Raw genomic sequence first — 57,671 nt, forward strand, 5'->3', positions numbered from 1 at the left:
GTGGCCACGAGCAACTGCCCGTACGCCTCCTTGAGTTCCGCCCGCACACGGTGGAATCCCGCGAACCGTTCGGCACGCACCTCGGGAAGTACGTACAGCGCGCCCAGGTTGTACGGGCCACCGCACAGCAGCGCCACGTCCGAGCGGCACAGTTCCCACAGCCGCGCCTCCGCGGAGGCCCCGTCCTCGGCGAGAAGCTGCCGGGCGAGCGCCAGTGACGGAGTGACCGTCGACTCCAGGAGTTCCGCGAGCAGATCCTCCTTGCCGGCCACGTAGTGGTACATCGTCGCCTGCCGCATGCCCGCGCGCTCCGCGACGGCCCTGGTGGTCGTCGCCGCGTACCCGCGGGTGGTGAACAGCTCGGCGGCGGCCGACAGCAGTTCCTCGCGCGCGGACAGCCCGCTGTCGGGCCGCTGCTGCGCGCGCGGCCGGCCGACCCGTCTCCCGGTGGTGGACATGGGCCGATCGTCGCACATCACCCCTCCGCCCGATCTTGGTGAGCAGTCGGTAACTCCCCTGCAACGGACGGGCAATGGCCTCGACTCCACCGCGCCCTAATTTCTGTCGGGCGACAGAAACCACCGGAGGTCAGCATGGCGACAGCGACGACATACGGGGCCCGGGACCACGCCCGCGCCCAGCACGGCACCCGGACCGAGGCCATGCCCGTGGTCCCCGCCGGCGACTGGCCCGCGGCGCTTCCCGGCACACCGGTCTGGGCCGAGACGGTCGCGGGCGGCAACTACACCCACCGCGTCCTCGCCCGCGGTACGGAGATGCGGCTCACCGACCTCGCGGGCGACGCCTGCGCGCATCTGCTCCTCCTCGTCGACGGGCGCCCCTGGGAACGGCTCAACACCGCCGACACGGTCAAGGTGCAGTGGAACGCCTACCTGGGTGCCGGTCGGCTGCTCCTCTCCGACCAGGGACGGGTGCTCGCCTCGGTGACCGCCGATTCCTCTGGCCGCCACGACGCGCTGTGCGGCACCTCGACGCTGCGGCGCAACACCGCGCGGTACGGGGACGGCACACCGCAGTCGGCCTCCCCCGCCGGACGTGAGCTCCTGAAGCTCGCCGCCGCCAAGCACGGCCTGGAGCCGCGCGATCTGCCGGCCTCGCTCTCCTTCTTCCAGGGAGTGGAGGTACGGGAGGACGGCGCCCTGGACTTCACCGGCTCCGCGGGGCCCGGCACCGCCGTGACGCTCCGCGCCGAGCAGGACCTGACCGTACTGATCGCGAACGTGCCCCACCCGCTGGACCCGCGCCCCGCCTACACCAGCACCCCGCTGGAGGTACTGGCCTGGCGGGCACGGCCCACCGCGCCGGGCGACCCGCTCTGGGACGCCACCCCGGAGGGCCACCGCGCCTTCCTCAACACGCTCGACTTCCTCACCGCCAGGGGGCTCGCATGACCGATGTCCGTTCCACGACCGTCATTCCCGCCCGCGGCGCCTGGTCCTCGGTCGTCCGCGCCGGCGAGGAGCTCACCCTCACCGACCTCCACGGCAACCAGGCCGTCGACTTCCTCGTCTACGACGCCCACGACACGGCCGTCCGCTACAGCGCCCCGGACACCCTCCAGGCCCAGGGCGGCATCTTCCTCACCACCGGGAGCGTCCTCATGTCCGGTGAGCACACCCCGCTGATGACGGTCACCGAGGACACCTGCGGACGCCACGACACGCTCGGCGGTGCCTGCTCCAAGGAGTCCAACACCCTGCGCTACGGCCACCACACCTGGTCGCAGCACGCCTGCGTGGACAACTTCCTGGCGGCGGGCGCCCGGCACGGCCTCGGCAAGCGCGACCTCGTGTCCAACATCAACTGGTACATGAACGTGCCGGTGGAGAAGGACGGCACGCTCGGCATCGTGGACGGCCTCTCGGCCCCCGGACTGAAGGTCACCCTGCGCGCCGAGACGGACGTGCTGGTCCTGGTCTCCAACTGCCCGCAGATCAACAACCCGTGCAACGGCTTCGACCCCACCGCGGTCGAGGCCACCATCGCCGGGTCCGCCGTCAGCGGGGCCGGCCGATGACCTTCGACACCCTGCTGGTCGCCAATCGCGGCGAGATCGCCGTCCGCATCATCCGCACCGCCCGTCGCCTCGGGCTGCGTACGGTCGCCGTCTTCTCCGACGCCGACCGCGCGGCACCCCACGTACGCCTCGCCGACGAGGCCGTACGCCTCGGTCCCGCGCCCGCCAAGGAGTCGTACCTCGACGCCGATCTGGTCCTCAAGGCCGCAAAGGACACCGGGGCCGGTGCCATCCACCCGGGCTACGGATTCCTCTCCGAGGACGCGGAGTTCGCCCGGCGCTGCGAGGACGCGGGCATCGTCTTCGTCGGCCCGACCGCCGCGCAGCTCGACCTGTTCGGCGCCAAGCACACCGCACGCGCCGCGGCCGAGAAAGCGGGTGTCCCGCTCGCCCCCGGCACCGGCCTGCTGGCCGGCCCGGAGGCCGCCCTGGCGGCGGCGGAGACCATCGGCTATCCGGTGATGCTGAAGGCGACGGGAGGCGGCGGCGGCATCGGAATGTCGGCGTGCCGGTCCGCCGCCGAACTGTCCGACGCCTGGGAGCGGGTGCAGCGCGTCGCCGGGGCCTCGTTCTCCTCGGCGGGCCTCTTCCTGGAGCGGCTCGTCGAGCACGCCCGCCATGTCGAGGTGCAGGTCTTCGGCGACGGACAGGGCAGGGTCGTCACCTTCGGCGACCGCGACTGCTCCCTCCAGCGCCGCAACCAGAAGGTCCTGGAGGAGGCCCCGGCCCCCGGCCTCCCCGACCGTGTCCGCGCCTCGCTCTCCCGGGCCGCCCGTGAGCTGTGCGCCTCGGTCGGCTACCGCTCGGCCGGCACGGTGGAGTTCGTGTACGACGCCGCGTGCGAGGAGGCGTACTTCCTGGAGGTCAACACCCGCCTCCAGGTGGAACACCCGGTCACCGAGGAGATCTTCGGCGTCGACCTCGTCGAGTGGATGCTGCGCCTGGCCCAGGGCGACACGGATGTCGTGCGCGAACCGGGCGCACCGCACGGCCATGCCGTCGAGGCACGCGTCTACGCCGAGGACCCGTCCCGCGACCACCGGCCGGGCGCGGGTCTGCTGACCCGCGTCGCGTTCCCCGGAGCCAGCGGCGTGCGCGTGGACACCTGGATCGAGACGGGGACGGAGGTGACGACCTCGTACGACCCGATGCTGGCCAAGGTCGTCGTACGGGGGGACGACCGCGCCGACGCCCTCGCCCGTCTGGACTCCGCCCTCGCGGCCACCCGGATCGACGGCATCGAGACGAATCTGGGCCTGGTCCGTGCCGCCCTCGCCGACGACCGGGTCCGTGCCGCCACCCACTCCACGGCCACGCTCGCCACCGTCACCGACCCGACCCCCCGGATCGAGGTCGTGTCGGGCGGCACCCTGACCACGGTGCAGGACTGGCCGGGCCGCACGGGCTACTGGCAGGTCGGCGTACCGCCGTCGGGCCCGATGGACGACCTCTCCTTCCGGCTCGGCAACACCGCGCTGGGCAACGACCCCGGCGCCCCCGGCCTCGAATGCACCCTCCAGGGCCCCACTCTGCGCTTCAGTCATCCGACGGCGGTCTGCGTCACCGGCGCCCCGGCACCGGTGACGATCGACGGGGAGCCGGTGGCGCAGTGGGAGCCGCTGACCGTCCCCGCGGGCGCCACCCTCGCCGTCGGTGCTCCGGCCGGACACGGCCTGCGTACGTACGTCCTGTTCGCGGGCGGCGGCCTGGACGTGCCCGAGTTCCTGGGCAGTTCGGCGACCTTCACCCTCGGCGGCTTCGGCGGTCACGGCGGGCGCGCCCTGCGCACGGGCGACGTCCTGCACGGCGGCACGGCGGACCACACCGGCGGCCCCGTCCCGGAGGCCGAGCGGCCCGTCCTCGGCACCGCGTGGCGGATCGGCGCGGCCGAAGGCCCGCACGCCGCACCGGAGTTCTTCACCGAGGAGGACGTACTCGACTTCTACGCGGCCGACTGGAAGGTCCACTTCAACTCCGCCAGGACCGGGGTCCGCCTCATCGGCCCCAAGCCGCGCTGGGCCCGTACCGACGGGGGCGAGGCCGGCCTCCACCCCTCCAACATCCACGACACCCCGTACTCGGTGGGCGCCGTCGACTACACCGGCGACATGCCGGTCCTGCTCGGCCCGGACGGGCCCTCGCTGGGCGGTTTCGTCTGCCCGGCGACGGTGGTGACCGGTGAACGCTGGAAGCTCGGACAGCTGCGTCCCGGCGACACGGTGCGCTTCGCGCCGGTGACCGTCACGGGCGCTCCCCGTCCGGAGATCGTCGACGGCGGCATCCTCTTCCAGGACGCGACGCGTACGTACCGGCGCAGCGGCGACGACAACGTCCTGGTCGAGTACGGCCCGATGCAGCTCGACCTGGCCCTGCGCATGCGGGTCCACGCCCTGATGGAGGCCCTGGCGGCCGAGTCCGTTCCCGGCGTCACCGGTCTCACGCCGGGCATCCGTTCCCTCCAGGTCCAGACGGACCCGGCGGCCCTCTCCCAGGAGCGGCTCCTGGAGCTGCTGCACCGGACCGAGGCCGCTCTCCCGCCGACCGACGCCCTGGTGGTCCCCTCCCGCACCGTGCATCTGCCGCTGTCCTGGGACGACCCGGCCACCCGCGAGGCCATCGCCCGCTACATGGCGGGGGTCCGGGACGACGCGCCCTGGTGCCCGTGGAACATCGAGTTCATCCGCCGGGTCAATGGCCTGGAATCGGTCGACGACGTGTACCGCACGGTGTTCGACGCGGAGTATCTGGTGCTGGGCCTCGGCGACGTCTATCTGGGCGCGCCCGTCGCGACTCCCCTGGATCCGCGCCACCGCCTGGTCACCACGAAGTACAACCCCGCCCGCACCTGGACCGCGGAGAACTCGGTGGGCATCGGCGGCGCCTACCTCTGCGTCTACGGGATGGAGGGGCCGGGCGGCTACCAGTTCGTGGGCCGTACGACGCAGGTGTGGTCGGGCTGGCAGCAGCGCGGCGCCTTCGAGGCGGGCTCTCCGTGGCTGCTGCGGTTCTTCGACCGCATCAAGTGGTATCCGGTCGAGGCCGACGAACTCCTTGAGCTGCGCGCGGACATCACGTCCGGTCGCTTCGTACCGAAGATCGAGGAGGGCGAGTTCTCGCTGGCGGAGTACCAGGCGTTCCTCGCCGGGAACGCCGAGTCGATCGCCGCGTTCCGGGCCGGACAGAGCACGGCGTTCTCGGCCGAGCGGTCGGCCTGGGAGGAGGCGGGCGAGTTCACCCGCGCCGAGGCGGCGGCCGAGCCGGCGCCCGCCCCCGACGAGGTGGCCGTCCCCCCGGGCAGCCACCTGCTGGAGGCGGAGTTCGCCGCCTCCGTATGGCAGCTGAACGTGGCTCAGGGGGACACCGTGACGGCGGGGCAGCCGCTCCTGGCGCTGGAGGCGATGAAGATGGAGTCCCGTGTGCACGCCCCGGCCTCCGGCACGGTCACCCGCATCCTCACCCGGCCGGGCGCTCAGGTGGAGCCCGGAACCCCGCTGCTGATCCTGACCCCCTGAACCGCCCGTCCCTCCCGGAAAGGAGCACGATGCACCCCACGTCCGTCCCCACGCCCACCGTCACCCGGGTCCGCGCCGCCTACGCCCGCATCGGGGCGGTGGACCGTCCCGAGATCTGGATCGGCCTGCGCCCGCTCGCCGAGCTGGAGACGGAGGCCGCCGCACTCGACGGCCGTGTGTCCGCCGGCGAACAACTGCCCCTCGCCGGAAGGCTCCTGGCGGTCAAGGGGAACATCGACGTGGCCGGCCTGCCGACCACCGCGGGCTGCCCGTCCTATGCCTACGAGCCCGCAGCCGACGCACCCGCCGTGGCACGGCTGCGCGCAGCGGGGGCCCTGGTGATCGGCACGACGAACCTCGACCAGTTCGCCACCGGCCTGGTCGGGACCCGCTCCCCGTACGGCGCGGTCCGCAACGCCCACGCCCCCGACCGGATCAGCGGCGGCTCCAGCTCGGGTTCGGCGGTGGCGGTCGCCCTCGGCATCGCGGACCTGGCCCTGGGCACGGACACGGCGGGCTCCGGCCGCGTGCCGGCGGCGTTCAACGGCATCGTCGGTCTGAAACCGACCTACGGTCTGGTCCCCACCGAGGGCGTGGTCCCCGCCTGCGCGAGCCTGGACTGCGTCACCGTCTTCGCCCGTACGCTCCCCGAGGCCGAACAGGCCCTCGCGCTGATGGCCACCCCGGTCCCCCCGGCCGGCCCCGCCCCCGCCCGGACACCGGGCCCCTGGCGCATCGCCGTCCCGCCCACCGCCCGGCTCGGCGAGCTGGCCCCCGGCTGGGCGGCGGCCTACGAGGCCGCCGCGGACCGGCTGCGCGCGGCCGGCGCCGTCCTCGTACCGCTGGACCCGGCCCCGTTCCTGGAAGCCGCCGCCATGCTGTACGCGGGGGCGTTCGTCGCCGAGCGCTACACCGCGGTGGGCGCGTTCGTGGACGGCACACCGACGGCCCCCGACCTGGACCCGACGGTGGCGGGCATCATCACGGCGGCCCGCGACATCCCGGCCCACCGCCTCTTCGCCGACCAGGCGGAACTGGCACGCCTCCGGGACGCCGCCACGGCCGCCCTCGCCGACGCGGACGCGCTCCTGCTCCCCACCACGACGTCCCACCCCACGATCGCCGAGGTGGCCGCCGACCCCCTGGGCACCAACGCCGCGCTGGGCCGCTTCACCAACTCCACGAACCTCTTCGGCCAGTGCGCGGTGGCGGTGCCGGCGGGCGAGGTCGACGGCCTGCCGTTCGGCGTGATGCTGATCGGCCCGGCCCACACCGACGAACGGCTGGCCCGCCTGGCCGCGCTCCTCACCCCACCGGTCCGGCTGGCGGTCGTCGGCGCACATCTGACGGGCGAACCGCTGAACCCCCAGCTACTGGCTCTCGGGGCCCGCTTGGTCCGCTCCACGACGACGGCCCCGCTCTACCGCCTGCACGCCCTCGCCACCACCCCGCCGAAGCCGGGCCTGGAGTACGTCGGCGAGTCCGGTTCCCCCGTCGAAACGGAGATCTGGGAACTCCCCGCCGAGGGCCTGGGACACCTGACGGCCTCCCTCCCCCACCCCATGGCGCTGGGCCGGGTCGAACTGGCGGACGGCACCTCGGCTCCCGGCTTCCTCTGCGAGCCGTACGCCGTACCCGGGGGGAAGGACATCACCGCCCACGGAGGCTGGCGCGCCTACCGCGCCCTGTGACCGACCGGCCCGGCCTCACCCCACGGAGCTGTACGCCACCACGCCGCGCAGCACGGCGTCCACGGCCTTGTGCGCGTTCTTGGCCACGGTCCCGCCCTCGCGCGGCGCCGCAGCCGCGATCTGTCCCAGTACGTCGATCACCTGCTTGCACCACCGTACGAAGTCCCCCGCCGGCATCTCCGCCTCGCGCAGCACCTCGTCCAGCGTCCGCCCGGAGGCCCACATGTAGACCGCCCAGGCGAACCCGAGGTCGGGTTCGCGCTGTCCGACCCCCTCCGTCTGATTGATCTTGAAGTCTTCCTCCAGCGCGTCGAGCCGGCCCCAGATCCGGACCATCTCGGCCATCGCCGTCTTCGCCGGACCGCTCGGCAGCTTCGGTGCCACCGCATCGTCCGCCTGCCGCGACTCGTACACCAACGCCGAGACGCACGCCGCGAGTTCGGCCGGGTTCAGCCCTTCCCAGACGCCGTCCCGCAGGCACTCGCTGGCGAGCAGGTCGAGCTCGCCGTAGAGGCGGGCGAGCCGCCGGCCGTTCGGGGTGACCTCGTTGCCCCGGAGGTAGTCCAGCTCGGTGAGCAGCGCCACGATCCGGTCGAAGGTGCGGGCGATCGTGTTCGTACGCCCCTCGATCCGGTTCTCCAGCTGCTTCGTGTCACGCTGCAGCCGGTAGTAGCGCTCCGCCCACCGCGCGTGGTCCTCGCGCTCGTCGCACCCGTGGCAGGGATGCGCGCGCAGGGCCGTACGCAGCCGGGAGATCTCGCGGTCGTCGGCCGCGGCGGCCCGCTCCTTGCGGTGCCGCTCGGGCACCAGGTGCCCGGCCTTCGTCCGCAGCGCGGACGCCAGATCGCGCCGCGACTGCGGCGAACGCGGGTTGAACGACTTCGGCACCCGCATCCGGTCCAGTGCCTCCACGGGCACCGGGAAGTCGATCGAGGCCAGCCGCTTGACCTGCCGCTCGGCGGTCAGCACCAGTGGCCGGGGTCCGTCGTGGTACTCCAGCCCCCGGTGCCCGTTGGCCCGCCCGGCAGGCAGCCCCGGGTCGAGGACGAGAGCCAGCCCGGCGAACTTGCCGGTCGGCACGTGAATGACGTCGCCCGGCTTCAGCTTCTCCAGGGAGGACGCCGCGGCGACCCGCCGCTGCGCCGCGCCCTGCTTGGCCAGCTCCGTCTCGCGGTCCTTGAGGTCGCGCCGCATCCGCGCGTACTCCTCGAAGTCACCGAGGTGGCAGGTCATGCCCTCGCGGTACCCCTCCAGGCCCTCCTCGTTCCGCTGGACCTGCCGGGAGATCCCGACGACCGACCGGTCGGCCTGGAACTGCGCGAACGAGGTCTCCAGCAGTTCGCGCGAACGGTGCCGCCCGAACTGGTGCACAAGGTTCACGGCCATGTTGTACGAGGGCCGGAAGCTGGACCGGAGCGGATACGTGCGCGTACCCGCGAGCCCGGCCAGTGCGCCCGGGTCCATGCCGCGCTGCCAGAGCACCACCGCGTGGCCCTCGACGTCGATACCGCGTCGCCCGGCCCGGCCGGTGAGCTGCGTGTACTCACCGGGAGTGATGTCGGCGTGCTGCTCGCCGTTCCACTTGACCAGCTTCTCCAGGACCACCGAACGCGCCGGCATGTTGATGCCCAGCGCCAGCGTCTCCGTCGCGAAGACGGCCTTGACGAGCCCGCGTACGAACAGCTCCTCGACGACCTCCTTGAAGGTGGGCAGCATGCCCGCGTGGTGCGCGGCGATGCCCCGCTCCAGCCCTTCGAGCCATTCGTAGTAGCCGAGGACATGGAGGTCCTCGCCCGGAATGGAGGCCGTGCGCTCCTCGACGATCTCCCGCACCAGCCGGCGCTTGCTCTCGTCGTTCAGCCGCAGCCCCGCCTGCAGGCACTGCTGTACGGCGGCCTCGCAGCCGGCCCGGCTGAAGATGAACGTGATGGCCGGCAGCAGTCCCTCGTGGTCCAGCCGGTCGATGACCTCGGGCCTCGACGGGGTCCAGATCCGGCTGCGCTGACGCCGCTCGCGCTCCCGGTCCGCCTCGCGCACCATCTTGCCGCGGCGCCGGTCGCGGGGGTTGTACCCCGACTGGTTCTCCATGCGGGCGAGCCGGACGAGGTCCGGGTTGACCTCGCGGCGTCCGGTCCCCCGGCCGCCGTGATCGGTCTCCTCCTCGAAGAGGTCGTACATCCGGCGCCCGGCCAGCACGTGCTGCCAGAGCGGCACGGGGCGGTGCTCGGAGACGATCACTTCGGTGTCGCCGCGGACGGTGTCCAGCCAGTCACCGAACTCCTCGGCGTTGGACACGGTCGCCGACAGGGACACCAGAGTCACGGACTCGGGCAGATGGATGATCACTTCCTCCCACACCGCGCCCCGGAAGCGGTCGGAGAGGTAGTGCACCTCGTCCATCACGACATATCCGAGGCCGGTCAGGGACTGCGAGCCCGCGTACAGCATGTTCCGCAGGACCTCGGTGGTCATGACGACCACGGGTGCCTCGGAGTTGACGCTGTTGTCACCGGTCAGCAGGCCGACCTTGTCCGCGCCGTAGCGCCGCACCAGGTCGGCGAACTTCTGGTTGGACAGGGCCTTGATCGGGGTGGTGTAGAAGCACTTGCGGCCCTGCTGGAGGGCGAGATGCACGGCGAACTCGCCGACGATCGTCTTGCCCGAACCGGTGGGCGCCGCGACCAGCACCCCCTTGCCCGCTTCCAGGGCTTCGCACGCCTCGACCTGATACGGGTCGAGACCGAATTCGTACATCTCGCGGAAGGGCCCGAGGGCCGTGGCCCGTTCGGCCGCACGCACGCGAGAAGCCTGGTATCGCTCAGCTGGTGAGAGGTCCTCTGTCATCTTGATACGAGCCTACCCGCCACCTACGACAGTCAGTCGATCTTTAATTCTCCGGGCAGAGAACCCTCACCGCGCCGCGTTCGCAGCGCGCCGTGAGCGGCAGCGCACCCAGCGGTTCACCGTCCGCGTAGGCGGTGACACCCGCCGCCGCCAGCTCGATCGAGGAGACCCGGTGCACGGTGACCTTGGGGTGGCTGAGGTGCGTTCCCTTGTACACCCGGGGAAACACCTTCAGCAGGGTGGCCCGGCTGCAGTCCCCGACCACGGTCACGTCGAACAGCCCGTCGTCCATGACCGCGTCCGCACAGATCCGCATGCCGCCGCCGTACGTGGACCCGTTGCCGACGGCGATCAGCGTCGCCTCGACCTCCCGCACGGCGCCCCCGTCCAGCCGGATGCGGTACGGGATCGGCTTGAACGCGGCCAGTTCCGCGAGGATCGCCAGGTCGTACTTGAACCGGCCGCCGACCCACCGCATCCGGTTGCCCCGGTCGTTCACCCGGGAGTCGAAGCCGGAGGCGAGCACGGAGCCGAACCACCGCTCGCCGACCCGCCCGAGGTCGATGTCCCTGACGTGGCCCTCCTTGAGCGCCCGGGCGGCCAGCCGTCCGGCGGCGCCCGGGTCGCGTACCGGGAGCCCGAGCGCACGGGCGAAGTCGTTGCCGGTGCCGACGGCGACGACCCCGAGCGGAGTCGTGGTCCCGGCGACGGCCTGGAGGGCGAGGGACACCATCCCGTCCCCGCCCACGGCGACCACCGCCCCGGTCCCGGCGTCCACGGCCTCGCGGGCCCGGCGCAGGGCGTCGTCGGCGTCCTCGCCGAGGACCGTACGTACGGAGAATCCGGCGTCCCGCAACGCGGAAGCGGCCGGCTGCGCGGCGTGCGCGCCCCGGCCGCGTCCTGCGGTGGGATTGACGAAAAGGGTGATCTCGCTGGTCACCCGCCGGACCTTACAAGGTCAGGTGATGTCGTCGTAACCGTTGAGCCGGTGCGAGCGGGCACCGTCCGACTCCCCGGTGGCCTGCTCGGGCAACGGCGTACGCGAGGCGGACACCGCTTCCGGGGTGAGGTCCAGCTGCGACGCCTCGTCGTCGTCGAGCTCGGCGTCGGGGTTGGCCCGGCGCCTGCGCTTGTCGTTGAGGAGGGAGATGCCGACCGCGATGAAGTAGAGCACCGCCAGCGGACCGGCGAGCAGCAGCATCGAGATGGGCTCGCCGCCGGGTGTGGCGATGGCCGCGAACGCGGTCAGCCCGACGAGCATCCCGCGCCACCAGTTCAGCATCCGGGCGCCGGACAGGACCCCGGTCATGTTGAGCAGGATGAGGAGCAGGGGCAGTTCGAAGGCGAGCCCGAACACGATCACCATGCGGGTGATGAGGTCGAGGAAATCGTCCAGGGGCAGCAGGTTCTTCACGTTGTCGGGCGTGAAGCCGAGCATGATCTCGGCGGTCTGCGGCAGGATCGCGTACGCCAGGTACGCGCCGGCCAGGAAGAGCGGGACACCGGCGGCCACGAAGGCCATCGAGTAGCGCTTCTCGCTCTTGTGCAGGCCGGGTGCGACGAACGCCCACAGCTGGTACAGCCAGACAGGGGTGGCCACCAGCACACCCGCCATGAGGGAGACCTTCAGCGCGATGGTGAAGGGTGACAGCAGACCGTTGGTGGTCATCTCCGCACACGGCCGTCCGTTGACCATGGTCACGGCACCGTTCTTGCAACCGACCGAGTCCAGGATCGGCTTCATCAGGAACTCGAAGATTTCCTTCTGAAAGAACGCTGCCACGATCACGGCGACCACGATGGCCAGGACCGACTTCAGCAGCCGGTTACGCAGCTCACGCAGGTGATCGAGGAGGGGCATGCGCCCCTCTTCGTCCTTCTCCTGCTTGCGGGCAGACTTGAGCAACCCACTTCCCTCGTTTCGTGCGACAGCTGTCGGTGGAGCCCGTCAGCTGTCAGCTCTGGGTGGTGGGCTTGGCCTCGCTGACCGGGCGGGAGCTGGTGACATCTCCGGGAGCGGCCTGGATGGTGCGCGTGGGAGTGGCCTGCGGGGTCTGGTCCGCGACGGTCTCCGTCGTGGGCGCCGCGGGCTCCGCGTCGTCCTTCTTCATCGCCTTCGCCTCGCTCTTGAGGATGCGAGCGGACTTGCCGAGCGAACGCGCCATGTCAGGAAGCTTCTTGGCACCGAAGAGAAGCAGGATGACAGCGATGATCAGAACGATCTCGAGGGGCTTCAGATTGCCGATCATGTGCGACTTCCTTCTCACTGAGGCGACTGGAGGGTGGGCTCGCTACCCGTTCGATCGGACATAGGTCCGACCTGTGCGCTGGCAGCGATCGTATCCCGCAGGGGTAAACGTGAGGCAATGCCCGTGCATACTCCCGGTTGCGACCCGCACCTCCTTGCCTGGGCCGACTTCAGCAGCGTACCTCCCGAAGTGCTGAAACAGGAGGCCGCGCCCCTTCTATCGCAGGGCCTCACCGGTGGCGGCGAGGCCGGTCGCCGCACGTTCGAGGTCCTCCGCCGCACGATTGATCCGCTGCGTGGTGGCGGAGACCTGGCGGCCGAGCCGCTGGGCCTCGACGAAGACCTTGACGGCCAGTACGCCGAGTACGGCGATCCCCAGGAACCCCAGGGCGATGGCGAGCATGGGCCAGAACATGCGGCAGTGCCTCGATGTCGTGTCTACAGGGCGGTGTGGAGACGCAGGGTGCGCACGCCTCCACCGGTGAGGAGTTCGATGATGCGCTCCCCGGCGGGCTTGCGGACGGCGGCGCCGCACTCGGGACAGGTGAAGGAGTAGAACGTGGTCCGGCTGCTGGCGCCGATCGCGAGACGCAGTGCACCCGCCGCGAGCTCGAAGCGCTCCCGGCAGTCGGGGCAGGCGGCCTTGAACCGGACGGCGGCGGGTACCGGCACCGGGACCGGCGCGGTGACCGGCACGGTGGAAACATCCGACATTACGGACATCCGTTCCATTTCCTCTCCGCCTGTCGCTCAGGCCACGTCGTCGTACGCGGCGAGCGCGTCCCGGGCGGCCTCGCGCGCACTCCGCGCGAGCTCCGGCGGGGAGACGATGCGCCCTTCCCCGCCGAGGCGCAGCGCGAGCCGGCGCAAGGAGGCCGGGTCGGGGGTGCGCAGAACGATCCGAAGACCGCCGTCGGCGAGCTCCTCCGCGCTGTCGTGCGGGTAGTACTCGGCGACCCACCGGCCTCCGGGCCCCACCTCGATCACGACCTCCGGGTCCTCGGCCGCCGGCTGCACAAGTCCCTCCGAGAGGTCCCGCAGCTCCAGCTCCGGCGGGGCGGCCGGGGCGTCCAGGAGGCGGATCTCGGCGACCCGGTCCAGCCGGAACGTACGCCGGGCCTCGGAGAGGCGGCACCACCCCTCCATGTACGTGTGGCCGACGGCGAACAGCCGGATCGGATCCACCTCGCGCTCGGTGAGCTCGTCGCGCGCCGGGGAGTAGTAGCGCAGCCAGAGCCGCCGCCGCTCGGAGATCGCCCGGTCCACATCGGCGAAGACCCCGCCCTCGGCCTCGAAGGTGACCGAGAGCCGTGAACTGGCGGCGCCCACCTCCCCGGCCGCGGTCTCCAGCTTGGCCGTCGCGCGGACCAGCGCGAGCCGGTCGCTCTCGCGCAGCCCCGGCAGGGTCGCCACGGCGCGCGCGGCGACCAGGAGTGCGGTGGCCTCGTCCGAGGCGAGACGCAGGGGCGCGGCGACGTCGTCCGGGTTGTGCCACCAGATCCGGTCACCGTCGGTGTCGATGTCGAGCAGGTCCCCGCCCCGGAAACTCGTCCCGCACATGGGGAGCACGTCCAGGTCGGAGATCAGCTCGTCCTCGGTGATCCCGAAGGCCCTGGCGACGTCCTGCACGTGGGCGCCGGGGCGCTCGCGCAGATAGGTCACCAGGGAGAGCATGCGGCGGGTCTGGTCGATCGCGTTCGTGGCCATGAGCTACGGGTCCCCCTCAGTCCTTGGCCACGGCGCGCAGCCGGTCCACCACATCGGCCCGCAGATCGGCGGGTTCCGTCACGACGACGTCGGGGCCGAATTCGACGAGCCAGGCATCCAGCCCGTGCCCGTACGGAATCTCCAACTCGTCCCAGCCGTTCCCGAGTTCCCGGACCGATATCGCCCGGGAACGCAGCGGGTAGCCGGAGCCCGCCCGCAGCCTGATGCGCGCGGTCCTGGTCGCGGTCTCGCCCGCCCAGCTCTCCACGGTCTCGCGCACGGTCACCACGTCCGGCACCTGGGCGGTGAACGCCCCTGCGCGGGAGCGGACCCGGCCGGCGATCCGGGAGAGCCGGAAGACCCGCTCGGCACCGCGGTCACGGTCCCAGCCGGCCAGATACCAGTGGCCGCGCCAGCACTCCAGGGTCCAGGGCTCGACCTGGCGCTGCTCGTGCCGTGCCGCGTTGCCCTTGCGGTAGTCGAAGGTGACCGGGCGGCGGTCCCGGCAGGCGAGCATCAGCGGCTCGAACGCGGCCTCGTGAACCGGAATACGGGGTTCGAGGGCGCTGTGCACCTCGTAGGCGTCCTCGGCCTCCGGCATGCCCGCGGCCCGCAGCTTCTGCAGGGCGCCGCTGGCGGCTCCGGCGAGGCGGGCCTGCTGCCACACCTTGGCCGCGAGCCCGAGGGCGGCGGCCTCCTCGGCGTCCAGGGTGATGGGAGGCAGCCGGTTGCTGTCACGCCGGGCGAGGTAGCCCGTCTCGGCGTCCAGGTTCTCCACGGTCTCGATGACCAGACCGAGTTCGCGCAGATCGTCCTTGTCGCGCTCGAACATCCGGTTGAAGGAGTCGTCGGTACCCGCTTCCAGGTACGCCTCGATGGACTCGCGGAGCTCGCGCTTGCTGAGCGGGCGCCGGGTACCCAGCAGGCACAGCGCCAGGTTCATCAATCGCTCGGCCTTGGCAATCGCCATCGACGCCCTTTCTCTACGTGCTCTCCGACCCTCGACCGTACCGCCCCGGGGTGTCCGGACAAAAGCGAGGGCCCGTGCCTGACGGCACGGGCCCTCGTTCATGTACGACTGTGGATCAGACGCCCATCAGGTCGCAGACGAAGATCAGCGTCTCGCCGGGGGCGATGACGCCGCCGCCGGCGCCGCGGTCACCGTACGCGAGGTGCGCGGGGATGATCAGCTGGCGACGGCCGCCGACCTTCATGCCCTGCACGCCCTGGTCCCAGCCCGCGATGACCTGGCCGGCACCGAGCTGGAACTTGAGCGGAGTCCCGCGGTTCCACGAAGCGTCGAACTCCTCGCCGGTGGAGTAGGCCACGCCCACGTAGTGGACGGAGACGGTCTGGCCGGCCTGGGCCACCGCGCCCTCGCCCTCCCAGATGTCCTTGATCTCCAGGTCGACCGGCGGCTCGCCACCCGGGAAGTCGATCTCGGGCTTCTCGATGCTCACTGAATTGCTCCTCTAAATGATGAACTGGGCAACCGGGACAGTCTTACATCTTCGCCAGGATGTCGATCGCGAAGACCAACGTCGAATTGGCGGGGATGGACTGCTGTGCCTTGTCACCGAACGCCTGGTCCGGCGGGATGACGAGCAGTACCCGGCTGCCGACCTTCTTGTCGATCAGACCGTCCTTGAGACCCTTGAGGGTGATCTGGGCCAGCGGGAAGGTCTGGGTCTTGCCCTGGTCGTAGGTGCTGTCGAACTTCTTGCCACCCTTCCACAGCAGACCCACGTAGTTCACGACGACGCTGTCGCTCTCCTTGATGACCTCGCCGTCGGACTCCAGGATGTAGTTGGAGACCAGCTTCTTGGGCGGGTCGCTCTTGGGGACCGTGACGGTCGGCGCCTTGCCGTCGGTGTTGGTGCCCACCTTCGGCAGATCGATGTTGTCCTGCGCGACCTCGGAGCCCTTGGCGGAGGCCGGGATCTGCGTCGCCTTCAGGATGTCGATGACGAAGACGAGGGTGGCGTTGGGCTTGATGTCGCCCTGGCCCTGCGCGCCGTAACCGAGCTCCGGCGGGATGACCAGCTCGACGCGACTGCCGACCTTCTGACCGACCAGACCCTTGTCCCAGCCCTGGATGACCATGCCGGCACCGAGGGTCAGATCGAACGGCTGCTTGCGGTCGAAGCTGTTGTCGAACGGCTTGGTGGAGTCCCACGCCTGTCCGAGGTAGTTGACCTGGATCGCGTCGCCGTTCTTGAGCTTCGCGCCGTCACCCTCACTGATGACCTCGGTCTGCAGCTCCTTGGGCGGGTCGCCCTCGCCCTTCGCGAGGGTGGGCTTCTCGCCGAACTTCGCGCCTGCGGTGATCGCGGGCACTCCGTTCTTGGACGAGGCGGAGTCGGAGCCCTTGTCGTCGCCGCAGGCCGCTGTCGACAGCAGCAGGAGGGGGACGACGAGAAGGCCGGCAAGTCGGCGCACTGGTTCCTCAGATCTCAGACGGCACAGTAGTTGGGTCCCCGACACTCTAGGGCGTACGCAGGGCCCCGTACGAGGAACGTACGGGGCCCTGTCGTCACCTGGGATACCGAGGCGCTCTGCGCCGGGTCACATACCCGCGATCAGCTTCTCCACTCGGTCGTCCACCGACCGGAAGGGGTCCTTGCACAACACGGTGCGCTGCGCCTGGTCGTTGAGCTTGAGGTGGACCCAGTCGACGGTGAAGTCCCGCCGCTGCTCCTGGGCCCTGCGGATGAAGTCCCCGCGCAGCCGCGCCCGGGTGGTCTGCGGGGGCACCGATTTGCCCTCGAAGATCTTCAGGTCGTTGCAGATGCGGGCCACCTGGCCCTTGCGCTCCAGCAGGTAGTAGAGCCCTCGGCGGCGGTGGATGTCGTGGTAGGCGAGGTCTATCTGAGCCACTCGCGGATTCGACATGGTCATGTTGTGCTTGGCCCGGTACCGCTCGATGAGCTTGTACTTCATCACCCAGTCGATCTCGGTCCCGATCCGGTCGAGGTCCTCCGCCTCGATCGCGTCGAGGGTGCGGCCCCACAGTTCGAGCACCTGGTCGACCGTGCCGGTGCGGATGCCCCGGCGCTCGACGAAGTCGACGGCCTTCTCGTAGTACTCGCGCTGCACCTCGATGGCCGATGCCTCACGGCCGCTGGCCAGACGCACCTTGCGCTGTCCGGTGATGTCGTGACTGACCTCGCGGATGGCCCGGATCGGGTTCTCCAGGGTCAGGTCGCGCATCACGGTGCCGGCCTCGATCATGCGGAGCACCAGGTCGGTCGCGCCGACCTTGAGCAGCATGGTCGTCTCGGACATGTTGGAGTCACCGACGATGACGTGGAGGCGGCGGTACCGCTCGGCGTCGGCGTGCGGTTCGTCCCTGGTGTTGATGATCGGCCGCGACCTGGTCGTCGCGGAACTGACACCCTCCCAGATGTGCTCGGCACGCTGGCTTACGCAGTAGACCGCCCCGCGCGGAGTCTGCAGCACCTTGCCGGCACCACAGATCAACTGCCTGGTGACGAGGAACGGGATGAGGATGTCCGCGAGCCGGGAGAATTCTCCGTGCCGGGCCACGAGGTAGTTCTCGTGGCACCCGTAGGAGTTTCCCGCCGAGTCGGTGTTGTTCTTGAAGAGATAGACGTCGCCCGCGATTCCCTCCTCGTGCAGGCGGCGTTCGGCGTCGACGAGCAGTCCTTCGAGAATGCGCTCGCCTGCCTTGTCGTGCGTGACCAGCTCGGTCACGTTGTCGCATTCGGGGGTTGCATATTCCGGATGCGATCCCACGTCGAGGTAGAGGCGGGCGCCGTTCCGCAGGAAGACATTGCTGCTGCGGCCCCATGACACAACACGGCGGAAGAGGTAGCGCGCCACTTCGTCAGGTGACAGCCGGCGCTGTCCCCTGAACGTGCACGTGACGCCGTACTCGTTCTCCAGCCCGAAAATGCGGCGGTCCATGACTGAACATTACGCCTTATGGCCTGAGCTGAAACCGGGTTCGGCAGCACCGTTTCGATCATTTTCCGATCCCGTCACAACAGTGGGCGTACGCACGGGAACTGCGAGGACCCTTCCGGTGGCCAGCAGCACCACCAGCGCGGCCACTCCGCCCGCCCCCGCGACGGCGAAACTCCACGCCGTCCCGCCGAACTCGACGGCCGGTCCCGCCACGGCCGTTCCGGCCGCCGCGCCTACGCCGAACGTGGTGACGAGCCAGGAGAACGCCTCGGTCACCGTGCCGCGCGGGGCGTGCCGGTCGACGACGATGAACGAGCAGGCGATCGCGGGCGCGAGGAACACCCCGGCGAGTGCGGCGAGACCGGTCATGGCCGGCACACCGGGGGTCAGCATCAACGGCAGGTAGCCGAGCGCCAGAAGGGCGACGATGACGCGCAGCCGCCGCTCGGGGGCCCCGGCCCACTGCCGGGCCCCGTAGGCCACTCCGCCGATCAGCGCGCCGAGTCCGAGGGCCGCCATCAGCCAGCCGTACACGGATTCGTCGCCGTGGTCGTCGGCGTACGCGACACCCGCGACCGTGATCGAGCCGAGGGCCAGCCCGACGAAGAAGAACGAACCCAGCAGGGCGAGCAGTCCGGGCGAGCGCAGCGCGCCGAGCCAGTGCGCCTCGCGGGGCGCCGAACGCCACGTACGGGAGGGCTCCGACAGGACGACGGACAGGGCTCCGAGGACTCCTATCGCGTTGATGACGAGGAGCGCCACGGCCGGCGACCAGACCGCGACGAGCACCGTCACGAGAAGCGGGCCCACGGTGAACATCACCTCCTGGGCCACGGCGTCCATGGCGTACGCCCGGTGCACCCGGTCCTCGCGCCCCAGGACGGTCGGCCACAGGGCCCGCAGACCGCCCTCCAGCGGCGGTGTGAAGACTCCGGCGACGACCACGGCCAGACAGGCCAGGGGCAGCCGGTCGAGGCCCACGAGAGCGAACAGGGCCATACCGAGCGCGGAGAGCACGGCAGCGGGGAGCTGGATTCGCGGCTGGCCGTGGAGGTCCACCGCACGGCCGAGCAGGGGCTGCCCGACGGCCGTGGCGAGACCGTAGGCGGCGGCGAGCCCACCGGCCAGCGTGTAGCTGCCACCCTCGGCACGGGTGAACAGGACGATCGCGATGTGCGCGGTGCCGCTCGGCAGCCGCCCCACAAGGGTCCCCGTCAGCAGCCGCGCCGCGTGCCGCGCCCGGAGGACGTCCAGATATCCCGCGGCCATTCCTGCCCCTCTCCCTCGGACGGGCTTCCGACCCGCCCGAGGTTTTACGTATAACGTCGAAGCTCATACGTACCATGTGCGCAGTCCCAGGTCCACCTCGCGGGTGCCCGGGCACCCCGGCACCACCCTGAGCACGGAGGCCCGAGTGACCAGCGCGCAGCAGCCCGTCCCGGCGCGGCCCACCAGCCGGGACGTGGCACGGGCGGCGGGTGTCTCCCAGGCCACCGTCTCCCTGGTGCTCGGCGACAAATGGCGCGGCAGAGTGTCCGAGACCACAGCCGGGCGGGTACGGGACAGTGCGGCGGCCCTCGGCTACCGGCCGAACCTCGCGGCCCGCAGTCTCCGCCTCGGCAGCACCCGCACCGCGCTCCTCGTGGTCCCCGCCCTCACGAACGAGTTCTTCGCCCGGGTCTACACGGGCGCTGCCGGTGTCGCCGCCGCGCACGACTTCGGGGTCGTGCTCTACCCCTCACCCGACGGCACCGGTCCGGCCAGGGACCCCTTCGCCTCGGCCCGCGCGTCGCTCGACGGTGTGATCGCCTCGTCCATGGCCGCCGAGGCCGTGGGAGCCCTGCGCGGGGCCGGACTGCCGCTCGTGATGCTGGACAGCGACCCGGCCGACCGGGGTGCGGCAGCGCATGTGAACCTCGATATCGCGGACGGCATGCGCCAGGTGACGGAACATCTGCTGAGCCTCGGTCACCGCCGGTTCGTGCACCTCTCCTCGGCCGTGGACACCTGGACCTTCGCGATCCGCGCCCGGGCGCTGCACGACACCCTGCGCGGCGTGCCCGACGCGGTCGTACGCACCGTCCCCGCCCCGCTGGACGTCACGGCCGGACGGGAAGCCGCGGAACGCGCCCTGGCGGACCCCTCGGCCCGGCCGACGGCCATCGTCTGCGACGACGACATCCTGGCGGCCGGCGCCTGCAAGGCGGTCCGCCGACGCGGGCTGCGGGTGCCCGACGACATCTCCGTGACCGGCTTCGACGATCTCGCCCTGGCGACGGCCGTGGAACCGGAGCTCACCACCGTACGGCTGCCCGCCGAGCAAGTGGGCGAGCGGGGCATGACGGCCCTCCTCGCCGTCCTGGACGGCCGGCCGGCGGAGCCGGGCAGCCTGCCCGTGCACCTGGTGGTGCGCGGCTCCACCGCACCCGCCACCGGGGCCCGCGCATGACCGTGCCCCGTACCGCCGGTCGCGGCGGTACGGGGCACGGATGCCGAGCGGGCTAGTCCTTGGCGGGGGGCTCGGTGGTCCCGCCCGAGTCCTTCGTACCGGTGGTCCCGGTCGCCGTGTCGGTGGAATCCGTGGAATCCGTGGCGTCGGTGCCTTCGTCGTCGGAGGGAGCGTCCGTCGGAGCCCCCGCGTCCGCGTCCAGCAGGCGCTTGAGCTGCCGCCCGACGATCCGCTTGAACTTGCGCTGCTGCGGCCTCGTGCGGTCGAGGACCGCGACCTCCAGCCGTTCCGCGGGGATCTCCCGCTCGCCGCCGTTGGGCTCACGCGACAACGCCTGGACGGCCAGCTTGAGCGCCTCCGCGAGCGTCATGCCGTCGCGGTGACGCTGATCCAGGAAACTGCTGATCTGCTCCGCGTTCCCGCCGACCGCGACCGAGCCGTGCTCGTCCACGATCGAGCCGTCGTGCGGCAGCCGGTAGATCTGATCGCCCTCGGGCAGCGCGCCGACCTCGGCGACCACCAGCTCCACCTCGTACGGCTTCTCGGCCGCACTGGAGAAGATGGTGCCCAGCGTCTGCGCGTAGACGTTGGCCAGACCACGAGCCGTCACATCGTCACGGTCGTAGGTGTATCCGCGGAGATCCGCGTATCGCACCCCGCCGATGCGGAGGTTCTCGTACTCGTTGTACTTGCCGGCGGCTGCGAAGCCGATCCGGTCGTAGATCTCGCTGAACTTGTGCAGGGCACGGGACGGGTTCTCGCCGACGAACACAATGCCGTCGGCGTACTGCAGCACAACCAGGCTGCGACCACGGGCGATGCCCTTCCGGGCGTATTCCGCCCGGTCGGCCATGGCCTGCTGAGGTGAGACATAGAACGGCGTCGACACCGGCTATCCGTCCCTTTCTGTCAGTGACGAGTGCATCGAAGAAGCGGGGAGGCCGGTCAGAGCAGCGCGGCGCGCGGCCCGTCGGGCTCTTCCATGCGGCGCTCCAGGATCGCGCGGGCGATCTCGGCGGATTCCACGTCGGTCAGCCTCCGGAAACCCTCGTCGGTGATGACGGTGACGATCGGATAGATCCGGCGCGCCACGTCCGGTCCCCCGGTCGCCGAGTCGTCGTCCGCCGCGTCGTACAGCGCCTGCACCACCAGGGTCAGCGTCTGCTGCTCCGTCAGGTCGTCGCGGTACAGCTTCTTCATCGATCCACGGGCGAAGATCGAACCGGAGCCGGTGGCCGCGTAGCCGACCTCCTCGGACCGGCCGCCGGTGACGTCGTACGAGAAGATCCGGCCCTTCTCGCGGTCGACGTCGAAGCCCGCGAAGAGCGGGACGACGGCGAGGCCCTGCATGGCCATCGCCAGATTGCTGCGGATCATCGTGGAGAGCCGGTTGGCCTTGCCCTCCAGGGAGAGCGTGGCGCCCTCGACCTTCTCGAAGTGCTCCAGCTCCAGCTGGAACAGCTTGACCATCTCCACGGCCAGACCGGCCGTACCGGCGATGCCCACCGCCGAGTACTCGTCGGCCGGGAAGACCTTCTCGATATCGCGCTGCGCGATCATGTTCCCCATGGTCGCCCGCCGGTCACCGGCGAGCACCACGCCACCGGGGAACGACGCCGCGACGATGGTCGTCCCGTGCGGCGCCTCGATGGCCCCCTGCAGCGGCGGCAGGCTCCGCTTGCCGGGCAGCATCTCGGGTGAGTGGTCGGACAGGAAGTCCATGAACGAGGACGAACCCGGCGTCAGGAACGCAGCTGGTAGACGCCCGGTGCTACGAGTGTTGGCTTCCACGCGTTTCCCTCCAGGTATGCGATGGCCCTGCGCAAGGAGTCAGGATCATCCCCCAACTTGCCGATGGCCGAATTGCAGTTGAAGCGCTGTACGTCCCGGACCCTACCCGTCCTGTGGCATTGATCCACATGAAGTCGGAGGCCGGGACGCACTTTCCACCTCGTTCACATGCGTGGACTACTGTCCACCCTTCTGAACGAAAGACCGCACGAAGTCCTCCGCGTTCTCCTCCAGGACGTCGTCGATCTCGTCCAGTACCGAGTCGACGTCGTCGCTCAGCTTCTCCTGCCGCTCCGCGAGGTCCTCGGAAGCCTGCGCGTCCTGCGCCTGCTCCTCGACCTCCTCGGTGGAACGCGTCGCCTTCTGCTGTCCGCCGCCGGTGTCCTTGGTCGCCATGTAGCTCACCCCGCTCGGTTCGAAGCACTTGATCAGACCCTACCCATGGGGTCCGACATTGGCCCGGTACTTGTCTCAACGTCCGGAGGTCATCGGAATGATTCCCAGCCGGCGGCCCTTTCAGCCGCCCGAAAGCACCCGGACCAGCTCTTCCGCGGTACGGCAGCGGTCCAGGAGGTCCTTGACGTGCTCGCGCGTCCCGCGCAGCGGCTCCATGGTCGGCACCCGCTGCAGGGAGTCGTGGTCGGGCAGGTCGAAGATGACCGAATCCCAGGAGGCCGCGGCGACGTCGTCCGCGTACTGCTCCAGGCACCGGCCCCGGAAGTACGCCCTGGTGTCCTCGGGCGGCTTCGTACGGGCCCTCTCGACGTCGTTCTCGTCCAGCAGGCGCTTCATCTTCCCGCGGGCCGCCAGACGGTTGTAGAGGCCCTTGTCGGCCCGTACATCGGCGTACTGGAGGTCCACCAGGTGCAGACGCGGGGCATCCCAGTCGAGACCGTCGCGGCGCCGGTAGCCCTCCATGAGCTCCTTCTTGGCGATCCAGTCCAGCTCGCCGGAGAGGCTCATCGGATCGTTCTCCAGCCGGTTGAGCGTGTCCTCCCAGCGGATCAGGACATCCTTCGTCTGCTCGTCGGCGTCCGCGCCGTACTTCTCCTCGACATATTTGCGGCCGAGCTCGAAATACTCCATCTGGAGCTGCACAGCGGTGAGTGTCCGCCCGCTGCGCAGCGTGATCAGCTGCTTCAGCGTGGGGTCGTGGGAGACCTGGTGCAGGGTGCGCACCGGCTGGTCGACGGCGAGGTCGACGTTGATGAAGCCGTCCTCGATCATCGACAGGATCAGGGCCGTCGTCCCCAGCTTCAGGTACGTCGAGATCTCCGACAGGTTCGCGTCGCCGATGATCACATGCAGCCGGCGGTACCTCTCGGCGTCGGAGTGGGGTTCGTCGCGGGTGTTGATGATGGGGCGCTTGAGCGTGGTCTCCAGGCCCACCTCGACCTCGAAGTAGTCGGCCCGCTGGCTGATCTGGAAGCCGTGCTCGTGGCCGTCCTGACCGATGCCGACCCGGCCCGCGCCGGTGACGACCTGGCGGGAGACGAAGAAGGGGGTGAGGTGGCGCACGATGTCCGAGAACGGGGTCTCCCGCTTCATCAGGTAGTTCTCGTGCGTGCCGTACGAGGCGCCCTTGTTGTCGGTGTTGTTCTTGTAGAGGTGGATCGGCTGGGCGCCCGGGATCGCGGCGGCCCGCTCGGCGGCCTCCGCCATGATCCGCTCGCCGGCCTTGTCCCAGAGCACCGCGTCGCGCGGGTTGGTGATCTCGGGTGAGCTGTATTCGGGGTGCGCGTGGTCGACGTACAGCCGGGCACCGTTGGTGAGGATCACATTGGCCAGGCCGATGTCCTCGTCGGTGAGCTGGCTCGAGTCGGCCGTCTCGCGGGCGAGGTCGAAGCCTCGCGCGTCGCGCAGCGGATTCTCCTCCTCGAAGTCCCAGCGGGCGCGGCGCGCCCGGTGCATCGCCGCCGCGTACGCGTTGACGATCTGGGACGAGGTGAGCATGGCATTGGCGTTGGGGTGGCCGGGGACGGAGATCCCGTACTCGGTCTCGATGCCCATTACTCGCCGTACGGTCATGCGGCCCTCCTTGCCCGGCGGCGCTCCCCTCCGGGAGCGGCGCTCAAGTACCGCTGCTTGTCCGGTGGGTGTGCGGTGCCCGTCCCCGCACTGCGCGACTCGGCGGTACGGCAGAGCCTAGAGCGCCATTGCGCCGGTGGGGAGATCAATTTCGTCATTGCTCCGATATGGCCGGAGCCGCCGAGAAAACAACCGGCTGCGGATGCCCGGCCGGGCATCCGCAGCCGGTCTGCGTTTTACAGGTACTGCCCGGTATTTGCCACTGTGTCGATGGAGCGTCCGGTGTCCGCGCCCTGCTTTCCGGTGACGAGCGTGCGGATGAAGACGATCCGCTCACCCTTCTTTCCGGAAATCCTGGCCCAGTCGTCCGGGTTGGTCGTGTTGGGCAGGTCCTCGTTCTCCTTGAACTCGTCCACGCATGCCTGGAGGAGGTGGGAGACCCGAAGGCCCTTTTGGCCGTGTTCGAGGAATGCCTTGATGGCCATCTTCTTTGCCCGGTCGACGATGTTCTGAATCATCGCTCCGGAGTTGAAGTCCTTGAAGTACAGGACTTCCTTGTCACCGTTGGCATAGGTGACCTCGAGGAAGCGGTTCTCCTCGGACTCGGTGTACATCCTCTCCACGACGGACTGGATCATGGCGTGGGCGGCAGCCGGCTTGGAGCCGGTGTGCTCGGCCAGATCGTCCGCGTGGAGCGGCAGCGAAGGCGTCAGGTACTTCGCGAAGATGTCCTTCGCGGCCTCCGCGTCCGGACGCTCGATCTTGATCTTCACATCGAGACGGCCGGGCCGCAGGATGGCGGGGTCGATCATGTCCTCGCGGTTGGAAGCGCCGATGACGATGACGTTCTCCAGGCCCTCCACACCGTCGATCTCGGCGAGCAGCTGGGGGACGATGGTGTTCTCCACGTCCGAGCTGACACCGGAACCACGGGTGCGGAAGAGGGATTCCATCTCGTCGAAGAAGACGATGACGGGGGTCCCCTCGCTCGCCTTCTCCCGGGCACGCTGGAAGACCAGGCGGATGTGCCGCTCGGTCTCGCCGACGTACTTGTTGAGGAGCTCGGGGCCCTTGATATTGAGGAAGTAGCTCTTCCCCGCGGGCTGTCCGGTGACCTCGGCGACCTTCTTGGCGAGGGAGTTGGCCACGGCCTTGGCGATGAGCGTCTTGCCGCAGCCGGGCGGGCCGTAGAGCAGGATGCCCTTCGGCGGACGCAGTTCGTGCTCCTTGAAGAGGTCGGGGTGGAGGTACGGAAGCTCGACCGCGTCGCGGATCAGTTCGATCTGGTCGCCCAGGCCGCCGATCTTGTCGTAGTCGATGTCCGGAACCTCTTCGAGGACCAGTTCCTCGACCTCGCTCTTCGGCACCACTTCGTAGACGTAGCCGGACCTGGGCTCCAGCAGCAGGGCGTCGCCGGGCCGGATGGTGATGTCCAGCAGCGGCTCGGCGAGCCGCACCACCCGTTCCTCGTCGGTGTGCCCGATCACCAGGGCGCGTTCGCCGTCCTCGAGGATCTCCTTGAGGGTGACGATGTCCCCGGCCCGCTCGTACGCCATGGCCTCGACCACGTTGAGCGCTTCGTTGAGCATGACTTCCTGACCTCGTCTGAGGTCGTCGAGTTCCACGCTGGGGCTGACGTTCACCCGGAGCTTGCGGCCCCCGGTGAAGATGTCGCAGGTGCCGTCCTCGTTGGACTGCAGGAAGACACCGAAGCCGGCCGGCGGCTGTGCGAGCCGGTCGACCTCCTCCTTGAGAGCCACGATCTGGTCTCGGGCCTCGCGGAGCGTATTGGCGAGCCGCTCGTTCTGAGCGGACACGCCGGCCAGATTGGTCTGCAACTCGACGATCCGCTCTTCGAGAATCCTCGTATGACGCGGAGAGTCGGCGAGCTTACGTCGCAGGACGGCGATTTCCTGCTCGAGATAGGCAACCTGGCCGGCTGGGTCTTCTGACCCCCGCCCGGGCCGGATGCCGCGGTTGATGTCGTCGTCGTGGGCTGCCACGGTCCTCACCTCCTCCAAGGGGAGCTGGACGCTTCCTGACCCTACCTGGGTGGGTGATGATTGAAACCCCTAGATCACAAAGACTGCGGGGCGTGTCCGATCTTCACCCTTGCGCTCTCCCTCACGCCAAGGGAATACCCACTTTGAGCACCGGAAAGCGGCCGGTTGTATCGTCGAAGCGTTCAACACCCGTCAGGGCTGGCTCCATTTGGTTCAGATACGCAGGGAACGGCAGGACACATGACCGTGCGGCAGGACGCTCCGGGCGACGGCGAGACGCAGGATCTGGAGGTCTGGATCGATCAGGACCTCTGCACGGGGGACGGCATCTGTGTGCAGTACGCACCTGAGGTGTTCGAGCTGGACATCGATGGTCTGGCATACGTGAAGAGCGGCGACGACGAGCTGCTCCAGGACAAGGGCGCGACGACCCCGGTGCCGCTTCCGCTGCTCCAGGACGTGGTCGATTCGGCCAAGGAGTGCCCCGGCGACTGCATTCATGTACGACGCGTTTCGGACAGCGTCGAAGTTTTTGGTCCGGACGCAGAGTAACCGCTCAGGCACTCCGGGCGAGGTCCTGGCCGGACCTCACGAAGGCGTTGCCCTTCCACTGCCAGCTGACCTTCTCCTCCTCGTCGGGGCAGCAGCGCGGCACCGCCATCGAGGAGTATCCGAGCAGGGTCGCGGAGACGACTCCGTCGTGCACGGCGAAGTCGGTGACCGTCTTCCTGTGAGCGGGGTCCACCAGGGTCGCGACGACCCTGGGTGCGGCCCCGCTTCCGCGTGTCAGGACGTAGACGCCGCTGGGCGGCGTGCCGGAGCCCGCGTCGCAGTGGACCACGGCCACGGTCTCGGGGCTGCCGTCCCCGTCGAGGTCTCCGGGGGCTTCGTCGGCGACCACGCTCTTCGCGCCGGCACAGTCGAGCGGATAGGCCGCGGCTGCCGCGTCCGGGGCGGCCACGGGGGCGCCGCCCGGCCGGGACGCGGAGGCGTGGGCCGAGGCGGTCGCGGTGGCCGTGTCGGGCTGGAGCAGGCCCGCGAAGGCGACGACGGCGGCCATCGCCGCGGCCGTAGCGAGCCAGTGCACCGGCTTGGCGTCGGTGTGCGCGAGGTCCGGGAGCGCGGAGGTCTGCACGCGGTATGTCTCCTGTGGTTCCTGGGGGGCCTGGGAAGGCGGTGCCGAACGGGCGTCGGCGGGCGGGGGGTGGCCAGCATCGTGCCACACCTCACACGGCAGCGGAACGGTGGGGTCGGCCCGGGTTGGGCGGGGCAACGAAAAGGCGCCGCTGCCGAGTTCCCGGGTCGGTCCGGAGAACTCGGCAGCGGCGCCCGAGCGTTGTGACGGGGTCAGGCGCGGGAGGAGGTGCTGCCCGGGCCGTCGTAGTCGTCGCCGTAGGCGCCCTTGGACGGGCGGCGGCGGCGCAGCGGGGGCTCGACGCCGTCCGCGAGGCGGCGGGCGGTGACGAGGAAGCCGGTGTGGCCGATCATCCGGTGGTCGGGCCGGACGGCCAGACCCTCGACGTGCCAGTTGCGGATCATCGACTCCCAGGGCTGCGGCTCGGCGAAGCAGCCGATCTCGCGGATGGACTCGACGGTCCGCGAGAGCTGGGTGGTGGTGGCGACGTACGCGCAGAGGATGCCGCCGGGCACGAGGGCCTTGGAGACGGCTTCGAGGCACTCCCACGGCGCGAGCATGTCCAGGACGACCCGGTCGACGTCGGTGTCCGAGAGGTTGTCCTGGAGGTCACCGACGGTGAGCTGCCAGGCGGGGTGCGGGGAGCCGAAGTAGCGCTCGACGTTCTGCTGGGCGATCTCGGCGAAGTCCTCGCGGCGCTCGTAGGAGTGCAGCATGCCCTGCTCGCCGATGGCGCGCAGGAGGAAGGTGCTGAGCGCGCCCGACCCGACGCCGGCCTCCACGACGCGGGCGCCGGGGAAGATGTCGCCGAAGGCCAGGATCTGCCCCGCGTCCTTCGGGTAGACCACGGCGGCACCGCGGGGCATGGACAGGACGTAGTCGGGGAGCAGGGGGCGCAGCGCGAGGTAGGCGACGTTTCCCGTGGTGCGGACAACACTGCCCTCGGGAGCACCGATCAGCTCGTCGTGCGGGAAAGAACCCTTGTGGGTGTGGAAATTCTTTCCGGCTTCGAGCGTGAAGGTGTAGTGGCGTCCCTTGGGGTCGGTGAGCTGTACCTGGTCCCCGACCTTGAAGGGCCCACGACGGCGGGCGGCACCGGTCGGTTCAGACATGTGGCCAGCGTACCGGTGTTTCAGGGGGCTCCGACCGCCCGGTGGGGGGCGCGGCCGGGGATCAGGCTCCCGGGCGGGCCATCGCGGCGACGAAAGCGCGTTCGACGTCGGCGGTGGACAGGACTCCGTAGATCTCACCGGTCTCCTCGACGACGAGGTACTCGGTGGCCGGTGTCGCCTTGAGCCGGTCGAGGAGGGCTTCTCCGGCGAGTTCGGCGGGGACCCTCATGCCGTCGGTGAGGTCCTGGGAGAGGCCGCTGACGGCCACCCAGGGGCGGCGGTGCTCGGGGACACCGGCGATGGCGGCCTCGCGCACCACGCCCTTGGGGTTGCCCTGTCCGTCGACGACGACGAGGGCGCGGGCTCCCGCCTCGTTGGCCCGGCGCAGCGCCTCGGAGAGGGGCGTCGCGGACTCGACGGGTACGGCGCGCCGGGTGAGGGTGCGGGCCCGCAGGTCGGGGAGGTGCTCGCGGAGGCGGGCCATGCGCAGGCTGTTTCCGGCGCCCGTCCAGATGATCCCGGCGAGGATGGCGGCGAGCAGGGCGTCGGTGACGGTCTCCACGCCCGAGATCTCTTCGGTGGCGTTGCCGAGCGCTCCGGTGTGGGTGAGGAGCGGGAGCCCGATGAGGACGCAGACGGCGAGGCCCCGGCCGACCCAGGCGGCGGCGATGGTGCCGCTCATCGGCTTGCCCGTGATCTTCCAGACCACGGCGCGCAGCATGCGTCCGCCGTCGAGCGGCAGGCCGGGGAGCAGATTGAAGGCGGCGACGAGGAGGTTGGAGATCATCAGCCCCGCGAGGAGCACACCGGGGACGGTGGGCGGGTCGACGAACTGCATGCCGGCGTAGAAGACACCGGCGAGGACCAGCGAGAGCAGCGGGCCGACGAAGGCGAGGACGAACTCGCGGCCGGGTGTCTCGGACTCCTTCTCGATCTCGGAGACGCCGCCGAAGAACTGGAGCTGGATGCGCCGGACCGGGAGCTTGTAGCGCAGTGCCGCGACCGTGTGGGCGAGCTCGTGGACGAGTACGGAGGCGTAGAAGGCGATCGCGAAGAAGAGCGAGACCAGGTAGCGGGTGTTTCCCAGTTCGGGCAGGACGCGCTCCAGCTGGCCGCCGAAGACCCAGGTGATGAGCGCCGCGACGACGAACCAGCTGGGCGCCACGTAGACCGGCACGCCGAAGGGGCGGCCCATGAGAATGCCGCCGCCGGGCTCTGCCGGGCGCTGCGGCCCGCCCTTGTCGGGCCCGGTGCTCGGGTCCTTGCCCCCTGCGCCGGGCTGCGGCTGCCCGCTGTCGCCGCTGTCGTCCACGGGGTCCCTTCGGTCGGTGGCGTTTGCCACGATCATGCAGTGTGCGAGGGTCTGTCGTCGATGGTATTCCGCCCGCTGTCAGTGGCGGGCCGTAGGGTCTGCGACATGACCTCCGTACCCCGGCCGCCTCAGCCACCCACCTCGTTGTCGCCGTCGCGGGCGAGCGATTTCATGCAGTGTCCCCTGCTGTACCGCTTCCGGGTCATCGACAGACTTCCCGAGAAGCCCAGTGAGGCGGCTACCCGGGGCACGCTGGTCCACGCGGTCCTGGAGCGTCTCTTCGACGACCCGGCGGCGGACCGCACGGCTCCGCGGGCGCGGGCGATGGTTCCCGGCCAGTGGGACCGGCTGCTGGAGTCGAAGCCGGAGCTGACGGAGCTGTTCTCGGACGACGCGGAGGGCGAGCGTCTCTCCCGGTGGCTCGGCGAGGCCGGACAGTTGGTGGAGCGGTGGTTCTCGCTGGAGGACCCGACCCGCCTGGAGCCGGCCGAGCGGGAGCTGTTCGTCGAGACGGAGCTGGAGTCCGGGCTGCGGCTGCGCGGGGTGATCGACCGGGTCGACGTGGCGCCGACGGGCGAGGTCCGGATCGTGGACTACAAGACGGGCAAGGCGCCGCGTCCGGAGTACGCGGAGGGCGCGCTGTTCCAGATGAAGTTCTACGCCCTGGTGATCTGGCGGCTGAAAAAGGTGGTTCCGCGGCGCCTGCAGCTGGTCTATCTGGGCAGCGGCGACGTCCTGACGTACGACCCCGTGGAGGCGGACCTGGAGCGGGTGGAGCGCAAGCTCCTGGCGCTCTGGAAGGCGATCCGGGAGGCGACGGAGAGCGGCGAGTGGCGGCCCCGGCCGACGAAGCTCTGCGGCTGGTGCGACCACCGCGCGGTCTGTCCGGAATTCGGCGGTACTCCCCCGGTCTACCCCTTGTCGGTACGCCCGGCGGCCTCGGAGGAGGACGTCCAGGGCAGAATGGGACCGGTCCGGGCCGAGGCCGGCCAACCGGTGGCCCTCGAAGGCCCTTAAGGAGATTTCGTGGCGATCCGCGTCCTTCTGGTCGATGACCAACCGCTGCTGCGCACCGGCTTCCGGATGATCCTGGAGGCGGAGGGGGATCTCGCGGTGGTCGGAGAGGCCGGTGACGGTCTCCAGGCCATCGATCAGGTGCGGGCGCTGCAGCCCGATGTCGTACTGATGGATATCCGGATGCCCCGGATGGACGGGGTCGAGGCCACCCGCCAGATCACCGGTCCGGGCCGTGACGGTCCGGCGAAGGTGCTGGTGCTGACCACCTTCGACCTCGACGAGTACGTGGTGGAGGCGCTGCGCGCCGGAGCCAGCGGCTTCCTGCTCAAGGACGCCCCGGCCAATGAGCTGGTGCAGGCCATCCGGGTGGTCGCGGCGGGCGAGGCGATGCTCGCGCCCAGCATCACGCGCCGGCTGCTCGACAAGTACGCGGACCATCTCCCCTCGGGCGAGGAGTCGGTCCCGGACGCCCTGCACACGCTGACGGACCGTGAGGTCGAGGTGCTGAAGCTGGTGGCGCGCGGACTCTCCAACGCGGAGATCGCCGCCGACCTGTTCGTGAGCGAAACGACCGTCAAGACCCATGTGGGCCATGTGCTGACGAAGCTCGGACTGCGCGACCGCGTGCAGGCCGCCGTCTACGCGTACGAGAGCGGACTGGTGCGCCCCGGCGCCCAGTAACAGCGGAGCGGGTCCGGACGTCCGGTCCGGGGCGCGTGCCCCGGACCGGATCTCCGTGTCAGGCGTTGGTGCGCCCGAGCTCCCAGAGCTGGAGGTCGGCGGAGGAGTTGACCGCCCATTCCACTCCGGTGAGGCCCTCGCGGGAGGCGATGTACTGCTTGCCCTGCCAGATCGGCAGGACGGGGACGTCGTCCGCGACGATGTCCTGGAGGCGCTCGAAGGTCTTCGACGCGGCACTGCGGTCGGCCTCGCGGCGCGACTGCGGGATGAGGGTGTTCTCGGCCATCGCCGAGCGGTAGGGCGAGTTGAGGAAGTCGTTCTTGTCCAGGAACGGCGCCGTGTAGTTGTCCGGGTCCGGGAAGTCCGGGAACCAGCCCATGCCGTACACGTCGTAGTCGCCGCGCTTCTGCGCCGGACGGTACTCCGACCACGGTGCGCCCTTGACGGTCACGTCGAACAGCTTCGAATCGTTGAGCTGCTGCTTCAGCGTCTCGAACTCGGTCGCGGTCGCGGGTCCGTAGTGGTCCGTCGTGTAGTGCAGCGTGAACTTCACCGGCGTGTCGATCCCGGCGGCGCGCAGGGTGGCGGCGGCCTTGCCGGTGTCGGGCTCGCCGTACTTGTTGAAGAACGAGTTCGTGTGGCCGGTGATGCTGGACGGGATCAGCGAGTAGAGCGGCTCGGCGGTCGTGCCGTACACCTTGCTCGCGATGGCACCGCGGTCGACGATCCTCGCCATGGCCTGGCGGACGGCCTTGCTCTTCACCGAGGGGGCGTCCGTGTTGAAGCCGAGGTAGCTGATGGCGAGGCCGGGCATCTCGGTGAGCTTGACGCCGTCCTTCGGGTTCAGCAGCATCTGGCCGGCCTGTTCGGGCGACATGGTGCGGGTCATCATGTCGACCTCCTTGTCGTCCAGCGCCTTGCCCATCGCGGCGGCGTCCGGGAACAGGTCCAGTTCGACCTTGTCGTTGAGGACGTCCAGGTCACCCTTGTAGTTCGGGTTCCTGGTGAAGACGACCTTGTCGACCTGGTTGTTCCTGACCTCGGGCTTCATGGTGTACGGGCCGGAGCCGTCGACCTGGAAACCGTCGCGGGCACTCTTCGCCGGGTACTTGCCCTGCGGGACGATGCCCGCCGCGGGGGTGGCGAGCTTGTACGGGAAGGTCGCGTCCGGGGTGCGCAGGTGGAAGACGATCTGGTCGTCGCCCTTGGTCTCGATCGTGTCGATGTTGTCGAGCAGACCGGCCGGGCCGTTGTCCGAGTTGATGTCGAGGACGCGCTGGATGGAGTACCGCACGTCGTCGGGGGTGAGCGGCTTGCCGTCGGCGAAGGTGAGCCCGCTGCGCAGGGTGCAGCGGTAGCTCTCGTTCTCCGTGTCCGTGAAAACGCAGCTCTTGGCGGCGTCGGGCACGGGCTCACCGCCGCCGCGCGGCACGTGCATGAGGGTCTGCACGGTCTGCCGCAGGACGTTCCAGACGCCCGCCTCGTACCCGATGGCCGGGTCGAGCGGCGCCGGGTTGTCCTTGGAGGCGATGAACTGGTCCGTGGTGCCGACGACGATGGCGCCCTTGCCCTCGTCACCACCGTCCGTCGCGCCGCAGGCGGCGAGTACGGGCGCGAGCAGGCCGACCACGGCCGGCAGCACCAGCGTCTTGCGGTTCATCTGAACGTTCTCCCTCATTCCGGTATGTGAGAAAACGAGATTAGTAGGGATAGTCGCGGACGCCTGACCGGTGGTTGCTCATCACACAATCCACCGGTCGCCCGAATTGACGGTGAATCGATTTCCCGGGCCGATGCGGTGTCGCACAGGGCGAGGCGCGCAGGGACTCCCGGTCGAATTAATCAGACATATCGCCATCTTTAGGTGGCACTCAAATCACCCACAGGGCAACAAGATGCTCACCCAAGATGTTTTCGACATGTTGGCATGAACCTGATTCATCCACACATGAGGGCGATGAAAGGCGCACGTTCCGTCACCGAGAGATTTTCCGTACATTCACAAGAACACGCTCGGTGCGCGGATCAGAGGATTCCTGTGACCAGGCCCCGGAGAAATGCGAGATCGACATCTTCGAGGGACCCCACGACAACCCTTCCCGCGGCCGGTGTGATCGGCGCGACGGACGGTACGGCCACCACCCGGCAGCCCGCGGCCTCCGCGGCGGCGACCCCGGTGGCGGTGTCCTCGACGACGGCGCAGCGCAGGGGATCCGCCCCGAAACCGGATGCCGCGGTGAGGTAGGGCTCCGGGTGGGGCTTGGTCCGGGTGACCTCGTCGCCGGCGACCGTGAGGCCGAAGTGGTGGTGACCGACCGAGTCCAGCACCCGGTCGATGATCCGCCGGTGCGAGGCCGAGACCAGCGCGGTGGGCACGCGGTGCGCCGCGAGTTCGGCGAGCAGCCGTGCGGCACCCGGCATCAGCGGCACGCCGCGGTCGATGCGGGCCTCGAAACTGTCGTTGAGCAGCACCGTGAGCTCGTCCAGCCTGATGTCCGCGCCGGTCGCATCGATGAGATAGCCGGCGCTGCGGGTCATCGGGCCGCCCACGACCACATCGCGCCAGGCTTCGTCGAGCCGGTGACCGAGGCCGGCGAAGACCTCGACCTCCGCATCCCACCAGAAGCCCTCGGTGTCGACCAGGGTGCCGTCCATGTCGAGGAAGACGGCCTGCAGCGTGGAGCCGTCGGCCGTGCGAGTCAGGGACGCGGGGACCGTACTGGTCATCCGTACTCCTCCGTGGGGACGAGAAGGCCGACCGCCATTCCCTGTCGGGAACGGCGACCGGCCTGCAGTGGACCAACCAGTCTACGACTTGCCCGCCCGTGGCGCCCGTACGGACCCGCTACCGCGCGTTGAAGTACTTCGCCTCGGGGTGGTGGATGACGATCGCGTCCGTCGACTGCTCGGGGTGCAGCTGGAACTCCTCGGAGAGCTTGACCCCGATCCGCTCCGGCTCCAGGAGCTCGGCGATCTTCGCCCGGTCCTCCAGATCGGGACAGGCGCCGTAGCCGAGGGAGAAGCGCGCACCGCGGTACTTCAGCGCGAACATGTCCTCCACCTCGGCCGGGTCCTCACCACCGAAGCCCAGCTCGCTGCGGACCCGGGCGTGCCAGTACTCGGCCAGCGCCTCGGCCAGCTGGACGGACAGACCGTGCAGCTCCAGGTAGTCGCGGTAGGAGTTGGCCCCGAAGAGCTCCGCCGTGGCCTCGCCGATCTTCGAGCCGACGGTGACGACCTGGAGGCCGATCACGTCCCGCTCGCCGGACTCCTCCGGGCGGAAGAAGTCCGCCAGGCACAGGCGGCGGCCCCGGCGCTGGCGCGGGAAGGTGAAGCGGGTGCGCTCCGAACCGTCCTCGTGCAGCAGGATCAGGTCGTCGCCCTTGGACACACAGGGGAAGTAGCCGTAGACGACGGCCGCCTCCAGCATGTTCTCGGTGTGGAGCTTGTCGAGCCAGCCGCGCAGGTGCGGGCGGCCCTCGGTCTCGACCAGTTCCTCGTACGTCGGTCCGTCGCCGGCCCGGGCCTGCTTGAGGCCCCACTGGCCCTTGAAGAGCGCGCCCTCGTCCAGCCAGGAGGCGTACTCCTTGAGCTGGATCCCCTTGACGACCCGGGTGCCCCAGAAGGGCGGCTCGGGGACCGGGTTGTCGGTGGCCACGTCGGAGCGGACACCGGCCTCCGGCTCCTCGACCTCCAGGACGGCGGTCTCCTTCCTGGCGACGCGGCGCTGCTTCAGCTCCGGGAGCACCGCGCCGGGGACGCCGCGCTTGATGCCGATCAGGGCGTCCATGAGCCGCAGCCCCTCGAACGCGTCGCGGGCGTAGCGGACCTCGCCCTCGTAGATCTCGTGCAGGTCCTGCTCGACGTAGGCCCTGGTGAGGGCGGCCCCGCCCAGGATGACCGGGAAGTCCGCGGCCATCTTGCGCTGGTTGAGCTCCTCCAGGTTCTCCTTCATGATCACGGTCGACTTCACCAGGAGACCGGACATGCCGATGACATCGGCCCGGTGCTCCTCGGCGGCCTCCAGGATCGCGGAGACGGGCTGCTTGATGCCCAGGTTGACGACGTTGTAGCCGTTGTTGGTGAGGATGATGTCGACGAGGTTCTTGCCGATGTCGTGGACGTCGCCGCGCACGGTGGCCAGCACGATGGTGCCCTTGCCCTCCGCGTCGGACTTCTCCATGTGCGGCTCCAGGTGGGCGACCGCGTTCTTCATGACCTCGGCGGACTGGAGCACGAACGGCAGCTGCATCTGGCCGGAGCCGAAGAGTTCGCCGACGACCTTCATGCCCTCCAGGAGGGTGTCGTTGACGATGTCCAGGGCCGCGCGGGTCTGCAGGGCCTCGTCGAGGTCGGCCTGGAGGCCGTTCTTCTCGCCGTCGATGATGCGGCGCTGGAGGCGTTCGTCCAGCGGGAGGGCGAGGAGTTCCTCGGCGCGGCCCGCCTTCATCGACTTCATGTTGACGCCCTCGAAGAGCTCCATGAGCTTCTGGAGGGGGTCGTAGCCCTCGGCACGGCGGTCGTAGATCAGGTCGAGGGCGACCTTGACCTGCTCCTCCTCCAGACGCGCGATCGGCAGGATCTTGGAGGCGTGCACGATCGCGGAGTCCAGTCCGGCCTTGACGCACTCGTCGAGGAAGACGGAGTTCAGGACGACGCGGGCGGCCGGGTTGAGGCCGAAGGAGATGTTGGAAAGACCGAGCGTGGTCTGTACGTCGGGGTGGCGGCGCTTGAGTTCGCGGATGGCCTCGATGGTGGCGATGCCGTCCTTGCGGGACTCCTCCTGACCGGTACAGATGGTGAAGGTCAGGGTGTCGATGAGGATGTCGGACTCATGCACCCCCCAGTTGCCGGTGAGGTCGGCGATGAGCCGCTCGGCGATGGCGACCTTGTGCTCGGGCGTCCGGGCCTGGCCCTCCTCGTCGATGGTCAGCGCGATCAGCGCGGCGCCGTGCTCCTGCGCCAGTGCGGTGACCTTGGCGAAGCGGGACTCGGGGCCGTCGCCGTCCTCGTAGTTGACGGAGTTGATGACGGCCCGGCCACCCAGCTTTTCCAGGCCGGCGCGGATGACGTCGACCTCGGTGGAGTCGAGCACGATGGGGAGCGTGGAAGCGGTGGCGAAGAGCCCGGCCAGCCGCTCCATGTCGGCGACGCCGTCCCGGCCCACGTAGTCGACGCAGAGGTCGAGCATGTGCGCGCCTTCGCGGATCTGGTCGCGGGCCATCTCGACGCAGTCGTCCCAGCGGGCTTCCAGCATGGCCTCGCGGAACTTCTTCGAGCCGTTGGCGTTGGTGCGCTCGCCGATCGCCATGTACGAGGTGTCCTGGCGGAAGGACACGGTCTGGTAGAGCGAGGAGGCACCCGGCTCGGGGCGCGGGTCGCGCGCGCCCGGCGTCATGCCGCGGACGCGCTCGACGACCTGGCGCATGTGCTCGGGTGTCGAGCCGCAGCAGCCGCCGACGAGCTGGAGGCCGTAGTCCCGTACGAAGTTCTCCTGCGCGTCGGCCATCTCGGGCGCGGTCAGCGGGAAGTGCGCGCCGTCCTTGGTCAGCACGGGCAGGCCGGCGTTCGGCATGCACATCAGCGGCGTACGGGAGTGCCGGGCCAGATAGCGCAGGTGCTCGCTCATCTCGGCCGGGCCCGTCGAGCAGTTCAGCCCGATCAGGTCGATGCCCAGCGGTTCCAGGGCGGTCAGCGCGGCACCGATCTCGGAGCCGAGCAGCATGACGCCGGTCGTCTCGAAGGCGAGCGAACAGATCAGGGGTACGTCCACACCCAGGGCGTCCATCGCCCGCCGCGCGCCGATCAGGCTCGACTTCGTCTGCAGCAGGTCCTGCGTGGTCTCCACGATCAGCGCGTCGGCGCCACCGGCGAGCAGGCCCTCGGCGTTCTGCTGGTAGCCGTCGCGCAGGACGTCGTACGCGATGTGGCCGAGCGTGGGCAGTTTGGTGCCCGGACCCACGGATCCGAGGACCCAGCGCTGACGGCCGTCCTTGGCCGCGAACTCGTCCGCGACCTCGCGCGCGATCCGGGCGCCTGCCTCGGACAGCTCGACGATCCGGTCGGCGATCTCGTACTCGTTGGCCGCCGAGTGATTCGCACCGAAGGTGTTCGTCTCGACGCAGTCCACGCCGACCGCGAAATACTCCTCGTGCACGGAGCGGACGATGTCCGGGCGGGTGACGTTGAGGATCTCGTTGCAGCCTTCGAGGTTCTCGAAGTCCGCAAGGGTGGGGTCCTGCGCCTGCAGCATCGTGCCCATGGCACCGTCTGCTACCACCACCCGTGTGGCGAGCGCCTCGCGGAGGGCTTCGGCTCGGTTCCGGCTGTCAGCGGAAGGGGTCGGCTGCGGGGCCATGGATGTTCTCCCTGGGATGCGACGGCTGTCGGCTTTGCGGCCTTCTGTGGAGGGCGCACCCGGCCAGCGTAGCCGGGAGGTGCCGGAGCCCGTCACGGCGTCCCACGGGGCGGACTGCATGCTGTGCGGGGGCAACTGGGCCGGTGCGGTGACACGGGCTTTCCGGGCGACCGGGCAGAGGTCGACATCGACCGATAGTGTTCAGCATTGTCGAACCACACGGAGGAGTACGGCGCGATGGCCAAGAACATCCAGTCGCTGGAGCGGGCGGCAGCGATGCTGCGGCTGCTGGCGGGCGGCGAGCGCCGGCTCGGACTCTCCGACATCTCGTCCTCACTGGGGCTGGCCAAGGGGACCGCGCACGGCATCCTGCGCACGCTCCAACACGAGGGCTTCGTCGAGCAGGACCCCGCGTCCGGCCGCTACCAGCTCGGCGCGGAGCTGCTACGCCTGGGCAACAGCTATCTGGACGTCCACGAGCTGCGGGCACGCGCCCTGGTGTGGACCGACGACCTGGCGCGCTCCAGCGGCGAGAGCGTCCACCTGGGTGTCCTGCACCAGCACGGCATCCTCATCGTCCACCACGTCTTCCGGCCCGACGACAGCCGCCAGGTGCTGGAGGTGGGCGCCATGCAGCCGCTGCACTCCACCGCCCTGGGCAAGGTGCTGTCCGCCTACGACCCGGTGGCCCACAGCGAGGCCGTCGAGGCGGAGCGGAAGCCCTTCACGCCGCGCACGGTGACCGGCGCGGAGGAGTTCGAGTCGCTGCTCGAACTCATCCGGGCGCGGGGCTGGGCCGCCGACGTGGAGGAGACCTGGGAAGGGGTGGCCGCCGTGGCGGCTCCCATCCACGACCGGCGGCGGATGCCGGTCGGCGCGGTGGCCGTCACGGGCGCCGTGGAGCGGGTCTGCCCGGACGGCGAGCTGCGCCCGGAGCTGATCACGGCCGTACGGGACTGCGCCCGTGCCGTATCCCGGGATCTGGGCGCCGGGCGCTTCTGAGCCCCCGTCGGGCCGTCGGTAACGATCGGGCCCCGCACTCGTTCGTATGTGCCAGAACCCTTGACGTTGCATTCACCCGGGGGAAACACTGCCGTTCATCGGTCGGCATTGTCGAACACCTAACGGCAATACGCGTTAGGGTGTGACAGTGCCAAGGGCCGGTCAGCCCGCACAGGTGGGTACCCACACAACGTGGATACCCACCTTGGGCGCGAACCACCGGAGGGACCCGGTGTTCGCCTTCCCCTGGACGAAGGACAAAGGAGTCACGGGTGTCCAGCTCCGACATCTTCATCGGCGAGACCATCGGTACCGCCGTTCTCATCCTCCTCGGCGGCGGAGTCTGTGCCGCCGTCACGCTCAAGCGCTCCAAGGCACGGGACGCCGGGTGGCTGGCCATCACCTTCGGGTGGGGCTTCGCCGTCCTGACCGGCGCCTACATGGTCGGCGGGGTGTCCGGCGCGCACCTCAACCCGGCGGTCACGGTCGGCCTCGCCATCGAGGGCGGCACCGAATGGGGCGACGTACCGCTGTACCTCGCCTCCCAGCTGCTCGGCGCGATGATCGGCGCGGCGCTGGTCTGGGCGGTGTACTACGGGCAGTTCCACGCCCACCTCACCGACCCCGAGATCATCGGCGCGAAGCCCGCGGTCGAGGGCATGGTCGACCAGTCGGCCGCCCCGAAGGCCGGCCCCGTACTGGGCATCTTCTCCACGGGTCCGGAGATCCGGAACGCCGTTCAGAACGTCGTCACCGAGGTCATCGCGACCGCCGTACTGGTCCTGGCGATCCTGACCCAGGGTCTCAACAACGAGGGCAACGGCCTCGGCACTCTCGGCGCCCTCATCACGTCGCTGGTCGTCGTCGGAATCGGTCTCTCGCTCGGCGGGCCGACCGGATACGCGATCAACCCGGTTCGCGACCTCGGTCCGCGTATCGTGCACGCGCTGCTGCCGCTGCCGAACAAGGGCGGATCCGACTGGGGCTACGCCTGGGTACCGATCGTGGGACCGCTCATAGGCGGCGCGATCGCCGGCGGACTCTACAACGTCGCCTTCGCGTGAGCCGCAGAGCTCAGAGCCGTAACCCTCACCCCACAGACCTCCGGGAGCACACCGTGACCGACGCACACACCACCGGGAGCCACGGCACCGGCCCGTTCATCGCGGCCATCGACCAGGGCACCACCTCCAGCCGCTGCATCGTCTTCGACACGGACGGCCGGATCGTCTCCGTCGACCAGAAGGAGCACGAGCAGATCTTCCCGAAGCCGGGCTGGGTCGAGCACGACGCGACCGAGATCTGGCAGAACGTCCAGGAGGTCGTCGCCGGCGCCGTTTCCAAGGCCGGCATCACCTCCGCCGACGTCAAGGCGATCGGCATCACCAACCAGCGCGAGACGACGCTGCTCTGGGACAAGAACACCGGCGAGCCCGTCCACAACGCTCTCGTCTGGCAGGACACCCGTACGGACGCGCTCTGCAAGGAGCTCGGCCGCAACGTCGGGCAGGACCGTTTCCGCCGCGAGACCGGTCTGCCGCTCGCCTCGTACTTCGCCGGGCCCAAGGTCCGCTGGCTCCTCGACAACGTCGAGGGACTGCGCGAGCGCGCCGAGCGGGGCGACATCCTCTTCGGGACCATGGACTCCTGGGTCATCTGGAACCTGACCGGCGGTACGGACGGCGGCGTCCACGTCACGGACGTCACCAACGCCTCGCGCACCCTGCTGATGAACCTGCACTCGATGCAGTGGGACGACAAGATCCTCCAGTCGATGGACATCCCGGCCGCCGTGCTGCCGGAGATCCGCTCCTCGGCCGAGGTGTACGGACACGCCAAGGGCGGCGTCCTGGACGGCATCCCGGTGGCGTCCGCGCTCGGCGACCAGCAGGCCGCGCTGTTCGGCCAGACCTGTTTCGCGCAGGGCGAGGCCAAGTCCACGTACGGCACCGGCACCTTCATGCTGATGAACACCGGCCACACGCCGGTCAATTCGTACAACGGGCTGCTCACCACCGTCGGGTACCGGATCGGCGACCAGAAGCCGGTGTACGCGCTCGAGGGCTCCATCGCGGTCACCGGCTCCCTGGTGCAGTGGATGCGCGACCAGATGGGCCTGATCAAGTCCGCGGCCGAGATCGAGACGCTGGCCTCCTCGGTCGAGGACAACGGCGGCGCCTACTTCGTGCCCGCCTTCTCCGGTCTCTTCGCCCCCTACTGGCGCCCCGACGCCCGAGGCGTCATCGCCGGCCTGACCCGCTACGTCACCAAGGCGCACATCGCCCGTGCCGTGCTCGAAGCCACCGCCTGGCAGACCCGCGAGATCAGCGACGCCATGACGAAGGACTCGGGCGTCGAGCTCACCGCCCTGAAGGTCGACGGCGGCATGACCTCCAACAACCTGCTGATGCAGACCCTCGCCGACTTCCTGGACGCACCCGTGGTGCGGCCCATGGTCGCCGAGACCACCTGCCTCGGCGCGGCCTACGCCGCCGGCCTCGCCGTCGGCTTCTGGCCGGACACCGACGCCCTGCGCGCCAACTGGCGCCGCGCCGCCGAGTGGACCCCCCGCATGGACGCGGAGACCCGCGACCGCGAGTACAAGAGCTGGCTCAAGGCCGTGGAACGGTCCATGGGCTGGCTCGACGAGAGCACCGTCGAGGAGTAATCGATATGACCACCCCGCAGAGCGCCCCGGCACTCGGGACGCGCCCGGCCTCCGGCTCACTGCCGAGCCGCGCCGAAACCCGGGAGCAGCTTTCCAAGGCGACGTACGACCTCCTGGTCATCGGCGGCGGCATCCTGGGCATCTCCACCGCCTGGCACGCCGCGCAGTCCGGACTGCGGGTGGCACTGGTGGACGCCGGCGACTTCGCCGGCGCCACCTCCTCCGCCTCCTCCAAGCTGCTCCACGGCGGTCTGCGCTACCTGCAGACCGGCGCGGTGAAGCTGGTGGCGGAGAACCACTTCGAGCGGCGCGCCGTCTCCCGCCAGGTCGCGCCGCACCTGGCCAATCCCCTCACCTTCTACCTGCCGGTCTACAAGGGCGGCCCGCACGGCGCGGCCAAGCTCGGTGCGGGCGTCTTCGCCTACTCCGCGCTCTCCGCGTTCGGTGACGGGGTCGGCCATGTGATCAGCCCGGCGAAGGCCCGGCGCGACGTGCCGGAGCTGCGTACGGACAACCTGAAGGCCGTCGCCGTCTACGGCGACGACCAGATGAACGACGCCAGGATGGCGCTGATGACCGTACGCGCGGCGGTCGACGCGGGCGCGACCGTCCTCAACCACGCCGCGGTCACCGGACTGCGGTTCACCCGGGGCCGGGTGACGGGCGCCGAGCTGCGGGACAGCACGGACGGTACGGAGTTCGGCGTGAACGCCCGCCTCGTGCTGAACGCCACCGGCCCGTGGGTGGACCACCTGCGGAAGATGGAGGACCCGAACGCGGCTCCGTCGATCCGGCTGTCCAAGGGCGCGCACCTGGTGCTCAAGCGCACCCGCCCGTGGAAGGCCGCCCTCGCCACCCCGATCGACAAGTACCGGATCACGTTCGCGCTGCCGTGGGAGGACATGCTGCTGCTCGGCACCACGGACGAGGAGTACGAGGGCGACCCGGCGGATGTCGCGGTGACCGAGAAGGACACCGCGCAGATCCTGGACGAGGCGGCGTTCTCCATCCGCGACCAGCAGTTGTCGCGCGATCTGATCACCTACTCCTTCGCGGGTCTGCGGGTCCTGCCCGGCGGACCCGGCGACACCTCCAAGGCCAAGCGCGAGACGGTCGTGACGGAGGGCCGCGGCGGGATGCTCTCGGTCGCGGGCGGCAAGTGGACGACGTTCCGCCACATCGGCCGTACGGTGATGAACAAGCTGGCCGCGCTTCCGGGGCACCCGCTCGCGGACGACATGGAGCCGATGGCCAGGCTGCCGAAGAAGCTCCCGCTGCCCGGCATCGCCAATCCCCAGGCGGTCGCGCACCGGCTCCTGGTCGACGGGGGTACGCCCGGTCCGCGGATGGCGGCCGACACGGCCAGGCACCTCGCCACCCACTACGGTTCGCTGTCCTTCGACATCGCCCGGCTCGCCAACGAGAACCCCGACCTGGCCCGGCGCATCCACCCGGACGCCCCGGAGATCTGGGCGCAGGTCGTCTACGCCCGGGACCACGAGTGGGCCGAGACGGCCGACGACGTGCTGCGCCGCCGCACGACGCTGACGATCCGTGGGCTGGCGACGGACGGCATCAGGACCGAGGTGGAGGGCCTGCTCGCCGACAAGGGCTGACGCACGGGGTGTACGGGGGCGGCTTCCACGGGGGGAGCCGCCCCCGTACCCGTACCCGTACCCTGCGGGCCTGCGGACCCTCATAATGGAGAGAGACATCGGATGTCTGAATCCAGTCCGAATCCAGGAGGACCGTCATGGCTGTCACCGACGAGGCGATCGAGAAGATCAAGGGAATGATCGTCTCAGGTGCCCTGAGGCCCGGTGACCGGCTCCCCAAGGAGAGCGAACTCGCCGCGGAGCTCGGGCTGTCCCGCAACTCCCTCCGGGAGGCGGTGCGCGCGCTGTCCCTGATCCGCATCCTCGACGTACGGCAGGGCGACGGCACGTACGTCACCAGCCTGGACCCCCAACTGCTCCTGGAGGCGCTGAGTTTCGTGGTGGACTTCCACCGCGACGACACCGTGCTGGAGTTCCTCGCGGTGCGCCGGATCCTCGAACCCGCCGCCACGGCGATGGCCGCGGGGCAGATCAGCGAGGACCAGCTGGATCTGCTCGGCTCGCAGCTCGACGCGCTGGGCGAGAAGCCCTCGGTCGAGGAACTGGTCGCCGCCGACCTGGAGTTCCACCGCGGCATCGTGCAGTCGTCCGGCAACTCGGTGCTCTGCTCGCTGCTCGACGGACTCTCCGGGCCGACGACGCGGGCGAGGGTCTGGCGCGGCCTGACCCAGGAGGACGCCGTCAGCCGCACCCTGCACGAGCACCGGGCGATCCTCGCCGCGCTGCGGGACAGGGACGCGGAGGCGGCGCGGGCCTGGGCGACCGTCCATGTGGCCAGCGTGGAGCAGTGGCTGCGATCGACCCTGTGACAGGCGTACGGGCCGGCGGGCGACGTGCCGCCCGCCGGCCCGTACGGTGCCCGCTCAGTCCTGCTTCTCGCCGCTCGCGAAGCGGGAGATGACCAGGGCGACGATGATGATCGCCCCGTTGAGGAACTGGTTCCAGAGCGCCGGGACACCGCCGAGGGTCATCACGTTGACCACCAGCTGGAGCGTCAGTACGCCGGTCAGCGCTCCGAACAGGGTGCCGCGACCGCCCTTGAGGCTGATGCCGCCGATGACCGCGGCGGCGAACACCTGGAAGATCCAGCCGTTGCCCTGGGTGGCCGCGACCGACCCGTAGTGGCCGGTGTAGAGGATGCCGGCGAAGGCGGCCAGCAGACCGCCGACGGCCAGCACGATCCAGGTGATCCGGTCGACCCGGATACCCGCCGCCCGTGCTGCTTCCGGGTTGCCGCCGATGGCGTACAACGAGCGTCCGTGCCGCAGCCACGCCAGCGCGGCGCCGCCGATCGCGAACAGGGCCAGACAGATCCAGACCGCGGCCGGGGCTCCGAGCCACTCGCTCTTGCCCAGGTAGCGGAAGGACTCCGGGACGTCGGTGATCGACTTCCCCTCGGTGATGCCGATGTGGAGGCCGCGCAGCATGGTGAGCATGCCGAGTGTCGCGATGAAGCCGTTGACCCGCAGCTTCAGGATCAGGAATCCGTTGATCACGCCGACGAGCAGCCCGACGAGCAGACAGAGCGGGATCGCCGACCAGGCCGGGAAGAGCTCAAGTCCCGCGAACCGGCCGCCGTCGGTGGGCAGCACCAGCCACATGGCGACGACCGGCGCGATGCCGATCGTCGACTCCAGGGAGAGGTCCATCCGGCCGCAGATGAGGATCAGCGCCTGGCCGAGCACGAGCAGGCTGAGCTCGGAGGACTGCTGGACGACGCTGATCAGGTTGTTGGAGGTGAGGAAGACCGGCGAGACGATGAAGCCGATCACCATCAGGACCAGGATCACCGGCACCAGGGAGAAGTCGCTCCACCGGATCAGCTGGAGCCTGCTGCGCGGGCTCCCTTCCTTGGCCCCGCTCATGACGCCCTCGGCCGTGGCCGGCCGTACGGTCCCGGTCATTCCCTCTCCCCCACACCTTCCATGGCGGCGACGAGTTCCCCGTCGGTCCACCCGCTTGCGAATGTTGCGACGACCCGTCCGTGGAACAGGGCGAGAACCCGGTCGCAGACCCGCAGATCGTCCAGCTCGTCGGAGATGATCACTGCGGCGTTTCCTTCGTCGGCGACCCGCCGGACCACTCCCAGCAGCGAGTCCTTGGACTTGACGTCCACTCCCGCGGTGGGCCGCACCGCGACCAGCACGCTGGGCTTGCGGGCCAGTGCACGGGCGACCACCACCTTCTGCTGGTTGCCGCCCGACAGTCCGGAGACGGACTGCTCGGGCCCCTGCGTCTTGATGTCCAGCGAGGCGATCATCGACCGCGCGAACTGCCGTGTACGGGAGGGCAGTACGGTGCCCCACGGGCCGAGCTGGTCGGTCACCGTGAGCGTGGCGTTCTCGGCCACGGACCGGTCCGGTACCAGTCCCTGGTCGTGCCGGTCCTCGGGGATGTAGCCGATCCCGGCGTCCAGGGCGTGCGGGACGCTTCCGGGCCGGACGGCCTTCCCGTGGACGGAGACCGTGCCGCCGCTCGCCTTGCGCATCCCGGCCAGCGTCTCGCCGAGTGCCGTGTTGCCGCTGGCCGCGGAGCCCGCGATGCCGAGGACCTCGCCCGGCCGCACCTGGAGGTCCAGCGGCTCGAACGCGCCCGCCAGCGTGAGCTGTTCGGTACGCAGGACCGGTGCGGCCGACTCGTCCCGTACCCGCTCGCCCGCTCCGGCGGCATGCCAGGCGGACGCGCTGCCGCCCTGCTCACCGGTCATGGCCGCGACCAGGTCCGCCTTGCCCATCTCCGCGACCGGGGCGGTCAGGACGTGGCGGGCGTCCCGGTAGACGGTGACGGCGGTGCAGAGTTCGTACACCTCCTGCAGATGGTGGGAGATGAAGAGGAACGCGACTCCCTGGCTCTGGAGTTCGCGCAGTTTCCCGAAGAGCCGGCCGATGCCTCGGGCGTCCAGCTGCGCGGTCGGTTCGTCGAGGACGATCAGCCGGGCGCCGAACGACAGCGCCCGGGCGATCTCGACGAACTGCCGCTGCTCGACGGCGAGATCCCGTGCCCGGGTGCTGGGGTCGACCTCCACCCCGTACTCGGCGAGCAGTTGCCCGGCGCGCTCGCGGAGCCTGCCCCAGCTGATCCAGCGGGCCTTCTCGTCGAAGCGGTTGAGGAAGAGGTTCTCGGCGACGGTCAGATCGGGGACGACCATGGACTTCTGGTAGACGCAGGCGATCCTGGACTGCCAGGCCATGGTGTCCCCGAAGGCGGGCGCCGCCTCTCCGCCGAACCGGACGGTGCCCGCGTCCGCCTTGTGGAGCCCGGTGAGCACACTGACGAGCGTGGACTTGCCGGCGCCGTTGCGGCCGACGAGCGCGTGCGACTCACCGGGCCGCACGGTGAGCTCCACGCCGTCGAGCGCCACGGTGGGTCCGAAGCGTTTGACGATGCCTGCCGCCTCTACGGCCGGTGGAGGTGCGTGTTCCATGGCTAGCTCTTCTTCTCCAGCTGGTTGGCCCACAGCGCCGGGTCGTCCACGTTCTCCTTGGTCACCAGGGGGGCGGGCAGCTGGTCCTCGAGACCGCCCGGGATCTTGATGATGGTGGAGTCGTGGTCGGTCGGACCTTCCTCGAAGGTCTTTCCGGCGAGGGCCGCCTCCGCGTAGAACAGCGCGTACTTCGCGTAGAGGTCGGCGGGCTGGGAGATCGTCGCGTCGATCTTCCCGGACCTGATCGCGTCGAACTCCTCGGGGATGCCGTCGTTGGAGATGATCGTGATGTGCCCGGGCGTGCCGACCGGCTTCAGGAGCTTCTTCTGCTCCAGGAGGGCGAGGGTGGGCTGGAGGAACACACCGCCGGCCTGCATGTAGATGCCGTTGATGTCGGGGTGCGCGGCCAGCGTCGACTGGAGTTTGGCGGAGGCCACGTCGCCCTTCCAGTCGGTGGCGAGCTCGAAGACCTCGATGCCGGGGAAGTCCTTGTCCATGCAGGACTTGAACGCCTCGGAGCGGTCCCGGCCGTTGATCGAGGCCAGGTCGCCCTGGAACTCGACGACCTTGCCCTTGCCCTTCAGCTGCTCGCCGAGGTACTTGCAGGCGTTGGCCCCGTACGCCTTGTTGTCGGCCCGCACGACCATGTAGATGTTGCCCTTGTCGGGGCGGGTGTCGACGCTGACGGCCGGGATCTTCTTCTCGTTCAGCGTGTTGAGCGACTCGGCTATCGCCCCGGTGTCCTGCGGGGCCATCACGACGGCCTTGGCACCCTGGTCGGTGAAGGTCTGCACGTTGGCGACGAGCTTGCCGATGTCGTTCTGCGAGTTGGTCAGCGGCAGCGCCTCGACCTCGCCGTCCTTGACGCCCTTCTCGATGTACTGCTGGTAGGAGTTCCAGAAGTCGCTGTCGCTGCGCGGCAGATCGATGCCGACCTTGCCACCGCCGTTGCCGTTGTCGGTGGACTCGCGGTTGCAGCCCGCGAGGGCAGTCACGGCCAGCAGTACGGCGCAGGCCGCCGCACTCGTCGTACGCACTCTCATCAGGGGTCCCGTCCTTCGTGGAGTACCGGCTCGATGGTTCTTCTGCCAAATGTGGTGTGGTGCGGCTCGGTGGGGGCCGGGCGTCAGCCGGCCGCGGGGCGCAGTCTCAGGCCCTGCATCCCGCCGTCGACGGCGAGCGCGGTGCCGGTGACGGAGGCGGCGGACGGGCCGGCGAGGTAGACGATCGCCGCCGCGACCTCGTCCGCCGACACCAGCCGTCCCAGGGGCTGGCGGGCGTTGAGGGCGGCGCGTTCGGCGGCCGGGTCCTCGGCCCGGTCGAGCAGCCTTCCGACCCAGGGGGTGTCGGCGGTGCCGGGGTTGACGCAGTTGACCCGGATGCCTTCGCGGACGTGGTCGGCCGCCATGGCGAGGGTGAGGGAGAGCACCGCCCCCTTGCTCGCGCTGTAGAGCGCGCGCTGCGGCAGGCCCGCCGTGGCGGCGATGGAGCAGGTCTGGGTGATCGAGACGGCTCCGGGGCGTTCCGCGGCGGCGCGGCGCAGATGCGGCAGGGCGTGGCGGGCGGTGCGGACCATGCCGAGGACGTTGATGTCCAGGACCCTCGTCCACTCCTCGTCGGTGTTGTCCTCGACGCTGCCGATGGAGCCGATGCCCGCGTTGGAGACGAGGGTGTGCAGTCCGCCCATCTCGGCCGCGGCCCGGTCGACCGCTTCCCTCACGGCCGCGTCGTCGGTCACGTCGGCCTTGAACGCGAGTACGCCGGCGGGCGCGCCCGCGGTCTCGCGGTCGAGTACGGAGACGGTGGCGCCGCGTTCCAGGAGCAGGGCCGCCACGGCGGCCCCGATCCCGGACGCCCCGCCCGTCACCAGGGCGGACATGCCGTCGAATTCCAGTGCACCGGTCATCGGGCGTTCTCCTCGGAAGTGCGGCGGGCCTGCCAGACGGGGCCCTCGGGGTAGCGGTGCCCGGCGATGGACGCGGGGAGCATCCGGGCGGAAAAGCCGGGCGAGAGCGGCGCCATGTACCGGCCGCCCTCGATCACGGTGGGGTCGGCGAAGTGCTCGTGGAGGTGGTCGACGTACTCGATCACGCGGTCCTCCCAGGTCCCGGAGACCGCCACATAGTCGAACATCGAGAGGTGCTGCACCAGTTCGCAGAGCCCCACGCCTCCGGCGTGCGGGCAGACCGGGACGCCGTACTTCGCGGCGAGCAGCAGGATGGCCAGGTTCTCGTTGACGCCCGCGACCCGTGCGGCGTCGATCTGTACGAAGTCGACGGCTCCGGCCTGGAGCAGCTGCTTGAACACGACCCGGTTGGCGACGTGTTCGCCGGTGGCGACCTTGACGGGCTGTCCGGCACGCACGGCGGCGTGGCCGAGCACGTCGTCGGGGCTGGTGGGCTCCTCGATCCAGTGCGGGTCGTACGGCGCGAGGGCGTTCATCCACTCCACCGCGTCGGCCACGTCCCAGCGCTGATTGGCGTCGACGGCGATCCGGATGCCGGGGCCGACGGCGTCGCGGGCGAGCGACATCCTGCGTACGTCGTCGCCGAGATCGGCGCCGACCTTCAGCTTGATCTGGGTGAAGCCGTCGGCCACGGCCTCCTTCGAGAGCCGGACCAGCTTGTCGTCCTCGTACCCCAGCCAGCCGGGCGAGGTGGTGTACGCGGGATAGCCCTGGGCGAGCAGGCGTTCCGTGCGTTCGGCGCGGCCCGGTTCGGCGGCCCGCAGGATGGCGAGGGCCTCCTCGGGCGTGAGCGCGTCGCTGAGGTAGCGGAAGTCGACGAGGGAGACGAGCTCCTCCGGCGTCATCCCGGCCAGGAACTGCCAGACGGGCTTGCCCGCGGTGCTCGCCGCCAGGTCCCAGGCGGCGTTGACGACCGCGCCGACCGCCATGTGCATCACGCCCTTCTCGGGCCCGAGCCAGCGCAGTTGGGAGTCGTGCGTGAGCTCCCGGTACAGCGCCCCGAGGTCGGCCGCCGTACGCGGCGCCGGGCGCCCCACGACGTACGGGCGCAGCGCCTCGATGGCCGCGGCCATGATCTCGTTGCCGCGCCCGATGGTGAAGCAGAAGCCGTGCCCCTCGGCGCCGGTGCCGGGGCGGTCGGTGCGCAGGACGACATAGGCGGCGGAGTAGTCGGGATCGGGGTTCATGGCGTCCGAGCCGTCCAGCTGTTCCGAGGTGGGAAACCGGATGTCGTGAACCTCGAAATCCGTGACGGTCTGACTCATGTGCGCCCCCAGGGGAATAACATCGGACCTCTTGCGTGTCATCCGATGTATAGCGTCGCGCTCGGCCGAAAGTCCAGCGTTCGAACGGAATTCGGTCAGCACAGCTCGGATGAATCGGGGCGCTGATGCCCTGATTCGACCGTGGATGCACCCCCACGGCCACGGTTCACCCGCGCGTGCCCGGGGACTGCGGCGGGACGGTCCGGAAGCCGTAAGGTTGGTCCGTACGCAAGGGAACTTCGGAAGGGGGTCTGGGTGATCGAGCTCGAGGGGGTACCCGAGCTGGTCGACCCGGTCATGGTGGCCGCGTTCGAGGGCTGGAACGACGCCGGTGACGCCGCCTCCACAGCTGTCGGACATCTGGACCGGGAGTGGAAGGGCGAGGTGTTCGCGGCGCTCGACGCCGAGGACTACTACGACTTCCAGGTCAACCGGCCCACGGTGTGGCTGGACGGCGGGGTGCGCAAGATCACCTGGCCCACCACCCGTCTCTCCGTGGTCCGTGTCGGCGGCGACAAGCCCCGCGATCTGGTCCTGGTCCGCGGCATCGAGCCGTCGATGCGCTGGCGTTCGTTCTGCAACGAGATCCTGGGATTCGCCCACGAGTTGGGTGTCGAGATGGTGGTCATCCTCGGGGCGCTGCTCGGCGACACCCCGCACACCCGGCCGGTGCCGGTCAGCGGCGTGACCTCCGACCCGGATCTGGCCAGAACGATGGACCTGGAAGAGACCAGGTACGAGGGTCCGACCGGCATCGTCGGCATCCTCCAGGAAGCCTGCACGCACGCGGGCGTGCCCGCGGTGAGTCTGTGGGCGGCGGTTCCGCACTACGTGTCGCAGCCGCCCAACCCGAAGGCGACGCTGGCTCTGCTGAACCGCCTGGAGGATCTGCTCGGACTGCGCATTCCGCTGGGCGAGCTGCCCGAGGACGCGCGCGCCTGGCAGCTCGGCGTCGACCAACTGGCCGCCGAGGACAGCGAGGTGGCCGAGTACGTGCAGACGCTGGAGGAGGCCCGCGACACCGCGGAGCTGCCCGAGGCGTCCGGCGAGGCCATCGCCCGGGAGTTCGAGCGGTATCTGCGACGCCGGGACGGCGGTCCGGGGCAGGGTCCCGGCGGGCACGCGACGGAGAGCGGGGACGTCTCCTATCTGCGGGACACGTCGAGCGGTCGCACCAGACCGCCCAGGCCCGCGCGTCCGGAGACCGGGCCCGAGAGCGGTCCCGGGGCCGTGCGTCCGCCGTCGGCGGGCGAGGGGGACGCCGGGGCCTCCGGCACCGGGAAGGCGTCCGGGGAATCCACGGACGGTGCGGAACCGTCGGAGGACGACGGGGAGACCGGAGACACCTCGCAGGACTGACCGGCCTAGGGTCTTTCGTTTGGATCAGGCCGGATCAGGGAGCGGGGTCCGGTGCGTGCAGCTGCAAGGCGGAGGATTGAGGCAACGCGGAGCGTTGGTGATTGACGACAACGCCGCAGATGCGCGCACCGGACCCCGCGAGCCCGGCATGATCCAAACGAGAGGCCCTGGCGCCGGCAGCAGGGCACGGCAGGCGCCGGGCGGGATCGCATCCCGCCCGGCGCCGCTGTGTCCGGCCGGTACCGGCGTCCGGTCCCGGCCCGCGGTCAGGCGCAGGTGAACCTCGCCGCCGCCCAGTCCCCGTGGTCACCGGTCTTGGAACCATTGGTGTCCGTGACCTTCAGACGCACGTGGCGCGCGCCGTCGAGGCTCACCTCGACGGGCACGGTCGCCGAGGCACCGGTCACCTTCGGAGAGGTCCACAGCATCTTGCCGTCGGCCTCCACGGAGAACGCCACCTCGCCGTAGCCGTTGATCTCGTCGTCGATGCCCACGTCCGCGGTGAACGCCGTGCACCGGCCCCCGAGATAGACCTCGATGTCGGAGTCGGCGTGGGTGCCGATCCCCTTCTCGTACGTCTTCCCCGCCAGGGTCAGCGTGTGCCCGTCGCTCGCCCCGGACTCCCCGTTGGAACGGTCGCGCTCCGCCGGCCCGTAGCCGTTGGCCGACTTCAGCCAGACCAGGTCGCTCGCCCAGGCGTCACCGGCCGGGGGTGGTGGCATCACCGCGACGGCGAGACGCTGCGCGGTCGTGCGCGCCTCGCCCGCGGACCGGTAGCGGGCGAGCGCGGTGATCCGGGCCTCCCCCGCCGTGGTGTCCCGCGCCGGGGTGACCGCCACCTCGACCCGCCGGGTGGTGCCCGCGGGTATCCGTGCCACGGGCGCCGCCGGGGTGACCTGCCAGCCCTCGGGGACGTCGAGGGTGACGGTGGTGTCCGTCAGGTCGGCGGAGCCCGCGGTGACGTCGACGGACACGGCGCCCGCCACGCCCGCACCCACCTCCTGTGCGTCCGGAGCGGAGACGGCGGCCGTCGCGCCGGGCTTCTTCCCGCCGACGGCACTGGCGTTCTCCAGCGTGAGCGTGAACGCCTGACCGGTGCTCAGGGGCGCCGTCTTGACCTTCACCACGCCGCCCCGGTCGTCCTGGTCGTACCACCAGCCCTGCTTCGCCGCCTTGAGTTCCGCCGCCGAACGCACCTGCGGCAGCTTGCCCGCGAGCTTCACCGCGGAGGGTACGGACCCGGTGTGCACGGTGAACTCGTAGGGCCGGACGCTCTGTTTGCCGGCGAAGCTCCCCCTGCTCTCCCCGATGCGTACGGTGACGTCGCCCGCACCGCTCTTCGGTGCGTCCACGACGGCCCGCTGCGTGGCGTACCTGCCCTCGCGGTGCTGGCGGGTCACCCCGTCGTCCTCGTACAGGGTGAACGACGAAGTCCCCTGCGGATACACGTCCCAGGCCAGCGGGGAGTCCGCCGTGCGGTCCTCGTACGAGCGGATGCCGGGCCACATCGGCACGGCGGCGCCCGCCTTCACGAAGAGCGGGAGGGTGTCGAGCGGGGCGCTGTAGTGGTCGACGGTGGTCGGCCCCTGGTACGTCCGGCCGCTCCAGTAGTCGGTCCAGGTGCCCTTCGGCAGATAGATGGAGCTGCGCTCGGTGGCGTCCTGGTAGACGGGCGCGACCAGGAAGTGCTCACCGGACATGAACTCGTACTTCGCCGCGTCCGAGGCGGCCTTCGGGTCGTCCGGGTACTCCAGGACGAGCGGGCGGACCATGCCGACACCGGTCTTCGTCGCCTCGTGGGCGTACGAGTACTGGTAGGGCAGCAATGACTCCTTGAGCTTCAGGTAGTCGCGGTTGACGGAGGTGTACGGCTCGCCGTACCGGAAGGGCTGCTTGTCGTTCGCGGCCCAGCCGTCCATGGTCATCGTCGTGCCCAGGAACATCTTCCACTGGAGGTCCCGGGTGTACGTCTTGGCGCTGCCGCCGAAGATGCCGTCGACGTCACCCGTGGTGTACGCGAGTCCCGACATCGTGGCGCCCGCGTAGGTCGGGATCTGCCAGCGGATGTACTCCCAGCTGCCCGACTGGTCCCCGGACCACTGGACTCCGCAGCGCTGGGCGCCCGCCCAGCTCTCCGGCGCCCAGGTGAAGCCGCGGGCGTCGCTGTTGTCCTCGATGCCCTTGTACGCGTCCTTGCAGCCGTCCAGGGCGAACTTGTATCCCGCGCCGATCCAGGCGACATCGAGCTTGGCGACGCGCTGGCCCGCCTTCACCTGGTCGGCGAGCTTGTCGATGCCGTCCTCGGTCCACAGGCCGAGCTGCATTCCGCGTTTCTGGAGGCCGTCAGCGGTCTCGGCGAGGTCCTCGTAACCGCAGCCGTACCCGTCGTTGACGAGCATCCAGCCGTTCGGCATGTCGTTCTCGACGTAGCCGTCGGCGACCTTCAGCGCGTCCAGGGTGTGCCGCTCGCCCCGGTTGGCGTTGTGCAGATAGCAGTCGGCGTCACCGATCTCCATGCCGTACACGGGCGGCAGGAAGGGCTTGCCGGTGAGCTTCGTGTACTGGCCGATGACGTCCTTGGCGTCGCCCGCGAAGTAGTAGGCGTCGAAGCGCTGTTCCCGCGCACTCGTCGTCACCGGGTCGGTGAAGGCATAGGTGTTGGGCGCGTAGGTGTTGCGGTAGACGCCGTACCCGGCCGAGGAGAGATAGAACGGGACGGAGTTGGGGTGGCCGCCGTCGTCCCAGTTGTAGTCGACGCCGACCTCGACGGTCTTGTCGCGGTGCGAGGTGTTGCCGCGGCCGTTCTGCATCCCCGCGCCGTAGAACTGCTCGTCGGCGCCGCGCGCGAGGGTCTGGGTGGTCTTCTCCCCGTCCCAGCTCAGCCCCTTGGCCTCGGACCAGACCTGACTGCCGTCGGCCCGGTACAGCGCGAACCGCAGGGGCGACTTGTAGGCCCGCAGGGTGACACCCCCGCTCGCGGAGAGCTCGTAGCGGTCGCCCCGGTCCGCCCAGGCGGTCCGGGGCGGGCTGCCCTGGGGCAGGACGATGTCGTCGCCGGTCGGGTCGGCGAACTTCCCGTCGGGGGCGAGTTCGATACGGAAGGTCTCGGCGGAGACGAAGCTGACCCGGGCCTCGGCCTTGCCGGCCGTCAGGTGGTAGACGGGCCCGTCGGCGGAGAACCCGGTGATGTCACCGACGGTCGTGCCCACCGGTTCGGACGGCTCGGCCAGGGCGCTGCCCGGCCCCGTGAATACCGCGAGCAGTCCGAGCAGGCCGGCAACTGCCGCCGCTCTGATGCGCGTTGATGATTGCATAGAGCGCTTTTAGCGCAACTTCGAGCACTTGACCACGGACAAAAGGAACCGGCCCCGAACTTCGTGAAGAAGTCCGGGGCCGGTTCTCGGAATCGGGCCACGCGGTGATCACACCGCCCGGCTGCTACAGGGCGACGCCGAGCAGGGCGTCGACGGTACGGGAGACGAGGCCGGGCGCACCCTCGTCCGTGCCGCCGTCGGCGTTCTGCAGAGCGGCCCAGCGGTCCACGGCGGCGAGTGCGGCCGGGGTGTCCAGGTCGTCGGCGAGGGCCTCGCGGACCTCTTCGACGAGGGCGTCGGCGGAGAGTCCGTCGGGGCGGGAGACGGCGGCGCGCCAGCGTCCGACACGCTCGACGGCGTCGGCCAGCACCTGGTCGGTCCACTCCCAGTCGGCCCGGTAGTGGTGCGAGAGCAGCGCCAGCCGGATCGCGGCCGGGTCCACGCCGTCGCGGCGCAGCGCCGACACGAAGACCAGGTTGCCCTTGGACTTCGACATCTTCTCGCCGTTCAGGCCGACCATGCCGGCGTGCACGTACGCCTGGGCGAACGGGTGCTCGCCGGTCAGCACCTGGGCGTGCGAGGCACCCATCTCGTGGTGCGGGAAGGCGAGGTCGGAGCCGCCCCCCTGGACGTCGAAGCCCATGCCGAGGTGGTCCAGGGCGATGGCGACGCACTCGATGTGCCAGCCGGGGCGGCCGAGGCCGAGCGTGCCACCGTCCCAGCTGGGCTCGCCCTCGCGGGCGGCCATCCACAGCATCGGGTCGAGGGGGTTCTTCTTGCCGGGGCGCTCGGGGTCGCCGCCGCGCTCGGCGGAGAGCAGCCGCATGGCTTCGGCGTCGAGGTTGGAGACCTCCCCGAAGTGCGGGTCGGCCTCGACGGAGAAGTACACGTCTCCGTCGAGCTCGTAGGCGGCTCCCGCGTCCCGGAGCCGTTCGACGAGCGGGACGATGCCGGGTATCGCCTCCACCGCGCCGATGTAGTGCTGCGGCGGGAGCATCCGCAGGGCGGTCATGTCCTCCCGGAAGAGGGCCGTCTCGCGCTCGGCGAGCTCGGTCCAGTCCTGACCGTCGCGTACGGCCCGCTCAAGCAGCGGATCATCCACGTCGGTCACGTTCTGGACGTAGTGAACCTGCCGCTTGGTGTCGAGCCACACGCGCTGAACGAGGTCGAACGCGTTGTAGGTCGCCGCATGACCCATGTGGGTCGCGTCGTACGGCGTGATGCCGCAGACATAGATGCGGGCGACGGGACCGGGGTCAAGGGTGATCCGTCCGCCGGTCGCGGTGTCGTGGATCCGAAGGTCGCGGCCCTTGCCAGGCAGGGCGGGGACCTCAGAAGCGGGCCAGGCATGCATGTCATGAGCGTAACCGGACGATGCTTCCGGATACGAACCGGACCGGGGATCGTGGCCGAGGAGACAGTCTTGACGGCGGCGGTCCGCTCCCGTATCGGCAAGGGACCGGCCCGGCGGGATCAAGCCGGTCCAGTGGTCGAGAACAGGCCATCGAAGGCCGTGATCACCGGCCGGGGCTCCGCGATCACCCCGGTCCGCAACCGCCCGTCACACCGGCGGCCAGGGAATCGCCGGCCACTCCCCGCTCGGCTCCGGATGCCGCCCCGTGGCCACCAGAGCCGCCACACGCGCCCGCAGCGCGTCCAGCTCCGCCGGGGTGATCAGCTCGCCCAACCGGGTGGCGAGCGGCGCTCCCGGAGCGAGGTCCGCGGCCAGCCGGCCCAGAACCGCGACGGCCTCGTCCGTCAGCGGCTCGCCCGCCCAGCCCCACAGCAGGGTGCGCAGCTTGTCGTCGGCGTTGAAGGTGACGCCGTGGTCGATTCCGTAGAGCCGGCCGCCCGGAGCGGGCAGCAGGTGCCCGCCCTTGCGGTCGCCGTTGTTGATCACCGCGTCGAGTACCGCGAGGCGCCGCAGCCGCGGATCGTCCGCGTGCACCAGCAGGGCGGTCTTCCCCTCCCCGACCTCCGCGAAGCCCACGGCCTTCCAGCCGTCCCCGGGCTCCTCGCCCTCGACGAGCGCGAGGAGCGAATCCGCGTCCCCGTCGGCGGAGCCGTCCGGCGCCGCCTCGATCCACAGCTGGCACATGCCCTCGCCGTACGGGCCCTCACGCAGCACCGTCGGCGGCACGAGGCCCCACCCGGTCGCCTCGGAGATCTCGTACGCGGCGACCTCGCGCTGCGCGAGGGTCCCGTCGGGGAAGTCCCACAGCGGCTGCTCCCCGGCGACGGGCTTGTAGACGCAGGTCCGCTCCTCGCCCTCGTGCCCGACCGTGCAGTAGAGCACCGCGTTGGACGCGCCCCGGACCTGTCCGCGGACCGTGAGCTCCCCCTCCGCGAGGAGGGTCAGCAGCTCGGTCCCGCTCAGGCTCCGCGACGGTATCCGTTCTGGCGCGGGCATACGTGTCCTTCCGGGTCGAGCGGGAGGCTGCACAGCGGGCACGGCGGGCGGCCGGCGTTCACGACGTCCAGGGCGCGCTTGGCGAACGCACGGGCCTGCGCCCCGCTCAGCCGGACACGCAGCATGGGCGGGCCGTTCTCCTCGTCCTGCAGGAGCCGCTCCTCGGCCTCCGCGAGGTCGTCCTCGGAGTCGGCGTCCAGCTCGACGAGCGCCTGCGCCTCGACGATCATCCGCTGCTCCTCGCCGTCCCAGGCGAGAGCCATCGTGCCGACCCTGAACTCCTCCTCGACGGGTGCGTCGAGCGGCGCGGTGTCGGTGACGTCCATGGGCGCCACGGCGGGCACCGGCGAGTTGCCGCCGGTGCGTCTCACGACCTCGTCGAGCAGTTCGTCGATCCGTTCGGCCAACGCCGCGACCTGGGTCTTCTCCAGGGCCACGCTGGTGACCCGCCCCCTGGAGGAAGCCTGCAGGAAAAACGTACGGCGGCCAGGCAGCCCGACCGTACCGGCCACGAAACGGTCCGGGGGGTCATAGAGGAACACCTGACGGGACACGTCCTGTCTCCCTTGAGAATTGACGGCGAATGGGGGGGCGGCCGGAGTCCGGAGTGATGCTCCGGAGCGGCCCCTACGGCGCGTCCACCCTACTGCGCGGAGCGATCACGGCGCCCCAGCGCCGCCCCCGACCGCCGCATCCGTCGGGTTGTCACGCGCCGCATCGACGCCGGCGGCCGGTTCGCGGGGGGCCAGGGAGGCGAAGTCCCCGGTGTCGCCCAGCCGGAGAAGGAAGGGCCG

General features: G+C 70.1%; 48 protein-coding genes and 1 pseudogene (2 of these 49 only partly in view). 14 read left to right on the top strand and 35 right to left on the bottom strand.

Features of this window, described 5'->3' with window-relative positions:
• A protein-coding gene (locus tag OG230_RS06635; protein WP_328909187.1) for a TetR/AcrR family transcriptional regulator crosses the window boundary here: on the bottom strand, window positions 1-458 show its 5' portion. Its footprint begins 193 nt before the window's first position; only the first 458 of its 651 coding nucleotides appear in the window; its start codon is at window positions 456-458; its stop codon lies off the left edge, out of view.
• 135 nt (window positions 459-593) lie between these two features.
• Here OG230_RS06635 and OG230_RS06640 point away from each other — a divergent pair, with 135 nt between their 5' ends.
• The 4 genes from OG230_RS06640 to OG230_RS06655 are packed head-to-tail and all read left to right on the top strand — an operon-like array spanning window position 594 to window position 7,241.
• The gene (locus tag OG230_RS06640) at window positions 594-1,412 is read left to right on the top strand and encodes an urea amidolyase associated protein UAAP1 (protein WP_328909188.1); all 819 of its coding nucleotides are present in this window, start codon (window positions 594-596) and stop codon (window positions 1,410-1,412) included.
• Complete coding sequence (locus OG230_RS06645) at window positions 1,409-2,038, top strand: urea amidolyase associated protein UAAP2 (RefSeq protein ID WP_328909189.1); 630 nt, start codon at window positions 1,409-1,411, stop codon at window positions 2,036-2,038. The genes OG230_RS06640 and OG230_RS06645 overlap by 4 nt, the downstream gene beginning before the upstream one ends.
• Window positions 2,035-5,550: a 5-oxoprolinase/urea amidolyase family protein gene (locus OG230_RS06650; RefSeq protein WP_328909190.1), complete on the top strand. Its 3,516-nt coding sequence runs from the start codon at window positions 2,035-2,037 to the stop codon at window positions 5,548-5,550. Before OG230_RS06645 ends, OG230_RS06650 begins: the two co-directional genes overlap by 4 nt.
• A 29-nt stretch (window positions 5,551-5,579) precedes the next feature.
• Entirely contained in the window at window positions 5,580-7,241 is a 1,662-nt protein-coding gene (locus OG230_RS06655; RefSeq protein WP_328909191.1) for an allophanate hydrolase, read from the top strand.
• 15 nt (window positions 7,242-7,256) lie between these two features.
• On the opposite strand, the gene OG230_RS06660 is transcribed toward OG230_RS06655, so the two are convergent.
• The 12 genes from OG230_RS06660 to OG230_RS06715 form a co-directional block, all read right to left on the bottom strand.
• Window positions 7,257-10,085: a DEAD/DEAH box helicase gene (locus tag OG230_RS06660; protein WP_328909192.1), complete on the bottom strand. Its 2,829-nt coding sequence runs from the start codon at window positions 10,083-10,085 to the stop codon at window positions 7,257-7,259.
• Window positions 10,086-10,128: 43 nt separating this feature from the next.
• Window positions 10,129-11,025, bottom strand: coding sequence for a diacylglycerol kinase (locus tag OG230_RS06665; protein ID WP_328909193.1), 897 nt, complete (start codon window positions 11,023-11,025; stop codon window positions 10,129-10,131).
• 18 nt (window positions 11,026-11,043) lie between these two features.
• Complete coding sequence (tatC, locus tag OG230_RS06670; protein ID WP_328909194.1) at window positions 11,044-11,991, bottom strand: twin-arginine translocase subunit TatC; 948 nt, start codon at window positions 11,989-11,991, stop codon at window positions 11,044-11,046.
• Between the two features lie 49 nt (window positions 11,992-12,040).
• Window positions 12,041-12,334 carry a Sec-independent protein translocase subunit TatA gene (tatA, locus tag OG230_RS06675; protein WP_328909195.1) on the bottom strand — a complete coding sequence of 98 codons (294 nt, stop codon included), beginning with the start codon at window positions 12,332-12,334 and terminating at the stop codon, window positions 12,041-12,043.
• A gap of 216 nt (window positions 12,335-12,550) precedes the next feature.
• Complete coding sequence (locus OG230_RS06680; protein ID WP_185301786.1) at window positions 12,551-12,748, bottom strand: hypothetical protein; 198 nt, start codon at window positions 12,746-12,748, stop codon at window positions 12,551-12,553.
• A gap of 23 nt (window positions 12,749-12,771) precedes the next feature.
• Window positions 12,772-13,047 (bottom strand): hypothetical protein, encoded by a 276-nt coding sequence (locus OG230_RS06685; protein ID WP_328909196.1) that lies wholly within the window; start codon window positions 13,045-13,047, stop codon window positions 12,772-12,774.
• Window positions 13,048-13,083: 36 nt separating this feature from the next.
• Entirely contained in the window at window positions 13,084-14,040 is a 957-nt protein-coding gene (locus tag OG230_RS06690) for a helix-turn-helix transcriptional regulator (protein ID WP_328909197.1), read from the bottom strand.
• A 16-nt stretch (window positions 14,041-14,056) separates the two neighbouring features.
• On the bottom strand, window positions 14,057-15,010 hold the full coding sequence (locus OG230_RS06695; protein WP_328909198.1) for a helix-turn-helix transcriptional regulator: 954 nt from the start codon (window positions 15,008-15,010) through the stop codon (window positions 14,057-14,059).
• A gap of 115 nt (window positions 15,011-15,125) precedes the next feature.
• Window positions 15,126-15,500 carry an FKBP-type peptidyl-prolyl cis-trans isomerase gene (locus tag OG230_RS06700; protein WP_328909199.1) on the bottom strand — a complete coding sequence of 125 codons (375 nt, stop codon included), beginning with the start codon at window positions 15,498-15,500 and terminating at the stop codon, window positions 15,126-15,128.
• Window positions 15,501-15,543: 43 nt separating this feature from the next.
• Window positions 15,544-16,479 (bottom strand): FKBP-type peptidyl-prolyl cis-trans isomerase, encoded by a 936-nt coding sequence (locus tag OG230_RS06705; protein ID WP_328909200.1) that lies wholly within the window; start codon window positions 16,477-16,479, stop codon window positions 15,544-15,546.
• Between the two features lie 126 nt (window positions 16,480-16,605).
• Window positions 16,606-17,967, bottom strand: coding sequence for a Pup--protein ligase (gene pafA, locus OG230_RS06710; RefSeq protein WP_185301781.1), 1,362 nt, complete (start codon window positions 17,965-17,967; stop codon window positions 16,606-16,608).
• Window positions 17,968-17,976: 9 nt separating this feature from the next.
• Window positions 17,977-19,236: an MFS transporter gene (locus tag OG230_RS06715; protein WP_328909201.1), complete on the bottom strand. Its 1,260-nt coding sequence runs from the start codon at window positions 19,234-19,236 to the stop codon at window positions 17,977-17,979.
• Between the two features lie 145 nt (window positions 19,237-19,381).
• Between OG230_RS06715 and OG230_RS06720 the strand changes: the two genes are divergently transcribed.
• Window positions 19,382-20,416, top strand: coding sequence for a LacI family DNA-binding transcriptional regulator (locus OG230_RS06720; RefSeq protein WP_328909202.1), 1,035 nt, complete (start codon window positions 19,382-19,384; stop codon window positions 20,414-20,416).
• Window positions 20,417-20,468: 52 nt separating this feature from the next.
• Here OG230_RS06720 and prcA read toward each other — a convergent pair whose 3' ends face one another.
• The 6 genes and pseudogenes from prcA to arc form a co-directional block, all read right to left on the bottom strand.
• On the bottom strand, window positions 20,469-21,305 hold the full coding sequence (prcA, locus tag OG230_RS06725; protein WP_328909203.1) for a proteasome subunit alpha: 837 nt from the start codon (window positions 21,303-21,305) through the stop codon (window positions 20,469-20,471).
• Window positions 21,306-21,361: 56 nt separating this feature from the next.
• Window positions 21,362-22,207, bottom strand: coding sequence for a proteasome subunit beta (prcB, locus tag OG230_RS06730; RefSeq protein ID WP_328909204.1), 846 nt, complete (start codon window positions 22,205-22,207; stop codon window positions 21,362-21,364).
• Window positions 22,159-22,338: pseudogene (locus OG230_RS06735) on the bottom strand (endonuclease domain-containing protein); the annotation flags it as partial. The pseudogene OG230_RS06735 and the gene prcB, both read right to left, overlap by 49 nt.
• Window positions 22,339-22,384: 46 nt before the next feature.
• On the bottom strand, window positions 22,385-22,603 hold the full coding sequence (locus OG230_RS06740) for a ubiquitin-like protein Pup (protein WP_003970166.1): 219 nt from the start codon (window positions 22,601-22,603) through the stop codon (window positions 22,385-22,387).
• 120 nt (window positions 22,604-22,723) lie between these two features.
• Window positions 22,724-24,235 carry a depupylase/deamidase Dop gene (gene dop, locus OG230_RS06745; RefSeq protein WP_328909205.1) on the bottom strand — a complete coding sequence of 504 codons (1,512 nt, stop codon included), beginning with the start codon at window positions 24,233-24,235 and terminating at the stop codon, window positions 22,724-22,726.
• 236 nt (window positions 24,236-24,471) lie between these two features.
• Window positions 24,472-26,238 carry a proteasome ATPase gene (gene arc / locus OG230_RS06750; protein ID WP_328909206.1) on the bottom strand — a complete coding sequence of 589 codons (1,767 nt, stop codon included), beginning with the start codon at window positions 26,236-26,238 and terminating at the stop codon, window positions 24,472-24,474.
• Window positions 26,239-26,478: 240 nt separating this feature from the next.
• Here arc and OG230_RS06755 point away from each other — a divergent pair, with 240 nt between their 5' ends.
• Complete coding sequence (locus OG230_RS06755; RefSeq protein WP_328909207.1) at window positions 26,479-26,790, top strand: ferredoxin; 312 nt, start codon at window positions 26,479-26,481, stop codon at window positions 26,788-26,790.
• 4 nt (window positions 26,791-26,794) lie between these two features.
• On the opposite strand, the gene OG230_RS06760 is transcribed toward OG230_RS06755, so the two are convergent.
• The 3 genes from OG230_RS06760 to OG230_RS06770 all read right to left on the bottom strand — a co-directional run bounded on the left by OG230_RS06760 (window position 26,795) and on the right by OG230_RS06770 (window position 29,797).
• Window positions 26,795-27,373, bottom strand: coding sequence for a hypothetical protein (locus tag OG230_RS06760; RefSeq protein ID WP_328909208.1), 579 nt, complete (start codon window positions 27,371-27,373; stop codon window positions 26,795-26,797).
• A 212-nt stretch (window positions 27,374-27,585) separates the two neighbouring features.
• Window positions 27,586-28,485 carry a tRNA (adenine-N1)-methyltransferase gene (locus OG230_RS06765; RefSeq protein ID WP_328909209.1) on the bottom strand — a complete coding sequence of 300 codons (900 nt, stop codon included), beginning with the start codon at window positions 28,483-28,485 and terminating at the stop codon, window positions 27,586-27,588.
• Window positions 28,486-28,546: 61 nt separating this feature from the next.
• Complete coding sequence (locus OG230_RS06770) at window positions 28,547-29,797, bottom strand: site-2 protease family protein (RefSeq protein ID WP_328911326.1); 1,251 nt, start codon at window positions 29,795-29,797, stop codon at window positions 28,547-28,549.
• A 171-nt stretch (window positions 29,798-29,968) separates the two neighbouring features.
• Between OG230_RS06770 and OG230_RS06775 the strand changes: the two genes are divergently transcribed.
• Window positions 29,969-30,814, top strand: a complete 846-nt coding sequence (locus OG230_RS06775) for a RecB family exonuclease (protein ID WP_328911327.1) — start codon at window positions 29,969-29,971, stop codon at window positions 30,812-30,814.
• A 9-nt stretch (window positions 30,815-30,823) separates the two neighbouring features.
• A complete protein-coding gene (locus OG230_RS06780; protein ID WP_328909210.1) occupies window positions 30,824-31,495 on the top strand; it encodes a response regulator transcription factor in 672 nt (223 codons plus the stop codon).
• Window positions 31,496-31,553: 58 nt separating this feature from the next.
• Here OG230_RS06780 and OG230_RS06785 read toward each other — a convergent pair whose 3' ends face one another.
• From OG230_RS06785 to metH, 3 genes are all read right to left on the bottom strand, one after another.
• Entirely contained in the window at window positions 31,554-33,155 is a 1,602-nt protein-coding gene (locus tag OG230_RS06785) for an ABC transporter substrate-binding protein (RefSeq protein ID WP_328909211.1), read from the bottom strand.
• Between the two features lie 365 nt (window positions 33,156-33,520).
• Entirely contained in the window at window positions 33,521-34,222 is a 702-nt protein-coding gene (locus tag OG230_RS06790) for an HAD family hydrolase (protein ID WP_328909212.1), read from the bottom strand.
• A gap of 118 nt (window positions 34,223-34,340) precedes the next feature.
• On the bottom strand, window positions 34,341-37,853 hold the full coding sequence (gene metH / locus OG230_RS06795) for a methionine synthase (protein WP_328909213.1): 3,513 nt from the start codon (window positions 37,851-37,853) through the stop codon (window positions 34,341-34,343).
• Window positions 37,854-38,090: 237 nt separating this feature from the next.
• Between metH and OG230_RS06800 the strand changes: the two genes are divergently transcribed.
• The 5 genes from OG230_RS06800 (at window position 38,091) to OG230_RS06820 (ending at window position 43,948) form a co-directional block, all read left to right on the top strand.
• Complete coding sequence (locus OG230_RS06800) at window positions 38,091-38,855, top strand: IclR family transcriptional regulator (protein ID WP_328911328.1); 765 nt, start codon at window positions 38,091-38,093, stop codon at window positions 38,853-38,855.
• 272 nt (window positions 38,856-39,127) lie between these two features.
• Window positions 39,128-39,919: an MIP/aquaporin family protein gene (locus tag OG230_RS06805; RefSeq protein WP_328909214.1), complete on the top strand. Its 792-nt coding sequence runs from the start codon at window positions 39,128-39,130 to the stop codon at window positions 39,917-39,919.
• A 53-nt stretch (window positions 39,920-39,972) separates the two neighbouring features.
• Complete coding sequence (gene glpK, locus OG230_RS06810; protein WP_328909215.1) at window positions 39,973-41,523, top strand: glycerol kinase GlpK; 1,551 nt, start codon at window positions 39,973-39,975, stop codon at window positions 41,521-41,523.
• A gap of 5 nt (window positions 41,524-41,528) precedes the next feature.
• Complete coding sequence (locus OG230_RS06815; protein WP_328909216.1) at window positions 41,529-43,139, top strand: glycerol-3-phosphate dehydrogenase/oxidase; 1,611 nt, start codon at window positions 41,529-41,531, stop codon at window positions 43,137-43,139.
• A gap of 137 nt (window positions 43,140-43,276) precedes the next feature.
• A complete protein-coding gene (locus tag OG230_RS06820) occupies window positions 43,277-43,948 on the top strand; it encodes a FadR/GntR family transcriptional regulator (RefSeq protein WP_328909217.1) in 672 nt (223 codons plus the stop codon).
• A gap of 54 nt (window positions 43,949-44,002) precedes the next feature.
• On the opposite strand, the gene OG230_RS06825 is transcribed toward OG230_RS06820, so the two are convergent.
• From OG230_RS06825 to OG230_RS06845, 5 genes are all read right to left on the bottom strand, one after another.
• Complete coding sequence (locus tag OG230_RS06825) at window positions 44,003-45,043, bottom strand: ABC transporter permease (RefSeq protein ID WP_443051506.1); 1,041 nt, start codon at window positions 45,041-45,043, stop codon at window positions 44,003-44,005.
• Window positions 45,040-46,563: a sugar ABC transporter ATP-binding protein gene (locus OG230_RS06830; protein ID WP_328909218.1), complete on the bottom strand. Its 1,524-nt coding sequence runs from the start codon at window positions 46,561-46,563 to the stop codon at window positions 45,040-45,042. The genes OG230_RS06825 and OG230_RS06830 overlap by 4 nt, the downstream gene beginning before the upstream one ends.
• A gap of 2 nt (window positions 46,564-46,565) precedes the next feature.
• On the bottom strand, window positions 46,566-47,606 hold the full coding sequence (locus tag OG230_RS06835; RefSeq protein ID WP_328909219.1) for a sugar ABC transporter substrate-binding protein: 1,041 nt from the start codon (window positions 47,604-47,606) through the stop codon (window positions 46,566-46,568).
• 83 nt (window positions 47,607-47,689) lie between these two features.
• On the bottom strand, window positions 47,690-48,469 hold the full coding sequence (locus OG230_RS06840) for an SDR family NAD(P)-dependent oxidoreductase (protein ID WP_328909220.1): 780 nt from the start codon (window positions 48,467-48,469) through the stop codon (window positions 47,690-47,692).
• The gene (locus tag OG230_RS06845) at window positions 48,466-49,794 is read right to left on the bottom strand and encodes an L-fuconate dehydratase (protein ID WP_328909221.1); all 1,329 of its coding nucleotides are present in this window, start codon (window positions 49,792-49,794) and stop codon (window positions 48,466-48,468) included. The genes OG230_RS06840 and OG230_RS06845 overlap by 4 nt, the downstream gene beginning before the upstream one ends.
• Before the next feature lie 255 nt (window positions 49,795-50,049).
• On the opposite strand from OG230_RS06845, the gene OG230_RS06850 reads away from it, so the two are divergent.
• Window positions 50,050-51,153 (top strand): PAC2 family protein, encoded by a 1,104-nt coding sequence (locus OG230_RS06850; RefSeq protein WP_328909222.1) that lies wholly within the window; start codon window positions 50,050-50,052, stop codon window positions 51,151-51,153.
• Between the two features lie 266 nt (window positions 51,154-51,419).
• Here the strand turns inward: OG230_RS06850 and OG230_RS06855 are convergent, their stop codons facing one another.
• From OG230_RS06855 to OG230_RS06875, 5 genes are all read right to left on the bottom strand, one after another.
• Window positions 51,420-54,467 (bottom strand): NPCBM/NEW2 domain-containing protein, encoded by a 3,048-nt coding sequence (locus tag OG230_RS06855; protein WP_328909223.1) that lies wholly within the window; start codon window positions 54,465-54,467, stop codon window positions 51,420-51,422.
• Between the two features lie 124 nt (window positions 54,468-54,591).
• On the bottom strand, window positions 54,592-55,821 hold the full coding sequence (mshC, locus tag OG230_RS06860; protein ID WP_328909224.1) for a cysteine--1-D-myo-inosityl 2-amino-2-deoxy-alpha-D-glucopyranoside ligase: 1,230 nt from the start codon (window positions 55,819-55,821) through the stop codon (window positions 54,592-54,594).
• Between the two features lie 207 nt (window positions 55,822-56,028).
• On the bottom strand, window positions 56,029-56,877 hold the full coding sequence (locus OG230_RS06865) for an SCO1664 family protein (RefSeq protein ID WP_328909225.1): 849 nt from the start codon (window positions 56,875-56,877) through the stop codon (window positions 56,029-56,031).
• A complete protein-coding gene (locus OG230_RS06870) occupies window positions 56,841-57,431 on the bottom strand; it encodes a DUF3090 domain-containing protein (protein WP_033304581.1) in 591 nt (196 codons plus the stop codon). Before OG230_RS06870 ends, OG230_RS06865 begins: the two co-directional genes overlap by 37 nt.
• Before the next feature lie 105 nt (window positions 57,432-57,536).
• Window positions 57,537-57,671, bottom strand: partial view of a histidine phosphatase family protein gene (locus tag OG230_RS06875; protein WP_328909226.1) — the 3' end only. The gene runs 576 nt beyond the window's last position; the window shows 135 of its 711 coding nt (coding positions 577-711); the start codon falls outside the window, past its right edge; it ends in the stop codon at window positions 57,537-57,539.

The organism is Streptomyces sp. NBC_00234, assembly GCF_036195325.1.
Taxonomy (GTDB): domain Bacteria; phylum Actinomycetota; class Actinomycetes; order Streptomycetales; family Streptomycetaceae; genus Streptomyces.

What these genes read in the sequence shown, in the direction of transcription:
- OG230_RS06640 (WP_328909188.1), top strand. Translation starts at nt 594, where the DNA reads ATGGCGACAGCGACGACATACGGGGCCCGGGACCACGCCCGCGCCCAG.
- OG230_RS06645 (WP_328909189.1), top strand. Translation starts at nt 1,409, where the DNA reads ATGACCGATGTCCGTTCCACGACCGTCATTCCCGCCCGCGGCGCCTGG.
- OG230_RS06650 (WP_328909190.1), top strand. Translation starts at nt 2,035, where the DNA reads ATGACCTTCGACACCCTGCTGGTCGCCAATCGCGGCGAGATCGCCGTC.
- OG230_RS06655 (WP_328909191.1), top strand. Translation starts at nt 5,580, where the DNA reads ATGCACCCCACGTCCGTCCCCACGCCCACCGTCACCCGGGTCCGCGCC.
- OG230_RS06660 (WP_328909192.1), bottom strand. Translation starts at nt 10,085, where the DNA reads ATGACAGAGGACCTCTCACCAGCTGAGCGATACCAGGCTTCTCGCGTG.
- tatA (WP_328909195.1), bottom strand. Translation starts at nt 12,334, where the DNA reads ATGATCGGCAATCTGAAGCCCCTCGAGATCGTTCTGATCATCGCTGTC.
- OG230_RS06680 (WP_185301786.1), bottom strand. Translation starts at nt 12,748, where the DNA reads ATGTTCTGGCCCATGCTCGCCATCGCCCTGGGGTTCCTGGGGATCGCC.
- OG230_RS06685 (WP_328909196.1), bottom strand. Translation starts at nt 13,047, where the DNA reads ATGTCGGATGTTTCCACCGTGCCGGTCACCGCGCCGGTCCCGGTGCCG.
- OG230_RS06690 (WP_328909197.1), bottom strand. Translation starts at nt 14,040, where the DNA reads ATGGCCACGAACGCGATCGACCAGACCCGCCGCATGCTCTCCCTGGTG.
- OG230_RS06695 (WP_328909198.1), bottom strand. Translation starts at nt 15,010, where the DNA reads ATGGCGATTGCCAAGGCCGAGCGATTGATGAACCTGGCGCTGTGCCTG.
- pafA (WP_185301781.1), bottom strand. Translation starts at nt 17,967, where the DNA reads ATGGACCGCCGCATTTTCGGGCTGGAGAACGAGTACGGCGTCACGTGC.
- OG230_RS06715 (WP_328909201.1), bottom strand. Translation starts at nt 19,236, where the DNA reads ATGGCCGCGGGATATCTGGACGTCCTCCGGGCGCGGCACGCGGCGCGG.
- OG230_RS06740 (WP_003970166.1), bottom strand. Translation starts at nt 22,603, where the DNA reads ATGGCGACCAAGGACACCGGCGGCGGACAGCAGAAGGCGACGCGTTCC.
- dop (WP_328909205.1), bottom strand. Translation starts at nt 24,235, where the DNA reads ATGACCGTACGGCGAGTAATGGGCATCGAGACCGAGTACGGGATCTCC.
- OG230_RS06755 (WP_328909207.1), top strand. Translation starts at nt 26,479, where the DNA reads ATGACCGTGCGGCAGGACGCTCCGGGCGACGGCGAGACGCAGGATCTG.
- OG230_RS06765 (WP_328909209.1), bottom strand. Translation starts at nt 28,485, where the DNA reads ATGTCTGAACCGACCGGTGCCGCCCGCCGTCGTGGGCCCTTCAAGGTC.
- OG230_RS06775 (WP_328911327.1), top strand. Translation starts at nt 29,969, where the DNA reads ATGCAGTGTCCCCTGCTGTACCGCTTCCGGGTCATCGACAGACTTCCC.
- OG230_RS06785 (WP_328909211.1), bottom strand. Translation starts at nt 33,155, where the DNA reads ATGAACCGCAAGACGCTGGTGCTGCCGGCCGTGGTCGGCCTGCTCGCG.
- OG230_RS06790 (WP_328909212.1), bottom strand. Translation starts at nt 34,222, where the DNA reads ATGACCAGTACGGTCCCCGCGTCCCTGACTCGCACGGCCGACGGCTCC.
- metH (WP_328909213.1), bottom strand. Translation starts at nt 37,853, where the DNA reads ATGGCCCCGCAGCCGACCCCTTCCGCTGACAGCCGGAACCGAGCCGAA.
- OG230_RS06800 (WP_328911328.1), top strand. Translation starts at nt 38,091, where the DNA reads ATGGCCAAGAACATCCAGTCGCTGGAGCGGGCGGCAGCGATGCTGCGG.
- OG230_RS06815 (WP_328909216.1), top strand. Translation starts at nt 41,529, where the DNA reads ATGACCACCCCGCAGAGCGCCCCGGCACTCGGGACGCGCCCGGCCTCC.
- OG230_RS06820 (WP_328909217.1), top strand. Translation starts at nt 43,277, where the DNA reads ATGGCTGTCACCGACGAGGCGATCGAGAAGATCAAGGGAATGATCGTC.
- OG230_RS06825 (WP_443051506.1), bottom strand. Translation starts at nt 45,043, where the DNA reads ATGACCGGGACCGTACGGCCGGCCACGGCCGAGGGCGTCATGAGCGGG.
- OG230_RS06830 (WP_328909218.1), bottom strand. Translation starts at nt 46,563, where the DNA reads ATGGAACACGCACCTCCACCGGCCGTAGAGGCGGCAGGCATCGTCAAA.
- OG230_RS06835 (WP_328909219.1), bottom strand. Translation starts at nt 47,606, where the DNA reads ATGAGAGTGCGTACGACGAGTGCGGCGGCCTGCGCCGTACTGCTGGCC.
- OG230_RS06840 (WP_328909220.1), bottom strand. Translation starts at nt 48,469, where the DNA reads ATGACCGGTGCACTGGAATTCGACGGCATGTCCGCCCTGGTGACGGGC.
- OG230_RS06845 (WP_328909221.1), bottom strand. Translation starts at nt 49,794, where the DNA reads ATGAGTCAGACCGTCACGGATTTCGAGGTTCACGACATCCGGTTTCCC.
- OG230_RS06855 (WP_328909223.1), bottom strand. Translation starts at nt 54,467, where the DNA reads ATGCAATCATCAACGCGCATCAGAGCGGCGGCAGTTGCCGGCCTGCTC.
- mshC (WP_328909224.1), bottom strand. Translation starts at nt 55,821, where the DNA reads ATGCATGCCTGGCCCGCTTCTGAGGTCCCCGCCCTGCCTGGCAAGGGC.
- OG230_RS06865 (WP_328909225.1), bottom strand. Translation starts at nt 56,877, where the DNA reads ATGCCCGCGCCAGAACGGATACCGTCGCGGAGCCTGAGCGGGACCGAG.